Genomic DNA, 54,943 nt, shown 5'->3' with positions numbered 1-54,943 from the left:
AAGTCGATCGAGGACTACGGCGGGCCCGACACGGTCAAGGCACTCGTCGACGACACCGTCCAGGTGGCCGACATCTACACGACGTCACCCGACCTCGTGACGAAGAAGCTGCTCGTGCTGAAGGACCCCGAGAACCTGATCGCGTCGCAGAACATCCTGCCGTTCCTGAACAAGGACATCTACAGCGCGAAGCTCGCGTCGACGTTGAACAAGCTGTCCGAGAAGCTGACGACCGATGACCTCATCCAGCTGCGCAACCGTGTCGAGGGCAGCGAGAAGGCCCAGGCCCAGGCCGCCGCGAAGGACTGGCTGACCAAGGAGGGGCTGCTCAAGTAGCCCAGGAACGACGTCGGGTGTGGCGAGGCGGGGCTGCGCGCAGGAGCACCCCGCCCGCCACGTCCGTCGGCTCCGCCTCCAGGATTCGAACCCGGACCTAACGGCACCAAAGGCCGTCGTGCTGCCATTACACCAAGGCGGAACGCACCCGTGGGTGCTCGACCATCCTCCCATGACCGACGAGGCTGGCCGTCCGCCCCGGGTTCGGCCAAGATGGAGGGATGCCGCACCAGGACGAGGTCGACCGGATCGTCACGGCGTGGGGTCGTGAGCGTGCCGACCTCGACTTCAGCCCGCTCGAGGTGCTGTCCCGCGTGGACCGGCTCGCGCGGCACCTGGACCGCGCCCGGCGAGCGGCCTTCGACGCCGGTGACATGGAGCCGTGGGAGTTCGACGTGCTGTCCGCCCTGCGACGGGCGGGTGAGCCGTACGAGCTGAGCCCGAAGACCCTGCTGCAGCAGACCCTGGTGTCGAGCGGCACCATGACGAACCGGGTCGACCGGCTGACGGCGCGTGGGCTCGTGGGGCGTCGAACGGACCCGAAGGACGGCCGCGGCATCCTCGTGTCACTGACGACGAACGGCCGGGTCGCGGTCGACGCGGCCATCGCGGACCTGCTGACGGCGGAGCGGGGCATCCTGTCCGGGGTGTCCGACGCCGAGCAGGACCAGTTGGCCGGGCTGCTCCGGCGGCTCATCCTCGGCCTCGGCGACTGAGCCGACCGCTGCGACCGCTTCACCCGCTGGACCGAGACCCGTGGCCACGCTTCGGTCGTCGGGTCGATGTGCGCCGAACCCGGTGCTCGCCACGATGGTCCCGTGCCCAGACTTCGTGCCCTCATCCGTCGCCGCCGACACACCATCGTGTTCGCGGTCGTGCTCCTGCTGGTGGCCGCCGGCATCACGGCGACGGCCTCGGCCATCGGAGCGCAGCGCCAGGCGACGGCGGCGGGCGAGCGCTGCACCGCCGATGGTCTCGCCGCCCGCTGGCACGCCGGGTCGTTGTTCCTCGACGCGCGATCGGCCCGGACCGGGAAGCCGGTCCTGACGCACCGCGGCGACGAACCGACGCAGACGGGCAGCACGATGAAGGTCGTGACGGCCGCCGCCGCGGTGTCCGCCCTCGGACCCGATCACCGCTTCACCACCTCGGTGGTCGACGGCACCGAACCAGGGGCCGTGGTCCTGGTCGGCGGCGGGGACCCGACACCGAGTCGGCTGCCGTCCGGTCAGGACAGCGTCTACCCGCACGCACCGCACCTGGACGACCTGGCGGAGCAGGTGCTGGCCGCCCGCAGTGGACGACCGTTGACCGTGGTGCAGGTCGATACCGCCCTGTTCGACGGCCCGGCGTGGCACCCGAGCTGGCCGGAGAGCGCCCGCACGAGCGGCAGCGTCTCGAACATCACGGCGCTCATGGTCGACGGCGACCGCGACGACCCGACGGAGTCGTACTCGATGCGGAGCGACGGAGCGGTCGCCCGCGCTGCGACGGCGTTCGCGGCGCTCCTCGGGCCGGACGTCCGGGTGGACACGACCTCGGTGGCGGCGCCGTCCGGCGGGCAGGTGCTCGGATCGGTGCGGTCCGCGACGGTGTCAGAGCTCGTCGGGATGCTGCTCACCGACTCCGACGACACCCTCGCCGAGGTGCTCGCCCGCCACGTCGCGATCGCCGAGGGTGCCGGTCGGTCGTTCGACGCCGTGCAGGCCGGCAGCGCGAAGGCACTCGTCCACTTCGGCGTGCCGACCGAGGGCCTGCGGCTCGTGGACGGCTCCGGTCTCAGCCCGGACAACCGGGTGCCCGCCTCGGCACTCACCACGCTGATGCGGGCGGTCGCCGCGAAGCGGGACGGCCTCGCGCCGGTCGACGCCGGACTCGCCGTGGCCGGACGGACGGGCACGCTCGGTGAGCACGGCCGCTTCGCCGGCGCAGCAGCGGACGCCCGCGGGCACGTTCGGGGCAAGACCGGGACGCTCGACGACATGTACGGACTGACGGGGGTCACCGACGAGGTCGCCGGGGACCGTGTCGTGTTCACGGTCTTCGCCGAGGGGACGAACGATCCGAGCGCACGGCAGGAGATCGACGCCCTGGCCGCGGCGTTGTGGCGTTGCGGCGGAGACGCCTCCGCGTACCGGGGGTAGCCTCCCGCCCATGCACGCGATCACCCTGGCCGTCGCCGACGTCGCACGATCGGCGGACTTCTACCGCGCCTTGCTCGGGATCGAGGGCAGCGGCGTCATCGGCACCGAGTACCCGCCGACCGAGACCGAGGCGGGTGGCACCACGGCGATGTTCACCCTCGACGACGGTCTGATCGTCAGCGTCTACGGGCGGGACGACATGGCGAAGGACTCCGGGGTGGCACTCTCGACGGCGCCGAGCAGCACGATCGGGCACTTCGTCGACAGTCAGGCCGACGCCGAAGCGTTCCTCGACCGGGCCCGGATCGCCGGCGCGACGATGCTCGCGGCGCCGTACACGCGGCCGTGGGGCATGTGGTCCGGCTTCTTCCAGGACCCCGACGGCCACCTGTGGGAGGTCGTCGCGAACCCCGGCGGCGGGGCCCCCGAGGACGCGAAGCCAGCCGAGTAGACCCGCTCAGACCCCGAGCAGCTCCGCGACCTCGAGCCAGCGCTCTTCGAGCTGCTCGATCTCGGCCTCGTGCGCCGCGAGCTTCGCCTGCAGCTCCCCGAGCCCGGCGTAGTCGGACTGGTCGTGGGTGGCGAAGTCGTCGAGCAGCTTCTTCCGGTCCGCGCCGACCTTCGCGATCTTGCGGTCCAGCGCCGACATCTCCTTCTCGGCCGTCCGACGCTCCGCGCCCGACAAGCCCGAGGTGAGCGCAGCCGACGCGCCGGAACCGGCCGGTGCACTGGACCCGGCCACGGCACCGGCCGAGCCGGTCCCGCCAGCGGTGTCGGGCCTCCCGGCAGACGCGGCGGCAGCCGCAGAAGCGGTCCCGCCACCGGTGCCGGCCGCACGCAGCCGCATGTACTCGTCGACGCCGCCGGGCAGGTGCCGCAGGTGCCCGCCGAGCACGGCGTACTGTTGGTCGGTGACGCGCTCGAGCAGGTACCGGTCGTGGGAGACGACCAGCAGGGTGCCCGGCCAGGTGTCGAGCAGGTCCTCCATTGCCGCGAGCATGTCCGTGTCGAGGTCGTTCGTGGGCTCGTCGAGGATCAGCACGTTCGGCTCGTCGAGCAGGATGAGCATGAGCTGCAGGCGGCGTTTCTGGCCACCGGACAGGTCCTTGACCGGCGTGGAGAGCTGCTCCGCCGTGAAGCCGAGACGCTCGAGCAGCTGCGCCGGTGTCATCTCCTTGCCGTCGGCGACGTAGCTCGTCTTCTTGCGGGCGACCACCTCGCGTACGCGGTCGTTCGCGAACTGCGCCAGGTCGGCGAGCTGCTGGTCGAGGATCGCGACCTGCACGGTCTTGCCCGTCTTCACCCGGCCGCTCGTCGGCGCGAGCGTGCCCGAGACGAGGTTGAGCAGCGTCGACTTGCCGGCGCCGTTCGGGCCGAGGATGCCGGTCCGCTCCCCCGGTGCGATGCGCCACTCGATGCGGTCGAGGATCTGGGTGCCGTCGAACGAGACGCTGACGTCGAGCAGGTCGACGACGTCCTTGCCGAGGCGGGCGGTCGCCGTCTTCGCCAGTGCGACCGTGTCGCGGATCGGCGGGACGTCGTCGATCAGGGCGTTCGCGGCGTCGATGCGGAACTTCGGCTTGCTCGTCCGGGCCGGTGCGCCGCGGCGCAGCCACGCGAGCTCCTTGCGGGCCAGGTTCTGGCGGCGCTGCTCGCTGGCGGCTGCCTGCCGGTCGCGCTCGACGCGCTGCAGGATGTACGCCGCGTAGCCGCCCTCGAACGGGTCGACGACGCCGTCGTGCACCTCCCACGTGTCGGTCGACACCGCGTCGAGGAACCACCGGTCGTGCGTCACGACCACCATCCCGCCCTGGTTCGACGACCAGCGACGGTTGATGTGCTCGGCGAGCCACTGGATGCCCTCGACGTCGAGGTGGTTCGTGGGCTCGTCGAGGAACAGGACGTCCCAGTCGCCGACGAGCAGCCGCGCGAGTGCCACGCGGCGGCGCTGGCCACCGGACAGCTCGTCGACGGTGACGTCCCACGGGATGTCCGACACCAGGCCGCCGATGACGTCGCGGATCTTCGGATCACCGGCCCACTCGTGCTCTTCGAGGTCGCCGACGACGGTGCTGCCGACGGTCGCGCCCTGGGGCAGGATGTCGCGCTGGTCCAGGTAGCCGACGGTCAGACCGCGGCGGTGCGTGACACGGCCGGCGTCGGGTTCGAGGCGCTGGGACAGCAGCGCGAGGAGGGTCGACTTGCCGTCGCCGTTGCGTCCGACCACGCCGATCCGGTCCCCCTCGTCGATGCCGAGGGTGACGTTGTCGAAGACGACCTTGGTGGGGAACTCGAGATGCAGGTTCTCGGCGCCGAGGAGATGAGCCACGCGTCAAGGGTAGGCGGCGTGGCGGGGTGGTCGGTGCGGGGCCTCGGCGGGTGGTGGCCGGTGCGGGGTCGGTCGCACGGTGCGGGCTTCGGCAGGTGGTGCGAGGTTGACCGCTCGGTGCGAGGTTGTAGCGGCGCACGGAGTGGGCAACCTCGCACCAGCCGACAGACCGCGCACGGTGCGCCGGCGCGACGGCGCGACGGCGCGTCGGCGCGTCGGTCTGGAGGCGCGGGTCAGCTCGGGCGCACGGTGCGGGCTTGGGCGGGTGGTGCGAGGTTGACCGCTCGGTGCGAGGTTGTAGCGGCGCACGGAGTGGGCAACCTCGCACCAGCCGACAGACCGCGCACGGTGCGCCGGCGCGACGGCGCGACGGTGCGCCGGCGCGTCGGCCTGGAGGCGCGGGTCAGCTCACCGGGGCCGGTCCGGCTCCGGCAGTCGGGTACGTCAGCTCGCGGGAGCGGCGTCGCCCTCGCCGGCGGCTTCCTTCGCGCGCTTCAGGCGAGCCTGCGCCTCCCAGTACTCGATCTCGCGCTCGAGTTCGGCGAGCTCCTGCTCCGTGCCGCTGATGCGCTTGGCGCCGTGGGCGCTCCGGGCATCGCCGAGGGTGGCGTACCGGTCCTCGTGACGGGTGGGTTCGATGTAGCGGCCGTGGTTCCGCTCACCCGGGGCCCAGTCGTGGCCGATGGCGAACCAGACGATGCTGCCGACGACGGGGACCAGGATCACGAGGATCACCCACGCGATCTTCGGGAGTCCGCGGATCTGGTCGTCGTTCTTCGTCAGGATGTCGATCAGGGCGAAGACCAGCAGGATGACGGTGATCCCGGGCAGCAGAACGCTCATGTTCGCGATTCTATGGATCCGCTTGGAGTCTCACCATTCCCCGAACGAGCGTCGCGGTTGCGAAGGCGCACAGGGTCGGCGTCCTACAGGGCCGCGACCCACTCGTCCGTGCCGTCGGTGAACCGCTGGTGCTTCCAGATCGGCACCCGCTCCTTCACCAGGTCGACCAGCTCCCCGCACGCTGCGAACGCCTGCGCGCGGTGCGACGACGCCACCGCCGCGGCGAGCGCGACGTCCCCGATGCCGAGCGACCCGACGCGGTGCAGCACGGCGATCCGGACGTCGGGGTGGGCGTCGGCGACGGTTCGGGCGACCTCGGCGATGACGTCGCCGGCGCTGGGGTGCCGCTCGTAGTCGAGCGCGGTGACGCCCTTGCCGCCGTCGTGGTCGCGGACGACGCCAGCGAAGGTGACGACGGCGCCGTCCTGGTCGGTGGCGACGACGGCGGAGACCTCGTCGACGGTGATCCCCCGGTCGACGACGTCAGCGAGGACGACGCGCGCACCCGGGGCCGGCGCCGACACCGCGGTCATGACGCGCTCCGGGGCGCGTGGCCCTCGCCGTGCACCTGCGCGAGCACGTGCTCGAGCAATCCGTCGAGCACGGCCAGTCCGTCCGCCACTCCGCCGCGCGACCCGGGCAGCGTGACGATCAAGGATCCGCCGGTGCTGATGCCAGCGATGCCGCGACTCAGCAATGCGGTCGGACCGGCCCCCGCGAGCCCGCGACGACGGACCTCTTCGAGGACACCGGGCAGCTCCAGGTCGATGAGGGTGCGACGGCCTCGGGCGTCCGGTCGGTCGGGGTGACGCCGGTGCCCCCGGTCGTGATGACGATCCGGGCCCCGGCCAGCAGTTCGGCGGTCACGGTCTCGGCGATCGCCCCGCCGTCGGGGACGATCACGGGCTCGGCGACGGTGAAGTCCCGCTCGCGCAGCCACCCCGCGATGACGGGCCCGGTGCGGTCGAGTGCCGGATCGACGGCGGCCTGCGTGGACACCACCACGACGGCGGCACGGCCCCTGGTCGGCTGCGAGGTCATCGGTTGCTCCAGTCCCCGGACCGACCGCCGTGCTTCTCGAGCACTCGGACGTCCGTGATCGAGGCCGCCCGGTCGACGGCCTTCACCATGTCGTACACGGTCAGCGCGGCGACGCTCGCGCCGGTCAGCGCTTCCATCTCGACGCCGGTGCGCGAGGTCGTGCGGACCGAGACCTCGATCAGCACGCGGTCGTCGGCACCGGTGATGTCGACCTGCACCCCGGCGATGGGGAGCGGGTGGCAGAGCGGGATGAGGTCGGAGGTCTTCTTCACGGCCATGATCGCGGCGATGCGGGCGGTGCCGATGACCTCGCCCTTCGGCAGGGAGCCGTCGAGGATGCGGGCGACGACGTCGGGCCGGGTGACGAGCGTGGCGGTGGCGGTCGCCGAGCGGTCGGTGACGTCCTTCGCGGACACGTCGACCATGTGCGCGGACCCGTCGGCGCGTACGTGCGACAGCTCGGCCGCGTCGGACGGATCGGCCTGCTCGGACGGTCTCGACTGATCGGACGGACCCGACTGATCGGACGTGGCGACGGGTTCGGTCATCGGAGGCTCCAGACGGTCAGGACGTCACCGGGTTCGACGGCGTCGACCCCCACCGGGACGTGGACGAGGTGTGTGGCGGCGGCGTAGTGCGCGAGCAGGTGGGAACTCGGTCCGCCCACGAAGTGGACGACCCCGTCGTCCACCCGGCCACGCCGCACCTGGTGCTTGCCGCCCGGTGACTGCGCAGCCGAAGCAGCGGGCAGGTGCAGCTCGGGGCGGTCGGCCGGCAGCCCGACGAGGGGTGCGAGCAGCGGGCGGAGGAAGACCTCGAACGAGACGAGCGCCGACACCGGGTTGCCGGGGAACGACACCACCGGCACCGGTCGACCGGCGAGCTCCACGCTGCCGAACGCCTGCGGCCCGCCGGGCTGCATCGCGACCGGGGTGACGGCGAGCCCGCGGGGTTCGAGTGCCTGCCGCACGACCTCGTACGCACCGGCACTGATGCCCCCGGTGGTGAGCACGAGGTCGGCCCACTCCCCACGGCGTCGTCGAGCGCGGTGACGAACGCGTCGACGTCGTCGGGGACCCGGACCGTGCGGGACGGAGCACCGACCTCGGCGAGCGCCGCCTGCAGCGCGATGCCGTTCGCGTCGCCGATCGTCGCCGCGTCGGTGTCGGCGCCCTGCAGTTCGGAGCCGGTCGAGACCACGAGCACCCGCAGGGGTCGACGGACGTGCACGGTGGCCACTCCGGCGGATGCGAGCGCGCCGAGCAGGGCTGGGGTGATCGGCGCACCGGTCGGAGCGATGGACGCGCCGAGGGCCAGGTCGCTGCCGGTCGCCCGCACGAAGGTGCCCGGCACGAGGTCAGCGGGCACCGTGACGTGCCCCAGGTCGAGCGCAGCGGGGAAGGACCCCGGCGACGTGGCCTCCACCGGGAAGACGGCATCGGCGCCGTCAGGGATCCGCGCGCCGGTCATGATCGGTGCCGCTGTGCCGGCGGAGAGCGGTGCGGGGACGACCCCGGCGGGGATGGGCGCGACGACCCGGACGTCCTGCCCGGCATCGGCCACCCGGACCGCGAAGCCGTCCATCTGGCTGTTGTCGAAGGGCGGCAACGGGACCGGTGCGGCGACGGGTGCAGCGAGCACGCGGTGCCCGTGACCGGCACGGCCATCGACGGCCAGGTCGTCGACCCGCCACGACGCAGCCCCGAGGCCCGCCAGGACCGGCGCGAGGAGCGCCGCCAGGTCGTCGCGGTGCTGACCGATCGTTCGCACAGGTGCCTCCGAACAGGGATGGTGTCGCCGCTCCCGGTTCGTCCGGGGCCGGCGTCAGTAGCGTATCCAGCGCGCAGACCGCGCCGACGACCTTTCGGAGGACCTGTGGAGAACGACGAAGCCGTGACGATCGGTGTCATCGGGGGCTCCGGCCTCTACCAGCTGTTCGAGGAGGGGACCGCCGAGGAGCTGGACGTGCCGACGCCGTTCGGCCCGACGTCGAGCCCGATCAGCATCGGCACGATGTCCGGACGTCGGGTCGCGTTCCTCACCCGGCACGGTCGTGAGCACTCCGTCGCCCCGCACCGCATCAACCACCGCGCGAACCTGTGGGCGCTCCGCTCCCTGGGCGTCCGGGCGATCGTGTCCTCGAGCGCCGTCGGTGGTCTGCACCCCGACTACGCCCCGGGCACCTTCGTCGTGACCGACCAGCTCATCGACCGCACCTTCGGCCGCGCGGACACGTTCTTCGAGGACGACGTCCAGCACCTGTCGTTCGCCGACCCGTTCGACCCGACGCTGCGGCGCGCGGCCGTCGACGCGATCGCCGCACTCGACGTGCCGTTCCGTCCGACCGGCACGTGCGTCGTCATCCAGGGCCCCCGGTTCTCGACGCGCGCCGAGTCCGTCTGGCTGCGCGAGGCCGGTGGCCACACCATCAACATGACGATGACCCCCGAGGTCCCGCTCGCCGCCGAGCTCGGCATCGCGACCGTCAACCTGTCGTTCGTCACGGACGCCGACGCCGGCCTGGCTCCGACCGAGGACGAAGCCGCCGCAGCGGCCGCCCACGCGGCCACGGCGGACAAAGCGGCCACGGGCGACGCAGCCGACGACGCCGGCACACCCGTCACCCACGCCCTCGTGATGGAGCGTCTCGCCCGCGCCAACGAGGTGATCGTCCGCGCCATCGGCGGGATCGTCGGCGCGATCCCCGCCGACTTCACGCCGCGCGAACTCGTCCCGGCGAGCGCCAGCGCCAGCATCATGCAGACCCAGCCCACCGCCGCCAGCACGGGGCCCACCATGACCGCGGGCACCACCGCATGACCCGCCTGCTCGTCACCGGCGGCGCCGGCTTCATCGGCTCCGCGATCGTCCGCCGCGCGCTGGCCGACGGCCACGAGGTCCGCGTCCTCGACTCCCTCCGCGACGACGTCCACGGCGACCCCGGCGAGGTCGTGCGCGCCCACCAGCAGCAGGGCATCGAGTTCGTGCACGGTGACGTCCGCGACCGGGTCTCGCTCGACGCCGCGCTCGACGGCGTCGACGTCGTCCGCCACCAGGCCGCCAAGGTCGGCCTCGGCGTCGACTTCCAGGACGCCCCCGACTACGTCTCGTCGAACGACGCCGGCACCGCGTACGTCCTCGCCGGCATGGACCGGCACGACATCGGCCGGCTCGTCGTCGCGAGCTCGATGGTCGTCTACGGCGAGGGTGCGTACACGACGTCCGGCGGCGAGCCCGTCCGGCCACCAGCTCGCCGCCGCGAAGACCTCGACGCGGGCCGTTTCGACCCGATCGGCGCGGATGGCCACCCCCTGCTGCCCGGCCTGATCGACGAGTCCGCCGCGCTCGACCCCCGCAACGTGTACGCGCAGACGAAGGTCGCGCAGGAGCACCTGGCCTCGAGCTGGGCGCGCGCGACGGGCGGCCGGGCGATCGCGCTCCGCTACCACAACGTCTACGGACCCGGCATGCCCGCGAACACCCCCTACGCCGGTGTCGCGTCACTGTTCCGCTCGGCGCTGGCCCGCGGCGAGGCCCCGCGCGTCTTCGAGGACGGCGCCCAGCGCCGCGACTTCGTGCACGTCGACGACGTCGCCGGAGCGAACGCCGCCTCGATCGCCGCGACCGCCGCTCTGCCCGCCGACTCGTTCCGCGCGTACAACGTCGGCTCCGGCGTCGTGCACACGATCGGCGACATGGCCGCGGCGATCGCAGGCCCTGACGGTCCGCAGCCAGTCGTCACGGGCGAGTACCGCCTGGGCGACGTCCGGCACGTCACGGCGAGTTCGGACCGCATCGCCGCCGAGCTCGGCTGGCGCGCCGAGGTCGACTTCGCGGCAGGCATGCGCGACTTCGCGACCGCTCCCCTCCGCAGCGCCGTCCGCTAGCCGGAACGCGTGAGCGCGTCGCTCGCCGCGAGCGACGCCTGAGAACGCGACCAGCCACCGGACGGGAGGACCGTGGCGGCCGCGCCCGCGCCTCCCGTCCGCAGTCCCCGCACCACGGCCGCGCTGGACGCCGTCGTCTCTGCTGCACGCCCCTGGTGCGCGAGACGCCGCCGGATCCGGCGGCGTCTCGACGACACGACGGCGTCCTGCGACACCCCGACGAGCGACACGCGCGCATCCTGTCCCCCGTTCTGGGGACCAGGCGTGCGCCGAGCACGCGAAACGACCAGGACCCGGCAGTTTCCTGTACCCCGACGTGCGTCGTCGTGTTACGTCGAGTGCATGACAGGACAGACCCGTCGATCTGACGACCGGCACCGAATGACGGACATGAGTGTCGACGTCATCCTCCCGTGCCTCGATGAGGCCGATGCCCTGCCGAAGGTGATCGCTCGCCTTCCGGAGGGCTACCGCGCGATCGTGGTGGACAACGGCTCGACCGACGGTTCGGCCGACGTCGCCCGCGCGCACGGCGCCCTCGTCGTCTCGGAACGGGTGAAGGGCTTCGGCTCCGCCTGCGCTGCGGGCGTCGCCGCCGCGACCGCCGACTTCGTCGCCTTCTGCGACGCGGACGCCTCGATGGACCCCGCCGAACTGCCGCCGCTCGTCGACCGCGTCGCGAGCGGCCGCGTCGACCTGGCGCTCGGACGACGTGTGCCGACGAGCAAGGGCGCCTGGGCGCCGCACGCCCGGTTCGCGAACCGCGTGCTCGCCGTCCTCATGCACCGTGCGACCGGCTACCGCCTGCGCGACCTCGGCCCGATGCGCGTCATGCGCCGCGAGGACCTCGTCGCCCTGGACCTGCAGGACCGCCGCAGCGGCTACCCGCTCGAGATGGTCCTGGCCGCGCACGCGGCGGGCTGGCGCGTCGACGAGTCCGACATCGGCTACGCGCAGCGCATCGGCGACAGCAAGGTGACCGGGACGCTCCGCGGCACCATCAACGCGGTCCGCGACATGACCCGCCTGCTGCGCGCGTACCGCCGGGAGGCGGGTGTCCGGTCGTCGCACCGGCTGCCGTCCGCCACGTGGCCAGCTCCACCGCCGCGACCGGTTCCGCGGTACCGCCCGACTCCGCACCCGTCGCCGCCTCGGTCGAGGGGACGCGCGCGTGACCGCCGGCATCACCGTGGCCGTGGTCGCGAAGGAGTGCCTGCCCGGCAAGGTGAAGACCCGGCTGACACCGGCGCTCTCCCCGAGGGTGCCGCCCGCGTGGCGTCCGCGAGCCTCGCCGACACCCTGTCGACCGTCCGTGCCCTGCCCGCCGAGCGCCGCGTGCTGTTCTTCGACGGCGACGTCGTCCCGGAGTCGGCCGAGGGCTTCGACGTCCTCCACCAGCCGGGCGGCGGGCTCGACGAGCGCCTCGGGTTCCTGTTCGACGCGATCGACGGCCCGTTGCTGCTCGTCGGGATGGACACCCCGCAGGTGTCCGCCGACGCGCTCGCCCCGGTGTTCGACCAACCCGAGCGCGGCGCGTGGTTCGGTCCCGCAGAGGACGGCGGCTTCTGGTCGCTGTACCTGCAGGCCCTGACCGGTGACCTGCTGCGCGGCGTCCCGATGTCGCAGGACGACACCGGCGCCGTCCAGCTCGCCCGCTTGACCGACGCCGGCCTCGACGTCGGGCTGCTCGGCGAACTGCTCGACGTCGACACGATGCCCGACGCCGAACGCGTTGCCGAACTCGCGCCGGACTCCGGCTTCACCCAGGCACTCCGTGCCGAGACCGCGGGGAGTCTCCGATGACCATGCACGCACCCGTCTCCTTCGGCGCCGGCGGCGGCGAGCCGTACGCCCGGGCCCTGCGCTCGGACGGACGGCTCCGGCTGACCGACCCGGACCGCCCCGACGTCGTCACGACGATGGACGTCGGCCGGTGGAGCGCCGCGGCCGACCGGGTCGACCGCTCGCTGCTCGACGACGCCGACGGCCCCGTGATCGACATCGGGTGCGGCCCCGGGCGGATGCTCGTCGCCGCCCGCAACCGCGGCATCCCCGCACTCGGCGTGGACGTCTCCGCCGAGGCCGTGGCGATCGCGCAGCGGTCCGGCGGCACCGCGATCCAGGGGTCGGTGTTCGACGCGGTCCCCGACGAGGGGCACTGGGACACCGCCTTGGTCATCGACGGCAACATCGGCATCGGTGGCGACCTCGCTGCGCTGCTCGAGCGCTGCGGCGAGATCGTCCGCGCCGGTGGACGGGTGATCGTCGAGACGAACCCCGACCCACTGGCCGACCGGGTGTACACCGCCCGCGTGGTGGACGCCGACGGCCACGAGAGCGCCGGGTTCCCCTGGGCCGAGGTCGGTCTCGACGCGCTGCACCGGCACGCGGCGGACGCCGGCCTCGTGGCGCGGCAGAGCTGGACGGTCGCGGGCCGGAGCTTCTGCGAGCTCATGGCCTGATCACGCACGTTCGTGCACTTGTTTTGCATCATGCAAGACAGTCACGTACGGTCGAGCGCATGACGAACAGCACCTTCCCGCTCGGCGGCACCTTCGTGTCCGGACTCCGCAGCCGTGACGAGCGCGGGTCCTTCACCGGCACCCGCACCACCGACTCGGTCGGCACGTACACGGGCGCACCGATCACCGGGCGCCTCGGGCGCTTCACCGACGTGCAGCGTTCGCGTCCCGGCACCTGGACCGCCTCCACCCGCACGGCCACCGGCTCGTTCCGCACGGCGACCGGCTCCTTCCGCACCGCCTGAGCCGTGCCGTCGCCCCGGTCGGCGGACACGGCTCCGGCCGCGCTCTGCGGCCCGGGCTGTGCGCCGGCCGGACGCGTCCGGGTGCGCGATGCCAGGATGGACCCATGAACGACCGCGCCGGCACCCCCGCGACCGCAGACGACCTCGTCGACATCGACGCACTCGTCGCCGCCTACTACGACCGTGTGCCCGATGTCTCCGTCGCCGAGCAGCAGGTCGTGTTCGGCACCTCCGGCCACCGCGGCTCCTCGCTCGACTCCGCCTTCAACGACACCCACATCGCCGCGATCACGCAGGCGATCGTCGAGTACCGGCAGTCGCAGGGCACCGACGGCCCGCTCTTCATCGGGCGCGACACCCACGCCCTGTCCGGCCCCGCCGAGCGCACCGCGCTCGAGGTCCTCGCCGCCAACGGCGTGCACGTCCTGGCCGACAGCGACAACGGCTACGTGCCGACCCCGGCCTTGAGCCACGCGATCATCCGCTACAACCGTGCCGGCAACCCCGACACGGCGGACGGCATCGTCATCACGCCGAGCCACAACCCGCCCCGCGACGGCGGCTTCAAGTACAACCCGCCGCACGGCGGCCCCGCCGACAGCGACGCCACGAGCTGGATCGCCAACCGAGCGAACACGATCATCGAGGGCGGCAACGCCGAGGTGCAGCGCACCGAGCACGCCACCCCCGACCGCTACGACTTCCTGCACACGTACGTCGCCGACCTCGAGAACATCATCGACATCGCCGCGATCAAGGGTGCCGGGGTGAAGATCGGCGCCGACCCGCTCGGTGGCGCATCGCTGCCGTACTGGAACCTCATCCGCGACCACTACGGGCTCGACCTGACCGTCGTGAACCCGGACGTCGACCCGACCTGGTCGTTCATGACGCTCGACTGGGACGGCAAGATCCGGATGGACCCGTCGAGCCCCTCGGCCATGGCGTCGGTCCTGGCGCACAAGGACGAGTTCGACGTCCTGACGGGCAACGACGCCGACTCCGACCGGCACGGCATCGTCACACCCGACGGCGGCCTGATGAACCCGAACCACTACCTCGCCGTCGCGATCGAGTACCTCTACGCACACCGTCCGGCCTGGCGCGAGGACGCGGCCATCGGCAAGACCCTGGTGTCGTCGAGCATCATCGACCGCGTCGCAGAGTCGCTCGGGCGTCGCCTCTGGGAGGTCCCGGTCGGCTTCAAGTGGTTCGTGCCCGGCCTGATCGACGGGTCCGTCGCGTTCGGTGGCGAAGAGTCGGCGGGTGCGTCGTTCCTGCGCACCGACGGCACCGCGTGGACGACCGACAAGGACGGCATCATCCTGGCGCTCCTGGCGTCCGAGATCGTCGCCGTCACCGGCAAGACCCCCTCGCAGCTGTACGTCGAGCTGACCGAGCGCTTCGGCGACCCGGTCTACCAGCGCGTCGACGCCGCGGCCTCGAAGGAGCAGAAGGCACGCCTGTCGAAGCTCGACGGCGACGCCATCACCGCCGAGACCCTGGCGGGCGACCCGATCACCGCGAAGCTGTCGAAGGCCCCCGGCAACGACGCGGCCGTCGGCGGCGTCAAGGTCGTGACCGACAAGGCCTGGTTCGCCGCACGACCCTCCGGCACCGAGGACGTCTACAAGATCTACGCCGAGAGCTTCGTCGGACAGGAGCACCTGGAGCAGGTGCAGCGCGAGGCCAAGGAGATCGTGGACGCCGCACTCGGCGCCTAGTCGGTCACCCGCAGGACCCGCACTGGCGGCGGTCGGGGTTCAGTCCTCGGCCGCCGCCAGTGCCAGTTCGCAGAACATCGCGTCGGCCCACGAGAACCACGGGCGCGAGAACTGCGCCGGGTCCTCGACGTCGAACGACTCGTGCATGTCCCCGGTCCCGCCGTCGGTCGCCACGAGCACGTCGAGCAGCTCCCGGCGACGCGCCGGCGACCCGGACACGAGCCCCTCGACCGCCAGGGCGATCGGCCACACGCGCTGCGGCAACGTGTGCGGGCTGCCGACGCCGGCCGCCGCGGTGCCGCTGAACCAGTACGGGTTCGCCGGTGACAGCACGAAGTCCCGCGTCGCCGCCCACACCGAGTGGTCGAGCACCGACGGCGCGGACAACGGCAGGGACAGCAGCGACGGGGTGTTCGCGTCGTCCATGCACAGCACGCCGCCCAGCCCGTCGACCTCGTAGGCGTAGACGTCCTCGCCCGCCGGCCCGGGCAGGACGCCGTGCTGCCGGACACCGTCCTGGATGCTCGCGCGCAGCACGTCGGCGTCGTCCGCCAAGCCGGTGTCGGACCAGACCTCGCGGGCGATGGCGGCGACGGCGAGCAGCGCCTCGGCGGCGAACAGGTTCGCCGGCACGTTGTAGCCGTACGTGCAGGCGTCGTCCGACGGGCGGAACCCGCACCACGTCATGCCCGTCACCGCGACCGGGGTGCCGCGGCCGTCGCGCGCGAGGGTCTCGGTCGGGATGGCCCCATCGCGCACGAACCGGTAGGCCGAGGCGTCGTGGTCCTGTTCAGCCCGCCACTGCGCCACGATCGTGCGGAACACGCGGTGGGCCCGCTCGTCGAGCACCGTGGTCGACCCGGTCGCCCGCCACAGCGCGTGCGCGAAGGTCACCGGGTAGGCCAGGCTGTCGACCTCGTACTTCTGCTCCCACACCAGCGGGTCGGCGTTGCGGTCGTCGGCGTCGTAGTGCGCGCCGTTCGGCTCGCGGTTGAACGAGTTGGCGTACGGGTCGTGCTCGATCAGCCGGAACTGCCGCCGCACGACCGCCCAGAGCAGCTCCGCGAGCGCCGGGTCCTCCGCCACGAACCGCAGGTACGGGGTCATCTGCGTCGTCGAGTCGCGGAGCCACATCGCCGGGATGTCCCCCGTGATCACGAAGGCACCGTCGTCGTCGAGCGAGATCGTGTCCCGCAGCGTGCGGACCAGCGCGCGCTCCACGCGGTCGCCGACCTCGGTGCCGACCGCGGCCCGGACCCGGTCGGCGGCCGCCACCAGCGTCGGCGTGATCTCCTCGAGCTGCGTCTGCGTCACGACACCCATCGCACTGACTCCTGTCCGTCGGTGACGCGGACGGTCCGCGTCGACCCGGGTGGATCGAGCACGTCGTCCGTCCAGCAGTCGAGTTCGAGCGGCCGTGCACCGAGCCGGAGACCAGCGTCCCACGTGCCGAGCGCATCGAGTCCGAGCGCGTACGCGGTGTCGACGGTCCCGCCGGCGGGCACGTCGACCGTCACCAGGGCGAGCAGTCGCCGTCGCCGCGGACGGACACCGGGTTCACGCCGCCGCCCCCACAGGGGCACCGAGACCCGACGGTGCGCGTCCGACGTGTTGCGCACCGACACCGGGACGGTCACCGTTCCCCCGGCCAGGAGGCGCACAACAGTCACCGCGTCGCTCCCCTCCGCCAGACGGACGTCCACCCCGCCACCCGGCCCGGGTGCACCGGTCACGGTCGAACGGCTGGTCACGTCGACGTAGCCGCGTGCCGTCTCGAGGCGCTCGTCGTGCGCCACGGGCAGGACACCGTCGGCGCCGGGCCACGTCGCGGGGAGTCGCCCCTCGGCCGGGGCGCCGAACAGCACGTCCGCGACGGCTCGACCACCGGAGGGCCCCGGGAACGGCACGACCAGCACGCTGTCCGCCAGGGCGAGCACCTCGGTCAGGACCCGCGGTCGACCGTCGACGACGACCGCGACGACCGGCAGACCGCTCTCGCGGGCGGCGCGGAGCACGTCGAGCTGCGCCTCGGGCACGGCGATCGAGGCCAGGTCGACCCCCTCGCCGTTCGTGGTGTCCGGTGCCGGACCGCTGACGGCGCCGTTGTCCTCGAAGCCGTCGTCGTACGCGCGACGGCTCGAGCCACCGAGCACCACCACGGCCACGTCGGCGCCGAGGAGCGCCGTGCGGACCGCGAGGAGCCCGTCGGGGCCCGGCAGGGGCTGTCGGAGCCCGCTGCCCCGGGCGGTGCGGATCCGGGCGGGGCCGAGCCGGGCCTCCAGGGCGGAGCGGACGGTGGACGCACCGGGGTCGTCGGGCGGCCTCGGCGGTGAGTAGTCGCCGAGCAGGGCGTCGACGTCGTCGGCGTTCGGGCCGACCACGGCGACGACGGCGTCGGGTGCGATCGCGGGCAGCGCTCCGCCCAGGGCGACCACGGCACGGTGGGCGGCACGCTCGGCGAGCGCGACGGTCGCGCGCTCCGGTGGCGCGGCGTTCTCGACCGAGCCGGGTGCTGGTGCAGGTGCGGGTGTCGCTGGTGGTGCTGTGGGTGTCGCGAGCAGGCCGACGCGGCGTTTGAGGGCGAGCACCCGGTCCACCGCGCGGTCCAGGTCGTCGGTGCTGACCAGACCCCGGTCCAGTGCCTCGTCGAGGTGCGTGTACGCCTCGTCCCACAGGCTCAGGTCGACCCCGGCACGGAGTGCGAGGGCCGCCGCCGAGGCCGGGTCGGGGGTGACGTCGCGCAGCCGGTCGATGGCGGTGCCGTCGGCCATCACGAGCCCGTCCCAGCCCCAGGTGTCGCGGATCGTGGTGGTGAGCAGGTCGCGGTTGCCGCAGCACGGCACCCCGTCGACGTCGTTGTACGCCGCCATGAACCCCGCGACGTGTTCGCGTGCCGCGGCGAGCGCCGGCGGCAGGTGCACCTCGGCGAGCTCGCGGCGGCCGATCAGGGCACCGGAGCCGTTCCGGCCGCCGATGCCGGCGCCCTGTCCGGCCAGGTGCTTCGCGACGACCGCGACGTGTCGGTCGTCGATCGGGCCCGGGCCGCCGCCCTGCATCCCCCGGACGGTGGCGGCGACCATGATCGCGGTGAGCGCGGCGTCCTCCGACCAGCACTCCTCGCTCCGACCCCACCGGGGGTCGCGCAGGACGTCGAGCCCGGAGACGAGGGCGACGTGGGTACCGCGGGCGCGGACCTCGGCGGCGATCGCGGCCGCGAGGTCCTCGACGAGCTGCTCGTCCATCGCGGCCCCGAGCGCGAGGTTCACGGGCACCGTCGTGCCGCCGAGGGCCTGCAGCCCGTGCGGGACCTCTTCCACGAAGAGCGTGGGGACGCCGCCGTCGCTGTGGGCGACGACGTGGTCCTGCACGGCGGCGTAGGCCTCGGCGGAGCGTTCGGGCGGGATGCCGTTGCCCCAGTGCACGCCGGACCAGGGATCGGCGCGGAGCACACCGTAGACCGCGCCGATCCCGCCCCACCGGTCGACCTCGGCGCGCAGGACGTCGGTGATCCGCGGGCGGCCGTCGACCCAGCGGACGGCCTCCCAGCCCTTCAGACGCTGGTTGAGCTGGCCGATGCGGGCGCGGACGTCGAGGCTGGTCGCGGTCGGGTGCTCGGCCGGGTGCTCGGTCGGGTGCTCGGTCGGGTGGCCGGTCATCCCTTGATCGCTCCGGAGACCAGGGCGCGCTGCATCTGGCGCTGCAGGATCGAGTACACGAGGTACACCGGCAGCAGCGTGAACAGCGTGCCGGCCATGAGCATCCCGTAGTCGGTGCCGGCGTCGACCTTCAGCGTCGGGAGCGCCACCTGGATCGTCCGCTGCGCGGTGTCCGGCCCGATGAGCACCAGCGCGTACAGGTACTCGTTCCAGAACGACAGGAAGTTCAGCAGCAGCACCGTGGCGATGCCCGGGATGCAGATCGGCAGGTACACCTGGCGCATCACCTGCCACGCCGAGGCGCCGTCCATCGATGCAGCCTCCTCCAGCTCGCGCGGGATCGTCCGCATGAACTGCGTCAGGATCACGACGGCCAGGGGCATCGCGGTCGCCGGCAGCAGGAGCACGAGGAACGTCCGGGTGTGGAACAGCCCCATCCCGGCGGCGAGCAGGAACGTCGGGAACAGCGCCGCGAACGACGGGATGAGGAACCCGAGCGAGAACAGTCCCTCGACGATCCGTCCGGCGCGGCCGGTGGCCCGGGCGAGGGCGAACGACGCCGGCAGCGCGAGGACGAGGGTCAGCACGAGGGCCGCCACCGTCGTGATCGCCGAGTTCGCGATGGCCGGTCCGAGCGAGGCCTGGCGGATCGCCTCGGTGAAGTTCGACAGGTCCCACGACGCGGGCAGCGCCAACGGGGACTCGAAGATGCCGTCGTTGTCCTTGAACGACGACACCACGAAGTAGTAGAAGGGCAGGATCAGCAGGGCAGCGTAGATCCACGCCACGGTGCCGCTCGTGATGGAGCCGATCCGGTCACGCAGCCGGATGCCGGCGGTGGGCTTCGCCATGGTGGTCTCCCGGGGTCTGTCGGTCAGGGGCGGTCGGTCAGGGGCGCCAAGGTCAGTGGCGTCACGGTCAGTGGGTCTTGCGCAGGACACGGCGGATGACGAACATCCCGGCGAGTCCGAGCACGAACAGGACGACGCCGACGGCCTGGCTGTAGCCGAGGTCGGTGTCGACGAACGCCTTCTGGTACACGAGGTACGACAGCGTCGTGGTCGCGGTGCCCGGGCCGCCCTGGGTCAGCAGGAGCACGTTCTGCGCCGAGCTGAAGAGCATCGAGAGGAACTGCAGCATCGCCACCACCCCGATGAAGTCGCGGGCGATCGGCCAGTACACACCCACGCCAGGCGCCACGACCCGGCGCCGTCCATGCGGGCGGCCTGCACGATCTCGGTGTCGACGCCGTCGAGCCGGCTCGCGATGAGCACCGCCGAGTACCCGATGCCGGCCCACAGGTCGACGACGATGAGCGCACCGAGGGCGGTCGCGGGGTCGGCCAGCCAGGCCTTGCCGCCGATGCCGAGCGTCGCGAGCACCCCGTTGACCAGGCCGTCGGGGTTGAGCATCGCGTAGAACATCATCGCCGTGGCCGGTGCCGAGATGAGCGCCGGGATGAAGAGCAGGTAGCGGAGCACCTTGTGCCCGCGCGGCTTCTGCACGACGTGGAAGGCGAGCAGGAACGCCAGCACGATCATGATCGGCAGCCCCACCACGATCTGCACCGTGCTGTTCCGGACCGCGGCCCAGAACGTCTCGTCGGAGAACAGCACCCGGAAGTTGTCGAGCCCCGCGAACGTCGGCGAGACGAGCATGCCGGGCCAGCTCAGGAAGGCGATCACGATCATCGCGACGACCGGCCCGATCATGAACAGGCCGTACCAGACGAGCGCCGGGATCGCGAAGGTCGGGAAGCTGCCGCGGCTGCTGCCGACGGCGCGGGATCCACGGCGGGCGGGCCCGGACGGGGTCGATGCGGACCGGATGGGTGGTTCCTCGACGAGCACTGCCATGGGGAGCTCCTTCTCGCAGGGTCGGGTGGGTCAGGCGGCCGTGTAGGCGCGCTCGAAGAGGTCGATGATGCGGTCGGCCGAGGTTCCCGATCCGTACGCCAGGCTGGTCGCGCGGATCATCGGCTCGTACGCCGAGTCGGGCACGAGCAGGTCGGGCAGCATCACCGGGGTGACCTGGTCGTCGGTGAGCTTCGACGCCTGGGCGACGAGCGGGAAGTCGCGGCTGACCGTGTCGGTGATCCGGCTCATGTCGCGGCCGGAGTCGAGGACGAACTCGGTCGTCACCGCCGACGAGTACAGGTACTGCACGAAGGGCTTGATGAGGTCGAGCTTCGCCCGGCCGTTCTCGCTGATCCAGATGCCGTGCCCGTTGTAGCTCTTGATGACACTCGGGTGCGCGATGGCCGCGTGCTGTGAGGGGACCGGCCAGCCGCCCACGGTGACCTCCTTCGCGCGTTCCTTCGACACCAGCGCCAGGGCGGAGGACATCGCGGGGACGATCGCGGCCTTGCGCGTGGTGAACTGCGTCAGTTCGGAGTCCGAGGTGAACCCCTGCACCGAGTCCACGAAGACCCCGGCGTCGCGGAGCTCGACGAAGTGCTCGACCCCGCGGACCGCACCGGCGCTCTCCGAGATCCTGCCCGTGGAGAAGACCTTCGCCGCTTCGTCCTGGGACACGAACCCCTGGATCACCTGCATGAGGAGCTTCTGCCCGCTCCAGTCCGACCCGCCGACGGTGACCGGCCCGATGCCGGCGGAGCGCAGGCGGTCGGCTGCGGCGATGAGCGCGTCCGAGGTCGTCGGGATCTCGCTGACTCCGGCCTGTTCGAGCAGCGCCGTGTTGAACGACACCGGCCAGTTCGTCCGGGTGAACGGGAACGCCCGGAGCCGGCCCTGGTCGTCGGTCCACTCCTCGAGTGCCTCCGGGATGATCTTGTCGCGCAGGTCCCACTCGTCGAGGTACCGGGAGACGTCGATCGTGGCGTCCTCACCCGTCCAGGACAACGTCCGCCCGACCATGTTCACGATCGCGACGTCGGCTTCCTTGCCGGCGAGGAACTCGTCTCGAAGACGATCGGCAGGTCGGACCCGTTCGACAGCAGGGCGACCTTGCGGTCCGTGCGGCGGCGGTAGGCGGCGACGACGTCCGTGAACGTCTGCGCACCCGCGACCGCGCCGCTGAGCTGGGTGTGCACGCTCAGCGTGCCAGGGCCGCTGGAGGCCGGGGTGAGGGCGCTGCACCCGGCCAGGATCGGCGCGAGGATGCCGGCGCCGAGCCCGGCCCCGATGAGGGTGCGCCTACTGATGCCGTCCGTCACGGTGCCTCCCTGGCAGTGGATGGTGGAGCGATCGCGATGCATTTGGTACAGCGGTGTACTTCAGGTGACGAGCAACGTATACCGCTTTACACGACGGGGTCAAGCCTCTACGCTCGACGGCATGAGCGACACCACTGCCGGAGCCGTCGACCGACGCCGTGTGACCATCGCGCAGGTCGCCAAGCGCGCCGGCGTCTCGACCTCGGCCGTCTCGCACGTGTTCAACGGGCGGCCGAACGTGTCCGCCGCCACCGCAGCCCGCATCCGCAAGGCCGCCGACGACCTGAACTGGCGGCCGAACCTGGCGAGCCGCAAGCTCTCCGGCAACGCGGGTCGCAGCCTGGGACTGGTCCTCGCCCGCTCGCGCGACACCTTCCAGCGCGACCCGTTCACGATGCGGCTGATCGCCGGGCTGACCGAACCCCTCGCCGCGATCGGGTGGTCGCTGTCCGTCACCCTCGTGCAGGCCGACGACGAAGCCGCCGTCTACCGGCAGTGGTGGACCGAGCAGCGGGTCGACGGCTTCCTGCTCGTCGACGTCCGCACCGACGACCCCCGCATCCCGATGCTGCAGCACCTGGCAGCCCCGGCCGTCATGCTCGGCGCACCGATCGCCGGCAGCACCGTCCCGGCGGTCACGGTGGGCGACGCCGACGCGACCGAGTCCCTGCTCGACCACCTCGGTTCGCTCGGACACCGCCGGATCGCCCGCGTCGGGGACGGTCCGGCGCTCGCGCACACCGGCGCCCGCGACGCCCGCTTCACCGCCGCAGCCGCGCGCCGGGGCGTGGACGCGCTCGTGCTCGGGTGGCGAGCCGATGCCGAGGACCCGGTGGCCGACCTGCTCGCGCGGCTGGACCGCGCCACGGCGATCGTCCTGGACGGCGAGGCGATCGCGGCCGAGGTGATCGCGCACGCCCCCGAGCTCGGCGTCCGCGTGCCCGAGGACCTGTCCGTCGTCGCGTGGGAGGACTCGTGGGTCTCGTCGATCGTGCGTCCGTCGCTGACCGCCCTCGACGCCCCCGTCGAGGAGTCCGCCCGCACCGCCGTCGCCCTGGTCGAACGACTCGTCCGCGGCGACGAGGTCACCGATGCCGAGGTCGGCGGACGCGCCCTGCACGTCCGCGGCTCGACCGGCCCCGCCCCAGCCGCCGCCACCGTTCCCTGATCGAAGGAGACCGATGACCACCGCCACGCGCTTCGGCGTGAACTACGTGCCCTCGACCGACTGGATGTTCCAGTGGCAGTCGGTGGAGGAATCAGCGATCCGCCGCGACCTCGAGGCGATCGCCGCCCTCGGCCTCGACCACGTCCGGCTGTTCCCGCTGTGGCCGACCCTGCAGCCGAACCGCACGCTCATCCGGCGACGGGCCCTCGACGACGTGGCCCTGGTGGTCGACATCGCCGCCGAGTTCGGGCTGGACGCCAGCGTCGACGTCGTCCAGGGGCACATGTCCGGCTTCGACTTCGTCCCCGCGTGGCTCGTGAACTGGCACGACGGCAACATGTTCACCGACCAGCCGGCGATCGACGCGCAGGCCGCCCTGGTCGCCGCCGTGTACGACGCGGTGCGCGACCGCCCGAACTTCACCGGGCTGACCCTGGGCAACGAGCTCAACCAGTTCCAGCCGCCGAACCCCGCCGCGATGCCCGCCGACACCGCGCAGGTGACGCACTGGCTCGAGTCCCTGCTCGGCGCACCCCGCGACAAGGACCCGCGGCACGTCGTCACGCACTCCGAGAACGACCACCTCTGGTACCGCGACGGTCACCCGTTCGTGCCGGCGCACGCCAGCCGGCTCGGAGACGTCACGACCGTGCACTCCTGGATCTTCAACGGGGTGGCCGGTCGGTACGGCGCACTCTCCGACGAGTCCGTCCGGCACGCCGAGTGGATGATCGAGCTCGCCCGCGCCTTCGCCACCGACCTCGAGCGACCCGTCTGGCTGCAGGAGGTCGGAGCGCCCGACCGGCACCTCGCCGAGTCCGAGATGCCCGAGTTCCTCGAGCGCACGGTCGCCGCGGCCCTCACGACCGAACGCCTGCACGCGGTCACGTGGTGGTGCTCCCACGACGTCTCCCGCGACCTGGGCGACTTCAAGGACCTGGAGTACTCGCTCGGTCTGCTCGACGTCGACAACCGCGTGAAGCCGCTCGGCCGGCGCTACGCCGAGGTCGTCGCCGACGCACGGCGCTCCGCCCCGATCCCGACCCCGCGGACGAGTGCGGTCGTGGTCGACGTCGACGAGGCCGACCTGCCGATCCGTCGGGCGGACCTGGCACCGGGCGGCGCCGTCTTCGAGCGCTGGCACCGCCTGCGCGCCGCCGGCGAGGCCGTGACCGTCGTGACGAGCCGGACCGCAGCCGACCCCGCGGCGCTGGCGGCACGGGGTGTGACCCGGGTCGTGGAGACCGCAGCGGTCTGACGGGGCCGAGCCGGGCCTCCTGGCCGTCAACCGGGATCGTCACCGAGCCCGCGATCCGGGCGTACCGTGACTGCCGATCCACACAGGAAGCCGCTCCTGAGCAACCGAGCACTTGCGGCAGATGTAACTTTGCAGGCAGCGCAAAAATCGTTTCGCCAGCGCATCGGTACCGGGAGACCCTGCTCATGACCCAGACGGCGACCGCACCCGCGGCCCCCACCACGGCGTCCAACGTCGTGATGAACCACCGACAGATCCTGTTGGTGATCTACGGCCTGATGGCCGGGATGTTCCTCGGAGCCCTCGACCAGACGATCGTCGGCACCGCGATCCGCACCATCGGTGACGACCTGCACGGCCTCGACCAGCAGGCCTGGGTCACCACCGGGTACCTGATCGCCTCGACCGTGACGACGCCGATCTACGGCAAGCTCTCCGACATCTTCGGTCGGCGGCCGCTGTTCATCACGGCGATCGGCATCTTCATCGTCGGCTCGTTCGCGGCGTCGTTCTCGACCTCGATGCTCATGCTCGCCGGGTTCCGTGCGCTGCAGGGTCTCGGTGCCGGTGGCCTGATGTCCCTGCCGCTGGCGATCATGGGCGACATGCTCGCCCCCGCGAGCGGGCGAAGTACCAGGGCTACTTCCTGGCCGTCTTCGGCATCTCGTCCGTGATCGGACCGCTCGTCGGTGGCGTCTTCGCCGGCGCGAGCGAGCTGCTGTTCATCTCCGGCTGGCGCTGGGTGTTCCTGATCAACGTGCCGATCGGCGTCATCGCGCTGTTCATGGTGCTGACGTTCCTGCACCTGCCGAAGTTCGGCGACCGCGGCAAGCCCCGGATCGACTGGTGGGGTGCGACGCTCGTCATCGTCACGCTCGTGCCGTTGCTGCTCATCGCCGAGCAGGGCCGCGAGTGGGGCTGGAGCTCCCCCGGCGCCTTCGCTTGCTACGGCATCGGTGCGGCCGGTCTGATCGCGTTCATCATCGTCGAACGGGCGATGGGCAGCGACGCGATCCTGCCGATGAAGCTGTTCGGCTCGCGGGTGTTCTCGATGTCCGCGATCTTGTCGGTGCTCGTCGGCTTCGGCATGTTCGGCGCGATGCTGACCATCCCGCTGTACCTGCAGATCGTGAAGGGCGTCACCCCGACCGAGTCCGGGTTCGCGATGCTCCCGATGGTGCTCGGTCTGATGATCTCGTCGATCGCCTCGGGCCAGATCATCTCGCGGACCGGCAACTACCAGGTCTTCCCGATCACGGGCACGGCGTTCACGGCCATCGGCTTCACGGTCCTGACCTTCCTGACCGCTGACCGCCCCCTCTGGTTCCTGATGCTCGGCATGTTCGGCATCGGCCTCGGGCTCGGGCAGCTCATGCAGACGCTGACCCTCGCGGCGCAGAACTCGGTGTCCCCGCGGGACATCGGTGTCGCCACCAGCGCCGCGACGTTCTTCCGGCAGATCGGCGGCACCATGGGCACCGCCGTGCTGCTGTCCGTCCTGTTCACCCTGATGCCGACGAACATCACCGCGGCGATGCAGAACGAGACCGACCTGAAGAGCGCCCTCAACGCCGCGCTCACCCCCTCGGTCGCGAACGCCTCCGAGAACAAGGGCGTGATGGACCAGATCTGGACGAAGATCGTCGATCCCGTGCAGAAGAACGTGCAGGACGGCCTGAACGACGGCGCCGTGCAGGCGAAGGAAGCCGCCGACGCTGCCGTCACGAAGCAGGTCACGGCCGCCGTGCAGCAGCAGGTCGCGGCCGGCAAGCTCCCCGCCGCCGCAGCCGACACCGTCATCGCCCAGCAGGTCGACGACGCCAAGCCGGCCGCGGAACAGCAGGCCCTCGAGACGGCTGCGGCCAAGGCGAACGCGACCGTCGTCGACGGCACGCTGCAGGTCGACTACTCGGACAAGGCACAACGCGAGAACGTCGTCGACGAGGTCGCCCCGACGCTCATCAAGCAGCTGAAGAGCGGCGACTCGAGTGCGAGCTCGTCCGGTTCCGCGGCGACGAGCGACACCTCGTTCCTGAACGGCGCGGACAAGCGACTCACCCGTCCGTTCCTGGTCGGTTTCAGCGACTCGGCCGTGCGCGTGTACTACGTCGGCCTCGCGGTGATCCTGCTCGCGTTCGTGCTGACCTGGTTCTTCCGGGTGCCGCCGCTGCGCAAGACCTCGGCGCTGCAGGAGCAGGCGGACGCCGCACGGACCGCTGACGCCGACGCTGCGGCTGCCGGTGCGGGCGCGGGTGCTGCCGGCGCCGGATCGGGTTCGGCTGCGATCGCGTCGTCGGACTCGGTGCCGACCTCGCCCGACGTGCCCGCCCAGCCCCGGTCAGCACGCGCGGCCGGATCGTCAGACGTGTCGGTGCTGCCGAACGACGTGCCGCCGAACGACGTCGCCACGGACGGCACTCGCGCGCCGCTGCCAGACGCCACGACGCACGGCGCCCACTCGGCGGCTGCGCCCGTGGACGAACCCCCGACGACGACCGGTGCGATCCGGACCCGGGCTGCCCACGCTGCCCCGGTGGTGGACGCCGGCGCCCCTGCGACCGGGGCCGACGCTGCGGAGGCGAGTCGGGCCTCCCGGCTGGACGACGCGGACGAGGCGCACCCGCACGGGCGGCACTCGGCCGAGTAGGCGCGGGCGCAGGCGCAGGCGCAGGCCTGCCCTGCCGACTCGGAACGACAAGGTCGACGTCGCACGACGTCGACCTCGTCGTCTCTGCGCGCGTGCAACCGTTGCGGGCGCGCGGTTGCGTCATCCTCGATGTCGTACGACGTCGAGGATGTCGCACTCGCGCGCCCTCGGTGCGTGTGCATGTTCCGACAGGACACGCGTCGATCACCTCGTGGAACGTCGCACGATGCACCCGCATGCACCCACGCGCGGCCGCCACCACCCACGCGCACCCGCGCATGCACCCACGCGCCGCCGCCGCGCCCGTCAGCCCGCAGCGCCCGTCAGCCCGCCGGCACCTCGCCCGCGCGGCCACCCGGCCCCGCACCCGCCACCTCGAACGAGGCCGCCGGCAACCGCTTCCGCATGACCTCGACCGCGGCCGGGTTGTCGTCGACGAGCACGTACCGCCGTCCGAGCGCCGACGCCACCGCGCCGGTCGTCCCGCTGCCGGCGAAGAAGTCGAGCACCCAGTCCCCCTCGCGTGAGGACGCCTGCACGATGCGCCGCAACACCCCCTCGGGCTTCTGCGTCGGGTAGCCGGTCTTCTCCTTGCCGGTCGGCGACACGATCGTGTGCCACCAGACGTCGGTGGGGAGCTTGCCGCGCTCGCGCTTCTCCGCAGTGACGAGCCCCGGCGCCATGTACGGCTCGCGGTCGACCGCCGACGAGTCGAACCAGTACTGCGACGGGTCCTTCACGTAGACCAGGATCGTGTCGTGCTTGGTCGGCCACCGCGACTTGGACTTGGCGCCGTAGTCGTAGGCCCAGACGATCTCGTTCAGGAACGACTCGCGGCCGAACAGCGCGTCGAGCAGGACCTTCGCGTAGTGCGACTCGCGGTAGTCGAGGTGCAGGTACAGGGTGCCGTCGGTGGTGAGGAGTCGCCAGGCCTCGATCAGCCGGGGCTCGAGGAACGTCCAGTAGTCCTCGAACCGGTCGTCGAACCGCATCAGGTCACCGCGGACCCGCTCGTAGGTCCGTCCGTGGAACCCCATCACCGGCCCGTCGGCGCTCGGCACTGCGGACGAAGCATGCCGCCGCTGGTACCGCCCCGTGTTGAACGGCGGGTCGAGGTACACGATGGTGAACGTCTCGTCGGCGAGCGCCGGGGTCACGTCAAGGGCGTCGCCGAGGACGACTCGGTCCGGGCCTCGGTCGTCTCCCGTGTGCACGGGACCATTCTGGCGCAGCCAGCGGCGAGGCACCGGTCCCCGCGCAGAACGCGCAGCCAGCGCAGCCAGCGGCGACTCGGCCTCGCGGCGTAGCCTCACCGCATGGCAGCACCCGAGGTCCGCAACGACACCGACAAGCAGCAGTACTCCCTGGTCGAGGACGGCGAGGTCATCGGCTTCGCGGCGTACGAGGTCGACGGCGACGAGATCCGCTTCGTCCACACCGAGGTCGACCCGTCGCACCGCGGTGGCGGGCACGCGTCGATCCTCGTGCAGCACGCGCTCGACGACGTGCGCGACGGCAGCCTCCGGGTCGTGCCGCAGTGCAGCTACGTCCGCGCGTGGATCGAACGGCACCCGGACTACCAGGAACTCACGACGCGCTGACGCGCGGCACAGCGCGCACTGCGCACTGCGCACTGAGCACTGCGCGCCGCGCCCCGTTGAACCGCCGTCCGGTCAGTACGACCGCTCGTGCGTCCCGACTCGTGCTTCGTGCCGACCGGCGCTCCGCACCGCCGGCACCTTGATGAGCACGCTGCCGCTGAGCAGGTCGTGGTCGTCGTCCGCCGGTGACGGTGCCTCCTTCGGGAGGCGCGACTGCCGTTCGTACTCGGCTTGCGTTTCGTGGCGGGTCGGCGCGAACACCTCGTCCAGCATCCCGCCGATGCCTCCGGATCCGCCGCTGCGCGTGGACTTGTTCGACAGGTCGATCCACCCCACGCGATCGGCGATCCACACCACGACGGCCACGGCGGCCACCGCCCCCAGGAAGATCAACCAGTTCACGCGAGCGACGCTACGTGGACGATCCGGCCACGACATCAGCCGCGCGGGGGATTCTCATGATCCGCACGTGTGGTTCATGGAGTCGGTCGTCACACTGGTCGGGCGGCGGCCGGAGCGTCCCCCTCTGCTCCGGCCGCCCACCACGAGCTCGCTCAGGGGCAGTGCTCGCTCAGGGCACCCGCTCGAGCCACTCCTTCGTCGCGAACTTCGTGCGCACGAGTTCCTGCGCCTTCTCGCGCTCGGCATCGGTCACCGCGCCGGGAGTCGCCCCGTACAGCTTCGTGAACGTGCCGACCAGCCGGTCGATGATCTCGGCGCGGGACAGCCCGGTCTGCGAGCGCAGCGGGTCCACGCGCTTCGCGGCCGACGTCGTCCCCTTGTCGCTCATCTTCTCGCGCCCGATCCGCAGCACCTGGACCATCTTCTCGCCGTCCATGTCGTAGCTCATGGTGGCGTGGTGGAGCAGTGATCCGGTGCCGAGGCGCTTCTGCGCAGCGCCGCCGATCTTGCCCTTGGCCGAGGTGATGTCGTTGAGCGGCTGGTAGTACGCGTCGATGCCGAGGGACTTGAGCGCCTCGATCACCCACTCGTCCAGGTAGGCGTAGGAGTCCGCGAACGTCATGCCCTGCACCAGGTCCGCGGGGACGTAGAGCGAGTAGGAGATGATCGCGCCGGCGTCCATGAACATCGCGCCGCCGCCGGAGATCCGCCGGACGACCTGCACGCCGAACTTCTCGGCACCGGCCGGGTCGACCTCGTTCTTCAGCGACTGGAACGACCCGATGACGACGGCGGGCTGGTCCCACTCCCAGATGCGCAGGGTCGGACCGCGGCGACCGGCGCCGACTTCTTCGGTCAGCACCTGGTCGAGCGCGAGGTGCTCGTTCGGGCTGATCGGACCCTCGTGGATGATCTGCCAGTCGTAGTCCTGCCACGACGATGCACGGGACAACGCGCGGCGGACGGCGACCCCGACGGACTCTGGTGTGAAGCCGAGCAGCACGGCGTCGGCCGGGAGCGCCGCACGGACGGCCGCGGCGATGCCGGCGGCGTCGGTCGTCGACGGCAATCCGTTGACGGCCGCGTCGATGAGCGGCAGCGCGTCGTCGGGTTCGAGGAAGAAGTCGCCGGCGAGCCGGAACTCCTGGATGTCCCCGTCCACCACGTCGAGGTCGACGACGACCAGTTTTCCACCTGGGACCTTGTACTCACCGTGCACGCGTCGAGCCTACGCCCGCCACCTGTCGGACTGGAGGCGCGGGTCGGCGCCGCCACGGGCCTCCCGTCCGTCAGCCGGTACCGTCTCAGGACGCGCGCGCCGTCACCCGGTCCAGCCACGCGACCAGGTCGGCCACGACCTCGTCGCGGTTCGTCTCGTTGTAGACCTCGTGCCGCGCCCCCTCGTAGACCTGCACCGTGACGTCGGACAGTCGTCCGCGCCGCCGGTAGGCCTGTGCCAGCCGCTCGACCGACCGCGGCCCACCGAGGGCGTCGTCGGACCCGACCTGCAGCAGCATGGGCAGGTCGTGCGGGATCCCCCGCCGCGGGACCCCGAGCAGCCGGAGCGTGTCGGGCAGGCCGAACAGGCCGATGACGTCGGCCTCGACCGCGAGTGGGTCGACGGACATCGCGTCGATGATCTTCCGGTCGCGGGTGAGCCACTCGAACTTGGTCGGACCGGAGCCCGCGTGCCGCGCGTTGAGGTCGCCGCTGTTCATCCAGCCGGGCAGCCGGTAGGCGGTGGCGGAGAGCACGACCCCGTCCCACGACTCCGAGGAGCTGTTCACGATCCGCTGCGCCATGAGCGAGCCCCACGAGTGCCCGAGCAGGACCAGGGGTACGCCGGGGGTGTCCGCGCGGGCGACCTCCCCCATCTGCTCGACTGCGGCGATCGCGGCGCGCAGTCCGCCGGGGCCGAGCCGTCCGAGCTTGGCGTGGTCGCCGTCCCACTGGCCGAGGCCGGTGCGCCCGTGCCCGCGGTGGTCGTTCGCGTGCACGGTGTACCCGGCGCGGACGAGGTCCTGCGCCAGGGGCTCGTACCGCAGCCCGTGCTCGCCGACGCCGTGCGCGATCTGCACGATGCCCTTGGGGCGCGCCGCTCGCCAGGTCGAGTAGACGATCTCGACGCCGTGGGCGTCGGTGAACGAGGCGTCGCCTCGCGCTGCGGAGAAGGTGGGCACGTGAGCATCCTCGCAGACAGGCACCCCCACGGACCTGTTCATCCGGCGTTCACGCAGGGGCTTCGGGGCGGGCCTACCGTCCCCGGCATGGACGTCCTCGTCATCGTCGTGCTCGTGATCGTGGTGGCCCTCGTGTTCGACTTCACGAACGGGTTCCACGACACCGCCAACGCCATGGCCACGTCGGTCGCCACCGGGGCGCTCAAGCCCCGGACCGCCGTGCTCATCTCCGCCGTCCTCAACGTGGTCGGCGCGTTCCTCTCCACCGAGGTCGCCAAGACCGTCTCGCAGGGCATCATCCGCGAGGGCCAGGACGGCGTCCACATCTCCCCCACGATGATCTTCGCCGGGCTGGTGGGCGCGGTCCTCTGGAACCTCGCCACGTGGTACCTCGGGCTGCCCTCGTCGTCGACGCACGCGCTGTTCGGTGGGCTGATCGGCGCCTCGATCATCGGCGCCGGGCTGAACTCGGTCGACTGGGGGACGGTGGTGTCGAAGGTCGTGCTGCCGGCGCTGCTCTCCCCGGTCATCGCCGGGGTCATCGCCCTGGTGGCGACCTACCTGGCGTACGTGCTCACGAAGAACGCCACGACACACGGTGCGGCGACGGGCTTCCGGCACGGGCAGACCGTCTCGGCGTCGCTGGTGTCGCTCGCGCACGGCACCAACGACGCGCAGAAGACGATGGGTGTCATCACGCTGACGCTCATCGCCGCGAACTACCAGGACAGCGGGACCGGCCCGGCGCTCTGGGTGATCCTGGCCTGCGGACTCGCGATCGGCCTCGGTACCTACACCGGTGGCTGGCGGATCATGCAGACGGTCGGCAAGAAGATCTCCGATGTGCAGTCGCCGCAGGGCTTCGCGGCCGAGACGAGTTCCGCCGCGACGATCCTCATCTCGTCGCACCTCGGCTTCGCCCTGTCGACGACGCACGTCACCAGCGGTTCGGTGATCGGGTCCGGGCTCGGCAAGAAGCTCGCCGACGTGCACTGGTCGGTCGTCGGCCGCATCGTCGTCGCGTGGGTGATCACGTTGCCGGCGGCCGCGGTGGTCGGCGGGTTGGCGACCTGGCTCGCCTCGACCTCGGCGGTCGGTCTCGTGCTGGTGGCGGTGCTCGCCCTGGCCGGCGGGCTGACCTTCTACGTCCTCGCCAAGCGCAAGCCGATCTCGCACGACGACGTCGCCGCCGGATCGACCGAACCCACCGACCAGGCCGAGCCGCAGCCGGCCGGCGCGCAGAACTGAGGGGAACGACGATGGAGATCGACTTCACGAGCATCGGCCTGGTTGCGGGCGTCGGCTTCGTGGCCGCGGTGGGCATCGTGCTCGTCTACACGCTCGGCCTGCGGCTGCTCGGCACCGGGCAGCCGCTCGACACCGGCGGCGAGCGTACCCAGTACTCCGAGGAGACTCCGCGGTCCGGGCACACGCCGCCGGCAGCACTGGCGGGTGCTGTCCTGTGCTTCGCGGTCTGTGCGGCGGCCGTGCTCGCGGGCATCTGGCTCACGATCCCCCAGTTCCACTAGTACGTTCCTTCCCATCGCCCCCGCGCTGGGAAGCGAAACAGGCGTACCTGGTCGAAACTTCCGACCAGATACGCCCGTTTCGACCAGGTACGCGCCCGACCTCAGTGCGCGCTGTAGCCGCCGTCGACCAGGTGGTAGCTGCCCGTGATGAACGAGGCCTTGTCGCTCAGCAGGAACAGCACGAGCGCGGCGACCTCCTTGTCGGTGCCGAGACGCTTCGTGGCGTGCTCCTCTTCCAGCGCCGAGATGGCATCGGGCGTCATGGCGTTGCGGAGCAGCGGGGTGTCGATGAAGCCCGGGCCCACGGCGTTGGTGCGGACACCCTGCGCCGAGTACTCGAGCGCGGCGACCTTGGTCAGGCCGGCCAGGGCGTGCTTCGACGCGACGTACGCGGCGTTCTGCGCGATGCCGACCGTGCCGAGCACCGACGCCATGTTCACGATCGAGCCACCACCGGCGGCGACCATCGCGGGCAGCTCGTAGCGGAGCCCGTAGAAGACACCGTCCAGGTCGACCGCACGGACGCGGTCCCAGGCGGCGATGTCGTACTCGCCGATCTTCTGCGGGGCGGCGCCGATGCCGGCGTTGTTCACGGCGAGGTGCAGCGCGCCGTGGGTGTCGACGGCGTACTGGACCATGCGCTCGTTGTCGGCGGCGACGGCGGAGTTGGCCTCGAACGCGCTGGCGGTGCCGCCGGCCGCCGTGATCTCGGACGCGACCCGCTGGGCAGCGTCGAGGTTGATGTCGGTGACGACGACCGTGGCACCCGCCGCGGCGAGCTCCTTCGCGACGGACTCGCCGATGCCGCTGCCACCACCGGTGACGATGGCGACCTTGCCCTCGAACTCGGACATGATTCCTTCTCTCTGAACAACACCTGTTGTCCAGGACAACGGTACACCCGAAAACCAGTTCGTTCACTGAACTAATGAGCTAGGCTAACGACCTGTGACCGACGCCACCGACCTCCGCATCGCCGTGAACCGGCTGTCCCGGACGCTCCGCGCGCAGAAGGCCGACACGACCGTCACCGACGCCCAGTTCGCGGCGCTCGCCCGGCTCCACCGCGACGGCGCGATGACCCTCGCCGACCTGAGCCGCCAGGACGGCGTCACCCCACCCTCGATGACGAAGACCATCGCGGTGCTGGTCGAGCGTGGCCTGGTGTCCAAGGGCGGCCACGACGACGACCGCCGCAAGGTCGTCCTCTGCGCCACCCCCGCCGGAGCCGCGTTCGTCGAGGAGACACGGCGCCGCCGTGACGGCTGGCTCACCCCGCGGCTCGCCGCACTCACCCCCGTCGAGCGCGCCACCCTCGCCGACGCCACCGAGATCATGAGGAGGCTGGCCCAGCAGTGACCGCCATGTTCCGCTCCCTCGCCGGACGCAACTACCGCATCTGGTTCGCCGGTGCCCTGGTGTCGAACGTCGGTACCTGGATGCAGCGCACCGCCCAGGACTGGATCGTCCTGACCCAGCTCTCCGACAACGACGCCGTCGCGGTGGGGATCACGATGGCGCTGCAGTTCGGCCCGCAGCTGCTGCTCCTCCCCTGACCGGGCTCGCCGCCGATCGCTTCGACCGTCGCAAGATGCTCATGCTCACCCAGGCGCTGATGGGCCTGCTCGGGCTGGGCCTCGGTGTCATGGTCCTCACGCACACTGCGACGCTGCTCGCGCTGTACGGCTTCGCCCTCGCGCTCGGCATCGTCGCCGCGTTCGACACCCCGATCCGGCAGGCGTTCGTCTCCGACGTCGTGCAGGGCGAGAACGTCGCGAACGCCGTCGCGCTGAACTCCGCCTCGTTCAACGCCGCCCGCCTGATCGGTCCCGCGGTCGCCGGCGTGCTCATCGCTGCCATCGGCTCCGGCTGGGTGTTCGTCATCAACGCCGGCTCGTTCCTGGCGGTCCTCATCGCGCTGCGCTTCGTCGACCCCGCACAGCTCGCCGAGCGGGTGCACGCCGGCCGTGGCAAGGGGCAGATCGTCGCCGGCTTCCGGTACGTGCGGACCCGGCCGGACATCATCGTCGTGCTCTGCATGATCTTCGTCGTCGGCACGTTCGGCGTGAACTTCCCGATCTTCACCTCGACGATGGCGCGTGTCGAGTTCCACCAGGGCGCCGGCGAGTTCGGCCTGCTCAACTCGGTGATGGCGATCGGATCGGTGTTCGGCGCGCTGATGTCCGCCCGCCGGGACAAGCCGCGGATGCGCACGCTGGTGCTCGCGGCCGGAGGCTTCGGCCTGGCGTGCACGGCTGCCGCCCTCGCACCCACGTACTGGACGTTCGCGTTCGTCCTGGTGTTCGTCGGACTCGCGGCGCTGACCTTCATGACCACCGCGAACGCCCTGGTCCAGACCACCACGAAGCCCGCGATGCGCGGCCGCGTGATGGCGCTCTACATGGCGATCTTCGCCGGCGGCACCCCCATCGGCGCCCCGATCGTCGGTGCCATCGCAGACGCGTGGGGTCCCCGCTGGGCCATCGCGGTCGGAGCTGCGTCGGGCTTCGTCGCGCTCGCCATCGCCATCGTCTGGCTCGTCCGCTTCCAGCGCCTCCGGCTCCGGTACGACGCGGACACCCGCCTGCACCTCGCGGTCACGCACGCGATGCCGGTGGTCGGCACTCGCGCCTCGCGTGCCGCGCTCCGCCAGGAGCTCGAGCGCGAAGAGGCCGTCGCCGACCGCTCCAGCGCCGTCTGACGCGTCCGGGCAGCGTCCATCTCGCGAAAGCGACAGATCTCCGCGAACCGTTGGCGGGTCTCTGACGCTTTCGCGTGGCGGACGGGAGGCACGGGTCGGGCCCGCCACGGGCCTCCCGGCCGTCGCCGGTCCGGTCCAGGGCCGCGATCAGTGCGCGGGTTCGGTCACCGCGAAGACGCGCTCGTCGAGCGCCGCCGCGACGCGGTCCGCAGCGGCCGCGAGCCGATCGCCTGCGTCGCCGACGACGCCGAGGGCCGCGTCCGCCGGGACGGCCTCGAGTCGGTCGCGGGCGGCGGAGAACGCCGCGACCTCCTCCGCGACGCAGGACGGTGCCACGTCGGCCAGGCACTCGGCGGCCCGTCGGACGGTGAAGCGCAGCGACCGCGGACTGTGCTCGTCCAGGAGCAGGAACGCCGCGGCGTCGTCCGGCACCGGATGGTGGTCCCGGCCACGCAGGAACGCCTCGCCCGCGCCGCAGGCCCGGAGCGCCGCCGTCCACGAGGTGACCGAGTCCGGTTCGAGCAACCCCGAGGCCAGCAACCGGGCGGTCGAGGCGACCCGGGTCAGGGAGCGGCCGAGGGTGAAGAACTCCCAGACCTCGTCGCGACTGGCGTCTCCTTCGACCACGCCGATCGCGAGGGCGCTGCGTTCCCGCGCCCAGCCGAGGAACTCGTGTGCGCGGCCCGGAGCGATCTTGCGCGGCATGCGTGAACGGGTGACGTCGAGGCAGTCCCAGAGTTCGCTCGAGACGACCTCGCGGGCTCGACGGGCGTGGTCCCGCGCGACGGCGACCGCCGCGGCGATGGACGCCGGCTCGTGCCGGTCCAGCGCCAGGGCGTCGATCGTCGCGGACCGGTCGGCGTCGTTCGCCGGTCCTGCGGTCCCCACCACCGAACGGAGCTCGGCTGCCACCGCCCGGTCGTCCTCGACCGTGCCGGTTTCGCGCCGGGCGACGTAGACGTCGAGCAGGCGTGCGACCACGTCGGTGCGCTCGACCGCGCTCCCCACGTGGAAGACGTTCCCCGCGAGTCGGCTCAGCACGGCTGCTCCTGCATCCCCAGAACCTAACCAGTGGGCGTTGCGGGAGTGTTTCGGAGCCGCGTCACGGGTGTTGCAGTGTCCGATGTCCGCGCACACACCTGGGTCTGCGCCGCGATCGCGACCCCTCGCTAGACAATCTAACTAGAGCGTCTAGCATTGCAGGATGACGTCCGAGGTCCTGACCAGCACCGCGGGGTTCTGGTACGAGGACTCCCCGGTCACCGCCGTCGACGTCCTGAACGCCCTGCGCCGGTACCGCACCGCCGAGAGCGCCGCGCAGCGTCGGGCCCGTGAAGCCCTGGGCATCGGCGAGAACGCACTGCTCGCACTGCGGGTCCTCATCGACGCCGAGCAGGACGGCCGGACCGTCAACGCCAAGGACCTGGCCGAACGCCTCGAGATCACGGCGGCGTCGACCTCGGCGCTCGTGGACCGACTCGTCCGCAGCGGCCACGTCGAGCGGCACCAGGACCCGATCGACCGACGCGGCGTGATCCTCACCGCGACGGGGACGTCCATGCGCCACGCCCTGCACGTGATCGAGGAACTCGACGCTCGCGCCCTCAAGGTCACCGAGCACCTGCCGACCGACGAGATGGCCGTCGTCGTGGACTTCCTCGACGAGATGGTCCGCGTGGTCGACGACGTCGACGCCGGCGCCCGCGCCGTCCGCCGCGCGTAACCTGCTCTCCATGGACCCTCGCGGCACGCACGACCCCGAGGACGACATGCCGTTCGCCGAACTCGACTCCCGGGCCCGCGCCGACGCGGCACTCCGGCGGATCCAGGGCGGGGCCGATCCGGCGCGCGAGGCCTTCGACCTGGCGAACACCATGAACGACGAGGCCGTGGGGCGGCTCACGGCACGGCTGCGACGGTTCCTCCGCCGCGACTGAGGCGTCGACTCGCGCGCCGACTCGCGCGTCGACTCAGAAGGCGGTGCCCACCGCCGCGATGTCGTCGCCGCCGTGCCCGGCCGCACTCGCGTCGGCGTAGACGCGACCCAGGGCATCGAGGAGCGTGGTGGACACGTCGTTCGCCCGCGCGGCCTCGGCGATCAGGCCGATGTCCTTCCGCAGCCCGTCGAGCGCGAACTGCGCCGGGAACTCGCCCGCGATGATCGCCGCGCCCTTGGTGTGCGCGTAGGCCGAGTCGCTCGCGCTGCCGTCGATCGCGTCGAGGAACAACTGCGGGTCGAGCCCGAGCGCCGCGGCGAGGGCGAGCGACTGCCCCGTGGCCGCGGTGATCGAGGCGATCCAGGCGTTGGCCGCGAGCTTGAGCGCGGTCCCGTCGCCGACCCGCTCGCCGGCGCGGACGGTCTTCGCGCCGATCGCGTCGAGCACCGGGACGACGCGGTCGACCTCGTCGGCGGGGCCGGCCGCGAGCATGGTGAGCTTCCCCTGCTCCGCCGGGGCCTTCGTGCCGAGCATCATCGCCTCGACCAGGGTGATGCCGTACTTCGCGGCGAGCTGCACGACGGTCTCGGTGCCGTCGACGCCGATCGTGGACGCCTGCACCCACACGGCGTCGGTCGGCGCGTCCCCGGCGGCCTGTTCGAGCACGTCGATCACGGCGTCGGTGTCGAAGAGGGTCAGGAGGACGACCTCGGCGTGCTCGACGGCGGCACCCGGGTCCGCGGCGACCGTCGCACCGTGCTCACCGAGCGGTGCGGCCTTGTCGGCACTCCGGTTCCAGACCGTGACCTGGTGCCCTTCGCGCAGCAGTGATCCCGCCACGCCGGCACCCATCGCCCCGGTCCCCAACACCGTCACTCGCACGTGCGTCTCCGTCCTGCCGCGGCGCGGTGCCCCGGCGTTCCCGACGGTACGCGCTCGCCCGTCGTCGCTGTCAGAGGAGCCCGCGGGCCTGCAGCCAGGTGGCCGGGTCGACCGGGACGCCGTCGACGATGACCTCGAAGTGCAGGTGTGCCCCGGTGGAAACGCCGGTGTTGCCGACGGCGCCGAGGCGTTGGCCGGTCGACAGGACCTGACCCGGTCGGACCCCGATCGTCGACAGGTGGCCGTACCGGGTCTGGGTGCCGTCGGCGTGCTGGAGCAGGACCTGGTTGCCGTACCCGCCGAGGACCCCGGCGGAGACGACACTGCCGGGCATCGCGGCCACGACGGTGGTGCCGATCGGAGCCGCGAAGTCGATGCCCTGGTGGTTCGTCGAGCAGGCGGAGCACCCGGTCACCCAGCGCGAGCCGAACCCGCCGGCGGCCGGCACGGTGCCCGTAGTGGGACGGGCCGCGGCTCCCGACGAGCCGACGGCGGTCGCACGGGCCTGGGCGGCGGCGGCCCGGCCGATCGAGAAGCCGTCACGGTCGACGGAGAGCCGGGCGGAACCGTCGGCGACGAACTGCTGCACGCCGAGCACGGGACCGCTCGGCGACGGGGTCGATGCCATCGCAGTCTGCGGAGAGCCGACGGCGACGAAGAGACAGGTCACCGCGGCGGTCGCCGTCGCGGGCAGGGCACGCCGGACGGAACTGCGGAAGAAGGAGGTGGAAGCCGGGGTGACGGGAGGGGACACCGTCACCCCGGCGGCTCTGGGGCCGTCCGGGCGCATGCCGTGCCCGGCACGGCGCCGCACGGACGCTTCGGGCCGGCGGGTCGTGGAGCGGTTCGCGGCCCGCCGTTCGGCACCGCGCGGGCGCAGCGGGAGGCCGTCGGTGGGCGTCGTCATCGCTCGGGGACCGCCGGACTCAGACGCGGACGACGCCGTCGCGGGCGATCCGGTCGAGTTCGGTCGCGACGGCGTCGACGACTGCTCGGGTGATGGCGTCGGCGACCGTCTCGACCAGGACGAGCTGCTCGGGCTGCACACGGAGCTCAGTGACCATCGACGGGGTGACGCGGACCGTGATGTCGTCGATCGCGGCGACGAGGGCCGCTGGCACGACGGTCGAGTCGCCGGCGCGGACAGGGGCGGTCATCGGCGAGGTCGGTGCGGGCGCTGCGGCCGCGCGAGCCGGGGTCGGAACCGGTGCCGGGGCGACGCGGGCCTCGGGCTGGATACGTCGCTGGGCGATGGAGTCGAAGAGCGGGGTGGAGGACATGCTGCTGACCGTCCGATCTGAGTCGTGGTTGCGGGCCGTTGTCGGGCGACCCGTCGGGGATGCGTGCCGTGCGGCACGTCCCTCATTCAACCATCGATATTTCAGATGTGCAATAGTGCCCGACAGATCCTGCTCAGTCGGGATCGACGGCAGCCGCGGTCGGGTCATCGGGCTGCAGCGCCCGCTTGACCCGCTCGACGATCGTCGCCGGCGGGTTGTTGTAGGTGTTCGCCGGCTCCTGACCGCTGAGCTCCTGGATCGCCGCCATCACCGCATCGGTCGCGTGTCGGCGTGCACGTCCGGACGAGGCCTCGCCGAACGCGGACAGGTCGATCGGCTTCCCGAACTCGATCGTCACCTTCGCGAGCTTCGGCAGCTTCGAGCCGACGGGCTGCACGTCCTGCGTGCCCGTCAGCGCCACGGGCACCACGGGCGCGCCGCTCGTCAGGGCCAGCCAGGCCACACCCGTGCGGCCCTTGTAGATCCGGCCGTCCAGGGAGCGGGTGCCCTCCGGGTAGATCGCGAAGGCCTCGCCCTCGTTCAGCCGCGCGAGCCCCAGGTCGAGCGCCTGCTGTGCCGCGGCCCCCGCACCACGCTCGACGCCGATCGCGCCGATGCCGCCGAAGAACGCCCGCGACACCGCGCCGCGGAACCCGGTGCCGGTGAAGTACTCCTGCTTCGCCAGGAAGGCGACCTTCCGCGGTGCCATCAACGTGATCGCCGGTGAGTCGATGAAGGAGCGGTGGTTGCTCGCGAGGATCACCGGTCCGCGCTTGGGCACGTTGCGGCGTCCGATGATCTTCGGTCGCCAGAGCATCCGCGCGAGCGGTGTCACCACGGCGCGACTCAGCACGGTGGCGAACTTGGTCGAACCGGACACCGGGCCTCCTCGTCATGACGGCGAACTCCCGAGTGTAATCACGCCTGCGAGCAGTACATGCCCACGGCGGCATGCACGTCCGGAGCCGGAGTCAGTCGGCCTCGGACGCGACGACGTCGAGCACCGCGCGGCCGTACCGTTCGAGCTTCGCGGCACCGACCCCGGAGATCTCGGCGAGCTGGTCGACGTCGGCCGGACGCACCGCTGCGATACCGCGGAGCGTCGCGTCGTTGAACACCACGTACGCCGGCACACCCTGCTCGCGCGCCTGCGCAGCACGCCAGACCCGGAGCGCTTCGAACAGGCCGACCGCCTGCTGGGGCATGTCGGTGACCACGGTCCGGCGGGACGACCGGCTCGCCCGCGGCGCCTTCACCGGGTCGCGACGCATCCGCACCTGGACCTTGCCGGTCAGGACCTCGGCGCTCGTCGGACTGAGGACGACCGTGCCGAACCCGTCGCCCGAGACCGCGGCGTAGCCCTGCGCGAGCAACTGCCTGGCCACCGCGCGCCACTCGCCGTCGGACAGGTCGGAGCCGATGCCGAAGGTCGCCAGGGACTCGTGCTGCAGCTCCTGCACCCGCGGGGACTGCTTGCCGACCAGGATGTCGACGAGGTGGGCGACGCCGTACCGCTGGCCGCGCTCACGCTCGAGCCGGACGACCGTGGACAGCAGCTTCTGCGCGGGCACGGTGCCGTCCCACGACTCGGGCGGGGCGATGCACGTGTCGCAGTTGCCGCAGGCCGTGGACGGCTGCCCGAAGTACGCCAGGAGCCGCACCCGCCGGCACTCGATCGTCTCGCACAGGCTCAGCATGGCGTCGAGGTGGGCGCTGAGCTGCCGACGGTGTGCGGCGTCGCCCTCGGACTGGTCGATCATCCGTCGCTGCTGCACGACGTCGTTCAGGCCGTACGCCAGCCACGCGGTCGAGGGCAGTCCGTCGCGCCCGGCACGACCGGTCTCCTGGTAGTACCCCTCGACCGACTTCGGCAGGTCGAGGTGCGCCACGAACCGGACGTCGGGCTTGTCGATGCCCATGCCGAAGGCGATCGTCGCGACCATGACGATGCCGTCCTCGCGCAGGAAGGTCGACTGGTTGCGCGCACGCACCCGGGCGTCGAGCCCTGCGTGGTACGGCAGCGCCTGGATGCCCTGTTCGGCCAGTGCCGTCGCGGTCCGCTCGACCGACTTGCGCGACAGGCAGTAGACGATGCCCGAGTCGCCGCTGTGCTCGGTGCGGATGAAGGTGAGGAGCTGCTGCAGCGCGCCGGTCTTCGGTTCGATGCGGTACTGGATGTTCGGGCGGTCGAAGTCGGCGACGAAGTGCGCGGCGTCGTCGAGCCCGAGCCGCGCCGAGATCTCCTTGTGGGTCTGCGGGGTCGCCGTGGCGGTGAGGGCGATCCGGGGCACGGTCGGCCAGCGCTCGTGCAGGACGCTTAGCTCGAGGTAGTCCGGCCGGAAGTCGTGGCCCCACTGGGCGACGCAGTGCGCTTCGTCGATGGCGAACAGCGACACGCGCGCCCGGTCGAGGAGCGCGCGCGTGGACTCGAGCCGGAGCCGCTCGGGCGCGAGGTAGAGCATGTCGACCTCGCCCTGGACGACCGCGCGCTCGACCCGGGCACGCTCGTCGGGCCCCTGCGTCGAGTTGAGGAAGGCGGCACGGACCCCGTTCGCTGCGAGGGCGTCGACCTGGTCCTGCATCAGCGCGATGAGCGGCGACACCACGACCCCGACGCCGTCGCGCACGAGCGCCGGCACCTGGTAGCAGAGGGACTTGCCACCGCCGGTGGGCATGAGCACCAGGGCGTCACCGCCGGCGACCACCTGGTCGATGATGGCAGCCTGCTCGCCGCGGAAGTCGTCGTAGCCCCACACACGGTGCAGGACGTCGAGCGCTGCGGCTCGCGAAGCAGACACGGCGGCGGGCGCGGGCGTGGTGCTCATGCCACGAGCCTACGGGCGACCGGCGACACCCACGGCACTGTCCACATCGGCACGGTCCACAGCGGCTGCGTCGACATCGTCGGCACGAGCCGGCGCGGCGGCCCAGCCCGTGCCCGCCGGGCCGAGCCAGCGCTTGCCCCCCGCCCAGACCGGCGGCGTCCCGCGGAACCGCGGCGCCTGGTGTCCGGCGAACGTCCGGTCGAGCTTCCGCCACCACGCCAGGAGCTCGACCATGCCCCAGAACAGCAGCGACGTGCCGAGGGTGACGAGCCAGCCGCCGAGCGTGCCGTTGGCGTCCGAGGAGGCCAGGTCGATCCCCGACCAGCCCGGCGCCTGCAGCACGAAGATCATGATGTTGTTGAAGGCGTGCTGCAGCACGGTGGCCTCGAGACCACCGGTGCGGAGCACGATGATCGCCGCGATCAGCCCGAACGAACCGACGTCGAGGATGCCCCAGACGTTGTAACCGTTCGGGATGTGCAGCACCGCGAAGACGACCGTCGAGACCGCCACGGCGATGACCGTGCCGGTGCGACGCGGGATCCACGAGGCGATCGTCTGCATGAGGAAGCCGCGGAAGATGAACTCCTCGGCCGCACCCTGGAACGGCACGAGCAGGACGACGAGGACGATCGTCAGCGTGAGCGTGCCCAGGGACACCGTCGACTGCCCGATCGCAGCGTGGTTCCAGGCGAAACCGCCGTCGGTCGTGATCATCCCGCCGTCCCAGAAGAGACCGGTCTGCACCACGAACATGACCGCCGCGATGACCAGGGTCGGCAGCAGACACCACGCCGTCCAGGCCCACCGGACCCGGAACCGCGTCGAGGTGAGGATGCTGCCCGGACCGAGGCGTGCGACCTTGACCGCCAGCAGGATGCCGGGCAGCAGGATGACGAGCGACACGAGCGACAGCGACAGGACGAGCGGATCGGTCGGGTCCAGCGCTCCGCCCGCCAGGTCGTTCTGCAGGTCGATCAGCGCCTGCGGACCCTGGGTCACGCCGAGCGGGACGAAGTACGCCACCGCGATGACCACCTGGGAAACGAAGTACCAGCCAGCCAGGAACGCGAGGGCGACCAGCGGGCGCCACCACCTCCATCGTGCGTCGACACGGGGCAGGCGGTGGTAGGGAACACTCACGCCCCACAGGCTACCGGGCCGGGCAGGATGGGACCCGTGCTCACCGTGCTGTTCGGCCTGACCGGAGCCGTCGTCTACGGTTTCGCCGACTTCCTCGGCGGGCTCGCGTCGCGGCGCGTCCGCCCGGTGACGGTCACCGCCGTCGCCGCGGCGATCGGGATCGCACCGCTCCTGCTCGGCCTGGCCGTGCTCGGCGGCTCCGCCTCGTGGACGGGCACCCTCTGGGGCGCGGTGGCCGGACTGTCCGGCGGCGTCGGGGTCCTGCTGCTCTACGCCGCGTTGGCGATCGGCCCGATGAGCGTGCTGTCACCCCTGACCGCCGTGTTCGCCGCCGTCGTCCCGGTCCTGGTGGCCGTGGCCAGCGGGACCGTCCTGTCACCGCTGGCCGTCGCCGCGCTGGTCGTGGCCGTCGTCGCGGTGGTGCTGGTGGCGGCGGTGCGGGACACCTCGGGTGCACGCCTCACCGTGCGTGGGGTCGTCGCGGCCGCGGTCGCCGGGTGCGGGTTCGGCGGGATCGTGCTCGCCTACGACATGACACCGCCCGGCGCCGGCGTCCACCCGCTCGTGGTCGCGCGGGTGCTGCAGACGGTACTGCTGGGTGCGGCGGCGCTCGTGGTGACGGTGCGTGCCGGGCGCGGGGCGCGGTCTGGAGGCGCGGCAGACCCCGCAGCGTCGGTCGGCGTCGCGGGGTCTGCCGTGCCTCCAGGGCGCTGGTGGCCGCCGCGTCTGCTGCTGACGGTCGCGGCGTGCGGCGTCCTCGACGCCCTGGCGAACGTGTGCATCCAGGCCGCGCTGCACGCGAGCGACGACCCGGGCACCCTGCCCGTCGTGAGCGTGCTCAACGCGCTCTACCCGATCGGCACGGTCGTGCTGGCCGGGGTGGTGCTGCGGGAGCGGCTGACCGCGCCGCAGTGGGTCGGCATCGAGCTGGCGGTCATCGCGTCGGTGGGCCTGGCCCTGGCGTGACCGGACGACTCAGACGTCGGGGATGAGTCGCTTGCCGAGCGACACGGTGCGGTCGTCGGAGTACCCGAGGGACTCGTAGAAGCCGAGCACCCGCTCGTTGCCGGCACGGATCTGCAGGTTCACCTTCGGGCAGCCGAGGTCGGTGAGCAGCCGCTCGAACTCGGCCATCAGCGTCCGACCGAGACCGGAGCCCTGCAGGTCCGGCTGCACGGCGAGGTAGTTGACCCAGCCGCGGTGCCCGTCGAACCCGGCCATCCCCGCGGCGACGACACCGCCGGCGTCCGGCTCCGCCACCAGGAAGAGCTCGGGCTGGACCGTGGCCTTGCGCGCGATGTCGCGGCGCGGGTCGTTCCACGGGCGGACGAGACCGCACGATTCCCAGAGGGCGACGACCGCGTCGGTGTCGTCGGCGCGGAACGGGCGGATCCGGTACTCCATCCCCCCACGTTACGGGGTGTGGAGAACGTCGTCACCGAGCCGTCGTCGTGATCTGATAGACCTGTCCGACCGACCACTCGATCAGGAGCCCCGTGACCGCACACGACACCATCCCGTCGCGCCGCAGCGCGCGGACGACGACGGCGGCAGACGGTCCGGGCGCCGCTCCCCGGCGACGGCAGACGGTCGGTGGCGCGATCGTCTCGCTCATCGCCGAACTGCTCATCATCGCGGGTGCCGGCACCGGGCTGTACGTGGTGTGGACCGCGTGGTGGACGGACGTCGTGGCGGTCAACGAGCAGTCGAAGCTCGTCGAGGGGCTCGACCAGTTGAAGACCCCGGACGGGGCCGGCACCGAGCACCGCGGCACCGCACCCGTGCTCGCCGAGCCGCCGGACGTCACCGACGTGTTCGGCACGATGCAGATCCCGCGCTTCGGCAAGGACTACAACCGGCCGATCGGCGAGGGCACGGACCGTGAGAAGGTGCTCAACACCATCGGGCTCGGGCACTACCAGGACACCGCGATGCCCGGGGCTCCCGGCAACTTCGCCGTCGCCGGACACCGCGTGACCTACGGCAAGCCGCTCAACCAGATCGCGGAGCTCAAGACGGGCGACTCGGTCGTCGTGCGGGTCACCGACGCGAAGACGAAGTTCGACGTCTGGTACGTCTACAAGGTCACCGACAGCCAGATCGTCACACCGGACCACATCGAGACGATCGCGCCGGTGCCGAACAAGCCGGGTGTCGACCCCTCGGCGTCGGACCGGTGGCTGACCCTGACCGCGTGCCACCCGATGTGGTCGGCGGCGGAACGGTTCGTCACGCACGCGAAGCTCGACTACTGGATGCCCGCGTCCGAGGGCACCCCGAAGGAACTCTCGGAGACGGCCAAGTGATCTTCCCCCTGGTCTGGCGGCTGCTGCCCGGCCCCACGTTCCTGAAGGTGCTCGAGCTGCTCGTGCTGCTCGCCGCGATCGTGTTCGTGCTGTTCCAGTGGGTGTTCCCGTGGATCGCGGCGGACATCCTGCCGCCGCCGGACGGCACCGTGGAGTCCACGCCGACCCCGTAGCGGTCGGCCACGGCGGTGACGGCCGACGGCGACCGACGGCGACCGACGGCGTCAGACGGTCGTCGTGACGTGCGAGCCGCCGGCCGCCGTCCGGCGCACGGCGATCCGCTCCGGGATCCGCTGCTTGAGTTCCTCGACGTGGCTGACGATGCCGACCTGCCGTCCACCGGCGGTCAGTCGCGACAGCTGCCCGATGACGTCGTCGAGGGTCTCCGGGTCGAGCGTGCCGAACCCCTCGTCGACGAAGAGCGTGCCGAGCGAGACGCCACCGGCCTCGGCCTGCACGACGTCGGCCAGCCCGAGCGCCAGGCACAGCGACACCGTGAACGTCTCGCCGCCGGACAGGCTGCGGGGATCCCGCACGGTGTCGGTGGTGTGGTCGTGCACGGCGAGTGCCAGGCCGGTCCGGCGTGCCCGTGACCCCGACTCGCGCTCGTCCGAGGTCTCGAGCGTGAACCGCCCCGTGAGCATCCCCCGGAGTCGGTCGTTGGCCGCGGCGACGACGTCCTCGAACCGGCGCATGAGCACGTAGGTACCCAGGGTGATCCCGGTCGGGTTGGCCGCGGTGACCCCGTTCGCGATGTCGGCGAGCCGGACCACGGCGCGGCTGCGTGCCGACGTCTCGTCACGGGCTCGGGTCGCCCGGGTGACCTCGGTCGCGCACCGGTCGACCGCGTCGGCACGGTCGGCCGCGGAGACGGCGACCGCGACGGCCTCGTCGAGTGCGGCGGCAGCGCGCTGGCGTCCGGCACGGGCACCGTCGAGGTCGAGGCGTTCCGCGGAGTCGTCCGCCGCGGCGACCACGGCGGGCTCGGCCAGGCCGGCCGTGACGACGGCCCGCTCGGCCTCGGCCGCGCTGATCAGCGCCCGCAGCCGGTCGGTGCTGTCGGGGTCGAGCCGTCCGGCCCGCGCTGCGGCGACGTCGGCGAAGCCCTGGTCGTCGAGGACCCGGTCGACCTCGGCACGGCGGTCGTCGCGGGCACGGGTCGCGGCGGCCACCCGTTCGTCGGCCTGCACGACCGCGCGGTAAGCCTCGAGTCGCTCGTCGAGGAGCTCGACGGCTGTCCGGAGCGTCGCGGGACGCTCGTCGAGGAGCGCTCCGAGCCGCTCGAGCGCCGCGGCCACGGTGCCGAGGTCGGTGTCGAGCCGCTCGGCGTCGGCCAGCGCGGTCGAGGTCAGGACGGTCCGCCGTGCGTCGAGGTCGTTCCGCTCGCGCTGGAGCCGACCGGTCGTCGTGTCGTGCTCCGCCCGCTGCCGCTCGTGCTGCAGGACGAGCGCGGCAGCGTCGTGCGCAGCCCGGACCCGTTCGTCAGCGGCCGCAGTCAGGGCGTCGAGCGTGGGCGCGTCGACCGTGCCGACGACGTCGACGAGCCGCTGGTGTTCGGCACGTTCGACCGCCAGGTCCGAGGCGGCGTCGGCGAGGTGCTGGTCCGCGCGACGGGTGGCGTCGCCGGCGGCGTCGACAGCCGCGGTCGTGGGGTGGTCGTCCTGCGGCGTCGCCACCGACGGGTGCGCCGTCGACCCGCAGACCGGGCACGGGTCGCCGGCCGTGAGCGCCGCCCCGAGTTCTCCGGCGAGCCCGGCGATCCGGCGTTCACGGAGTGCCCGCTCGGCCGTGAGGGCGTCGGTCGCCGACCGGCGCGCGGCAGCGACGGACTGCTCGGCCGTGGCGACCCGCTGCGCCGCGTGGTCGCGCGCCACGAGGTCGGCTCGGAGGGACCGGATCCGGGTGACCTCGTGCGCGGCGGCGTCCGAGTCGGCTGCCGTGCGGGCCGCGGTGCGTGCGGCCTCGACGATGCGGGCCCGTTCGGTGGGACGGGCGTCGAGTGCGGCGTCGCGTTCGAGCAGCTGCTCGGCGATCTGCTCGGCGTCGGCGGTGGCCTCGGCGATGGCGGACCGACGGGCAGCGGCGCCGTCCTCGACCGCGACGAGGTGCCGGACGGCCGACAGGTCGTCGGCCAGGGCGTCGCGTCGCAGCACGACGGCGTCGGCGTCGGCGGTGACCCCGTGGCGGTCACGCAGCGACCGGGCGGCCGCGGTGCACTCGTCGGCGCGCAGGACCGCGGCGTCGAGTCCGTCGGCCACGGCAGCGACCCGTGCGGCGCGTTCGCCGAGGGCGAGGGCCGACCGGGCGGCGTCGACGGCGGGGGCGTCGTCGTCGAGCGCGGCCCGTCGCACGAGCAGCCCCGCGCGTCGATCGAGGGCGGTCGCACGCGCCGTGACCGCCTGCTCGTGCTCGGCAGCGGTCGTCGCCGCCGCGGCTGCCGCAGCACGGACGGCGGCAGCGGCATCGGCGGCAGCACGGACCGACGCCACCGTCGACGGCACGGCGGTCTCGTCGGCGTCGTCGAGACCGGCGGCCTGGGCGAAGCGGTTCAGGGCGTCGCGCACGCGGTCGTCGGCGCCGTCGACCTCGGCCTGCACGGCACGGCGCCGCGCGGCGAGTTCGTCGGCCGTGCGGTCGTAGACCTGCGTGCCGAACAGGGACTGCAGGAGCTTGCGGCGCTCTTCGCCCGGGGATCGCAGGAACCGTGCGAACTCGCCCTGCGGCAGCACGACGGTCTGCAGGAACTGCGCGCGGTCGAGCCCGACGATGCGACCGATCTCGACGCCGACCTCGGGGATGCGTGACGACATCGGTTCACCGGCGACGTCGGACGGGTTCGCCAGACGGAACAGTTGCACGGACGCCTGCTGCTTGACGGTGCCGGTCCCCCGCTGCTTCGGGCGGTCGTACTGCGGGGTGCGGCGGACCCGGTAGGTCCCTGCGCCGGTCTCGAAGACGAGTTCGACGAACGGCTCCACCGCGGGGTCGGCGTGCTGGCTGTGCAGGCGGTCGGAGCTGGCGTCGGACCCGGCGAGCCCGCCGTACAGGGCGAACACGACGGCGTCGATGATGGTCGACTTGCCGGAGCCCGTCGGCCCCTCGAGCAGGAACACCCCGGAGGCTGCGAGCGCTGCGAAGTCGATGGACACCAGGTCGGGGTAGGGCCCGATGGCGCGCAGCTCGAGTCGGTGCAGGTACATCAGCGGTCCCCCTCGCGCTGCAGCGCCAGCACCGCGGCCTCGTACGCCTCGGTCAGGACGGCGTGTTCGTCGTCGTCGGGGGCGGCACCGGTGGCGAAGGCCACGAAGTCGGCGGCGACCTCGACCGGGTCGGACGTCGCCGTGACCGCACGGGCCACCGAGGCCGGGCCGCGGTCGGCGGGTTCGTGCGTGATCGCCAGCGCGTGCGGGAAGTGGTCCTTCACCCGGGCGTACATTCGCTCGGGGTGCACCGTGTCGGTCACGGCCACCCGCACCCACGCGTCGGCGTCGGCCCGGAAGACCCCGGACTCGATGTCGTCGATGCTCCCGCGGACGTCGACCAGGCGGCGCGGTACGGGAGCGGGCACGAGTTCGACCGTGACGGCACCGGCCGCGTCGAGTTCGACCAGGGTCACCGACTTCTGCTGGTGCCGCTCGCCGAACGAGAACGCCAGCGGTGAGCCGGCGTACCGGATCCGTCCGCCGTCACCGACCCGCTGCGGGCCATGCAGGTGCCCGAGGGCGACGTAGTCGAAGCCGTCGAAGACCGATTCGGCCACCCGGTCGACACCGCCGACACGGATGTCCTGCTCGCTGTCGCTCGGGTCCGCGCCGCCGACGAAGGCGTGCGCGACGACGACGCTGCGGGTACCGCCGCGCAGCGCGAGGTCGGCCCGGATCCGCTCGGTGGCGGCGTGCACGACGGCGTGGTGCGACCGTGCGAGGGGCTCGTCCGGCACGTCGCCCAGTGCGTAGCGGGTGAGGTCGGGGTGCAGGTACGGGATGCCGTAGACCGCCACCGGCCCGTCGGCGTCGTCGACGAGCACCGGGTCGGCGATCCGGGCGGGTTCGGCGAGGATGCGCACGCGGTGGTCCATCACGCCGGCACCGAAGCCCAGGCGTGCGGCGGAGTCGTGGTTGCCGGGCGTGAGCACCACGGTCGCCGTGTCGGCCAGGCGTTCGAGCACCCGGGACAGCATGCGGACCGCGTCGATCGGCGGGATCGCCCGGTCGTACACGTCACCGGCGATCACGACGAGGTCGACGGAGCGGTCCCGCACGAGGTCGACGAGCCAGTCGGTGAACGCCGCCTGGTGCTCGAGGAGGTCGGCACCGAGCAGCGTGCGGCCGAGGTGCCAGTCGCCGGTGTGCAGGATGCGCATGCGGACACGGTAACGCCGGCCGAGGACATCGCCGGACGGCCGCGCGCCGCCTGTGGAGAACTCAGGGTACGCAGCTCGCCGACGCCAGGCCGAGGACCGAGACGACCCGCACCTTCACGGTCGGCGTGCTCGTCGCGGTCCAGTTGTTGCCGAGGTTCGTGCGGAGGTTCAGCGTGTAGGTCGTCCCGAGGTCGAGCAGGCCCGCCCCGCCGTAGACGAGCGAACGCTGTCCGGCCGTCGTGGCGGTCGCGAGCTGGGTCGTCCCGTTCATCAGGTCGAACGAGTTCGGCACGGTCGGGTCCGTGTAGGTCCAGGCGATCGTCACGGTGCTCGACGACGCGGCCGTGCAGGTCAGCGTGGGGACGGCCGCGGCCGTGCCCGCCGTGAAGTTCGACACCGGGTTCACGGTCGTCCGCGACCACGGCACGGCCACCGCCTGCGCCGGCACGAGCACCCCGACGCTCCCCGCGATGACGAGGACCGCCGCCGCGCCGCCGAAGCGGCGCAGCCGCTGCACGCGACGCTCGTGCACCCGGAGCGAGCGACGGGTGACGACGGTCGACGTGGCGGACGGGAGGCGCGTGGCGGCGTCGTCGCGCGCCTCCCGGCCGGTGTCGGTACCGTCCGACGGCCCGTCACCCGACCCGTGGGCGGTGTCGCCCCCGTCCGAGCCGTCGGCGTCGTCGTCGAGCGCCGTGAGGCGGCGGAGCGACCCGTCGACCGTGCAGAGCGCGAGCAGCGCCGTCAGGCCGAGTGCGAGCACGACGACCTTGACCCACTCCCTGCCGGAGCCACAGGACCGGCGCCCCGACGAACGGGATGCGCAGGAAGGCGACCCCGTGCACCGCCGAGCGTTCGAGCGGCGTGGAGTCCTGCTGCGGGTTCGCGTCGCCCTTGGTGACCAGGGTGCCGCCCGGGCCGTCCTCGACGTAGCGGTGCATGCGGAGGTGACCCGGCTGGTCCGGGTCGTCCGCGAGCAGGATCTTGCCCGTCCGGACCTCGCCGGACGCGACCGGGCGCGAGACGACGACGTCGCCCGGCGTGAGGCGCGGCTCCATCGACCCGGTCATCACCGTCGTCGGTTGCCAGCCGATCAGCGCTGGGGCGGCCGCCCACAGCGCGAGGCCGAGGAGGGTCGCGACCACACCGCGTGCGACGGTGCCGACGACGACGCGCCCCAGTCGACGACGTCACGGAGCACGGCGTGCGGTGTGGGACCACCGTGCACTGCGATGCTGCTCATGACTGCCTTCGACCGGGGGCGCGTTCTCGGGGGTGGTGACCGGGGCGGGCTCGGGCTGAGCCCCGGTCACCGGGTGGGGAGGGCTCCCGGCTCAGCTGTTCTGGGCCTCCCAGGTGAGGCCGAGGGACGCGGTGCCGCCCTGCACCGTGTTCGGCGCGGTGCTCGAGACCGTGTAGGTGAAGCGGTAGACGCGCGACTCGGACGCAGAGCCGGTCGGGGCCCACGTGCCGAGGCCGGTGGCGAAGTTCGTCGAGCCGGTGCCGAACGCGGCGAGGGTGCCGTTGTAGAGCGTTCCGCTGGTCGCGGCCGGGGTGAAGCCGGTGCAGGAGCCGAAGCCACCGCCGGTGCCCTGCTCGACCTGCAGGTTGATGTTGCCCGACAGGTTGTTCGTGGTGGCCGGGTTCGTGCCGTACAGCTTCACGGTCGAGGCCAGCGAGCCGGTCGACGTGACTGTGATGCAGTTGGCGCCGGTCGAGCCGGGCTTGAGGCCCGTCGCGGTGAAGAGCGCGGTGTTGTTGTCGTCGTCGGTGAGGGCGACGCTGCCGGCGGTCCAGTTGCTGGTCGGGTTGACGGTCGTGGCCGAGAACGCCGAGTAGGACGCGGTCGAGACGACGACACCCGAGGCGACGAGGGCGGCGGGGATGGCGATCCAGGCCGCGAGACGGGCGGCGCGAGGGGTGACACGAGACATTGCGAGAGCTCCTGATCCGGAAACGGTGGCGCCGTGGTCGCGGTGGTTGGTCGCGTCGGTGCCGGTGGTGTTTGCTACGACGATCAAGTTACTTTTCCGCCGAGCAACTCACAAGAGAAGGAACCACCCCCGTGCTGGGGGTATCTTGACGAGTGAGATACTTGTTGACTGAGTCTTCCCACCCCCTGCCGAGAAGAGCTGCCGATGACGGACACCACCCAGCCCGTCCTGCCCGACACCCTGCCGCCCGCGCCCGTGTCGCCGACCGTCTCCGTGCCGGAGAGCATGGACTCGGACACTGACCTCGCGAAGCTCCTCACCGCCTTCCGCCTGCTCCAGACGCAGCACGCCCGCGTCCTGCACCACGAGAGCGTCGTGCGTGGACTGAACGCCACCGACACCCGCTTCGTGTTCTTCCTGTCCGCGGCCGACGGCGAAGGGATCACGCCGAAGCAGGCCGGCGAGTACCTCGAGCTCACCACCGGCGCCATGACCTCGCTCGTCGACCGGCTCGAGCAGCGCGGACACCTCGAGCGCCGCCCGAACCCGCAGGACCGTCGCAGTGTCCTGCTGCACCTCACCGCCTCGGGGGCCGAGGTGGCTCGGCAGATCGGCGCCGTCTACTCGGATGCCTTCCGCGAGGTCGTCGCCCCCGCCGACCGGGTCCGGCTCGCGGCCGCGTTCGCAGGGCTCGGCGACGCCCTGGACCGCCACTCGCGTGCGGAGACCGCAGCCCGCTCCGCGTGACGATCCACGTGACCTCGTGTGTCGGGGCGCGCGCGTAGCGTGGTGCGCATGACACCGTCCGAAGTCCTGATCGAAGCGTTCTCCCGCGTCCCCGAGACCGTCGAACGTGCCGTCGACGGCCTGTCCGAGGACCAACTCGCAGCGCGTCCGGCCGCCGGGGCGAACACCCTGGCATGGCTCGCGTGGCACACCGCCCGCGGACAGGACGTCCAGATCGCCGACCTCGCCGGCACCGCGCAGGTGTGGACCGCCGACGGCTGGTACGAGCGGTTCGGCCTGCCGTTCCCGGCCGAGGCCCTCGGCTACGGCATGTCCCGCGACGACGTCGGTCGGGTGCGGGCGTCGGCCGAGTTGCTCACCGGGTACCTGCGTGCCGTCCACGACCGCACCGTCGCGTACCTCGGCACGCTCGGCCCGGACGACCTCGACCCCGTGGTCGACGACGCGTGGGACCCGCCCGTCACCGCCGGCGCCCGGCTCGTGAGCATCCTCGACGACTGCACGCAGCACGCCGGCCAGGCCGGCTTCGTGCGCGGGTTGCTGTTCTTCAACCGCTGACGCGGGCGCGCGGGGGCGCGGTCGCGGGCGCTTCGTGAGCAGAAATGGTCGGGTCCGACTTCGGGACCCGACCATTGCTGCTCACCATGTGACGGACGGGAGGCCCGTGGCGAGCTCGCCACGGGCCTCCCGTCGTGCGTGTGGTCGCGACTACCGCGCGGCGAGCTCCGACACGATGCCGTCACCGGGGGCGGCCTGCACGAGGTCCGCCGCGATCTCGGCGCGCTCGAGGATGCCCTCGATCTTGCGGATGCGACCACGCGGGACGAGGGTCACGACGGTGCCCTCCTTGCCGGCACGGCCCGTTCGGCCCGAGCGGTGCATGTACGCCTTGTAGTCGTCGGGGGCATCCGCCTGCACGACGAGCGACACGTCGTCGACGTGGATGCCGCGGGCGGCGACGTCGGTGGCGACGAGCACGTTCACCCGGCCGCTCGTCAGGAGCTGCAGGTTCCGGGTCCGGCGCGACTGGTTCAGGTCGCCGTGGAGCGACGTGGCACGGATGCCGGCGTCCTCGAACTGGTCGGCGAGGCGCTCGGCGTAGGCACGGGTCCGGGCGAAGACGATCGTCTTGCCGTCGCCGGCGACGAGCTCCTCGAGGACACGGTCCTTCTCGCGCTGCTCGACCACGAGGACACGGTGGTCGATGGTCGAGGACGCCTGGTCCTCACCCGCGACCTCGTGCACGCTCGGCTCGTGCAGGAACTGCTCGACGAGCGCCGCGACCTGGGTGTCGAGCGTCGCGCTGAACAGCAGCTTCTGCGCGCGGTTGCCCTGCGGGGTGACCTCGGCGGTGGCGGAGAGGATCTCCTGCACCGGCTCGAGGAACCCGAGGTCGCACATGTGGTCGGCCTCGTCGAGCACGGAGATGACGACCTCGCTGAGGTCGAGCTTCCCCTTGTTCATGAGGTCCTGCACACGGCCGGGGGTGCCGACGATGATGTCGACGCCGCGCTCGAGCGCGCCCTCCTGACGGCCGTACGGCACGCCGCCGTAGATCTGCGTCGTGAAGAGGCCCACCGAGCGGGCGATCGGCTGCACCGTGCGGTCGATCTGCAGGGCCAGCTCGCGGGTCGGCGCGAGGATGAGTGCACGCGGGGCGCGACCCATCTTGCGCTTCGTGCCGCCGCCGTGCTCCATCAGCTTCTCGACGAGCGGGGCGCCGAACGCGATGGTCTTGCCGGAACCCGTGCGGCCACGGCCGAGGACGTCCTTGCCGGCGATCACGTCGGGGATCGTCGCGGCCTGGATCGGGAACGGGCTGCTCGCGCCGAGCTCCTGCAGGGCGCGGGAGATGTTGCCGCCGATGCCGAGGTCGCCGAAGGTCACGCCCTCGACGTCGGACGCCACGGTGGACTCGGCCTGGAGCTTCGCGAGCTTGACGTCGTCGGCGGGGACGAACTTGCCGCGCTCGGGCTCGTCGAAGGAGCGGCGGGGAGCGCTGCGGTCGTCGCGGTCGAAGCTGCGACGGGGACGGTCGTCATTGTCACGACGGGGCGCACGGTCATCGCGGTCGAAGCTGCGACGCGGGCGGTCGTCGTTGTCACGACGGGGCGCACGGTCGTCGCGGTCGAAGCTGC

56 protein-coding genes, 1 tRNA gene and 4 pseudogenes (2 of these 61 running past the window's edge) are annotated in these 54,943 nt (G+C 72.1%); 25 read left to right on the top strand and 36 right to left on the bottom strand.

From position 1 onward, the window contains the following. On the top strand, positions 1–336 hold the final stretch of the coding sequence (locus tag ACZZ0J_RS16315) for an ABC transporter substrate-binding protein (protein ID WP_463438212.1). 603 nt of this gene lie to the left of the window's left edge; 336 of the gene's 939 nt are visible here — the last part of the coding sequence; its start codon lies off the left edge, out of view; the stop codon is at positions 334–336. 70 nt (positions 337–406) lie between these two features. Here the strand turns inward: ACZZ0J_RS16315 and ACZZ0J_RS16310 are convergent. Next, positions 407–478: transfer RNA gene (locus ACZZ0J_RS16310), tRNA-Gln, on the bottom strand. A 79-nt stretch (positions 479–557) separates the two neighbouring features. On the opposite strand from ACZZ0J_RS16310, the gene ACZZ0J_RS16305 reads away from it, so the two are divergent. The 3 genes from ACZZ0J_RS16305 (at position 558) to ACZZ0J_RS16295 (ending at position 2,931) form a co-directional block, all read left to right on the top strand. Beyond that, the gene (locus ACZZ0J_RS16305; RefSeq protein ID WP_214547451.1) at positions 558–1,052 is read left to right on the top strand and encodes a MarR family winged helix-turn-helix transcriptional regulator; all 495 of its coding nucleotides are present in this window, start codon (positions 558–560) and stop codon (positions 1,050–1,052) included. A gap of 102 nt (positions 1,053–1,154) precedes the next feature. Then, a complete protein-coding gene (gene dacB, locus ACZZ0J_RS16300; protein WP_463437706.1) occupies positions 1,155–2,480 on the top strand; it encodes a D-alanyl-D-alanine carboxypeptidase/D-alanyl-D-alanine endopeptidase in 1,326 nt (441 codons plus the stop codon). 10 nt (positions 2,481–2,490) lie between these two features. Beyond that, entirely contained in the window at positions 2,491–2,931 is a 441-nt protein-coding gene (locus tag ACZZ0J_RS16295) for a VOC family protein (RefSeq protein WP_214547453.1), read from the top strand. Between the two features lie 6 nt (positions 2,932–2,937). On the opposite strand, the gene ACZZ0J_RS16290 is transcribed toward ACZZ0J_RS16295, so the two are convergent. From ACZZ0J_RS16290 to ACZZ0J_RS16250, 9 genes and pseudogenes are all read right to left on the bottom strand, one after another. Beyond that, positions 2,938–4,284 (bottom strand): ABC-F family ATP-binding cassette domain-containing protein, encoded by a 1,347-nt coding sequence (locus ACZZ0J_RS16290; protein ID WP_463438210.1) that lies wholly within the window; start codon positions 4,282–4,284, stop codon positions 2,938–2,940. Positions 4,285–4,340: 56 nt separating this feature from the next. After that, positions 4,341–4,707, bottom strand: a pseudogene (locus ACZZ0J_RS16285) (ATP-binding cassette domain-containing protein); the annotation flags it as partial. A gap of 546 nt (positions 4,708–5,253) precedes the next feature. Further along, entirely contained in the window at positions 5,254–5,652 is a 399-nt protein-coding gene (locus tag ACZZ0J_RS16280; RefSeq protein ID WP_463437705.1) for a PLDc N-terminal domain-containing protein, read from the bottom strand. A gap of 83 nt (positions 5,653–5,735) precedes the next feature. Further along, positions 5,736–6,185, bottom strand: coding sequence for a molybdenum cofactor biosynthesis protein MoaE (locus ACZZ0J_RS16275; RefSeq protein ID WP_228510432.1), 450 nt, complete (start codon positions 6,183–6,185; stop codon positions 5,736–5,738). Next, positions 6,182–6,307 carry a hypothetical protein gene (locus ACZZ0J_RS16270; RefSeq protein ID WP_463437704.1) on the bottom strand — a complete coding sequence of 42 codons (126 nt, stop codon included), beginning with the start codon at positions 6,305–6,307 and terminating at the stop codon, positions 6,182–6,184. Before ACZZ0J_RS16270 ends, ACZZ0J_RS16275 begins: the two co-directional genes overlap by 4 nt. A 35-nt stretch (positions 6,308–6,342) precedes the next feature. Beyond that, positions 6,343–6,693, bottom strand: a complete 351-nt coding sequence (locus tag ACZZ0J_RS16265; RefSeq protein WP_463437703.1) for a molybdopterin-binding protein — start codon at positions 6,691–6,693, stop codon at positions 6,343–6,345. Beyond that, a complete protein-coding gene (gene moaC, locus ACZZ0J_RS16260) occupies positions 6,690–7,241 on the bottom strand; it encodes a cyclic pyranopterin monophosphate synthase MoaC (RefSeq protein WP_463437702.1) in 552 nt (183 codons plus the stop codon). Before moaC ends, ACZZ0J_RS16265 begins: the two co-directional genes overlap by 4 nt. Then, on the bottom strand, positions 7,238–7,705 hold the full coding sequence (locus ACZZ0J_RS16255; protein WP_463437701.1) for a molybdopterin-binding protein: 468 nt from the start codon (positions 7,703–7,705) through the stop codon (positions 7,238–7,240). The genes moaC and ACZZ0J_RS16255 overlap by 4 nt, the downstream gene beginning before the upstream one ends. 287 nt (positions 7,706–7,992) lie before the next feature. After that, a pseudogene (locus ACZZ0J_RS16250) lies at positions 7,993–8,334 on the bottom strand (gephyrin-like molybdotransferase Glp); the annotation flags it as partial. Positions 8,335–8,568: 234 nt separating this feature from the next. Between ACZZ0J_RS16250 and ACZZ0J_RS16245 the strand changes: the two are divergent. Together ACZZ0J_RS16245 and ACZZ0J_RS16240 are read left to right on the top strand one after the other, a co-directional pair. Continuing rightward, complete coding sequence (locus tag ACZZ0J_RS16245; protein WP_463437700.1) at positions 8,569–9,513, top strand: MTAP family purine nucleoside phosphorylase; 945 nt, start codon at positions 8,569–8,571, stop codon at positions 9,511–9,513. Further along, a complete protein-coding gene (locus tag ACZZ0J_RS16240) occupies positions 9,510–10,580 on the top strand; it encodes an NAD-dependent epimerase/dehydratase family protein (RefSeq protein ID WP_463437699.1) in 1,071 nt (356 codons plus the stop codon). The genes ACZZ0J_RS16245 and ACZZ0J_RS16240 overlap by 4 nt, the downstream gene beginning before the upstream one ends. Here ACZZ0J_RS16240 and ACZZ0J_RS16235 read toward each other — a convergent pair. Continuing rightward, on the bottom strand, positions 10,577–10,810 hold the full coding sequence (locus ACZZ0J_RS16235) for a hypothetical protein (RefSeq protein WP_463437698.1): 234 nt from the start codon (positions 10,808–10,810) through the stop codon (positions 10,577–10,579). The genes ACZZ0J_RS16240 and ACZZ0J_RS16235 overlap by 4 nt on opposite strands. 160 nt (positions 10,811–10,970) lie before the next feature. Here ACZZ0J_RS16235 and ACZZ0J_RS16230 point away from each other — a divergent pair, with 160 nt between their 5' ends. From ACZZ0J_RS16230 to pgm, 4 genes are all read left to right on the top strand, one after another. Continuing rightward, the gene (locus ACZZ0J_RS16230) at positions 10,971–12,383 is read left to right on the top strand and encodes a DUF2064 domain-containing protein (protein ID WP_463437697.1); all 1,413 of its coding nucleotides are present in this window, start codon (positions 10,971–10,973) and stop codon (positions 12,381–12,383) included. After that, positions 12,380–13,042 (top strand): class I SAM-dependent DNA methyltransferase, encoded by a 663-nt coding sequence (locus ACZZ0J_RS16225; protein WP_463437696.1) that lies wholly within the window; start codon positions 12,380–12,382, stop codon positions 13,040–13,042. The genes ACZZ0J_RS16230 and ACZZ0J_RS16225 overlap by 4 nt, the downstream gene beginning before the upstream one ends. A 59-nt stretch (positions 13,043–13,101) precedes the next feature. Continuing rightward, positions 13,102–13,347 (top strand): hypothetical protein, encoded by a 246-nt coding sequence (locus tag ACZZ0J_RS16220; RefSeq protein WP_194648567.1) that lies wholly within the window; start codon positions 13,102–13,104, stop codon positions 13,345–13,347. Positions 13,348–13,451: 104 nt separating this feature from the next. Beyond that, positions 13,452–15,071, top strand: coding sequence for a phosphoglucomutase (alpha-D-glucose-1,6-bisphosphate-dependent) (pgm, locus tag ACZZ0J_RS16215; RefSeq protein WP_463437695.1), 1,620 nt, complete (start codon positions 13,452–13,454; stop codon positions 15,069–15,071). A 39-nt stretch (positions 15,072–15,110) separates the two neighbouring features. Here the strand turns inward: pgm and ACZZ0J_RS16210 are convergent, their stop codons facing one another. The 7 genes from ACZZ0J_RS16210 to ACZZ0J_RS16180 all read right to left on the bottom strand — a co-directional run bounded on the left by ACZZ0J_RS16210 (position 15,111) and on the right by ACZZ0J_RS16180 (position 21,902). Continuing rightward, entirely contained in the window at positions 15,111–16,385 is a 1,275-nt protein-coding gene (locus ACZZ0J_RS16210; RefSeq protein ID WP_463437694.1) for a glycoside hydrolase family 125 protein, read from the bottom strand. Then, positions 16,382–18,727 (bottom strand): glycoside hydrolase family 3 protein, encoded by a 2,346-nt coding sequence (locus ACZZ0J_RS16205; protein ID WP_463437693.1) that lies wholly within the window; start codon positions 18,725–18,727, stop codon positions 16,382–16,384. The genes ACZZ0J_RS16210 and ACZZ0J_RS16205 overlap by 4 nt, the downstream gene beginning before the upstream one ends. Beyond that, complete coding sequence (locus tag ACZZ0J_RS16200; protein ID WP_123293697.1) at positions 18,724–19,578, bottom strand: carbohydrate ABC transporter permease; 855 nt, start codon at positions 19,576–19,578, stop codon at positions 18,724–18,726. Before ACZZ0J_RS16200 ends, ACZZ0J_RS16205 begins: the two co-directional genes overlap by 4 nt. A gap of 67 nt (positions 19,579–19,645) precedes the next feature. After that, the gene (locus ACZZ0J_RS16195; protein WP_463437692.1) at positions 19,646–19,867 is read right to left on the bottom strand and encodes a hypothetical protein; all 222 of its coding nucleotides are present in this window, start codon (positions 19,865–19,867) and stop codon (positions 19,646–19,648) included. After that, positions 19,813–20,583: a carbohydrate ABC transporter permease gene (locus ACZZ0J_RS16190; protein WP_463437691.1), complete on the bottom strand. Its 771-nt coding sequence runs from the start codon at positions 20,581–20,583 to the stop codon at positions 19,813–19,815. The genes ACZZ0J_RS16195 and ACZZ0J_RS16190 overlap by 55 nt, the downstream gene beginning before the upstream one ends. 30 nt (positions 20,584–20,613) lie before the next feature. After that, on the bottom strand, positions 20,614–21,603 hold the full coding sequence (locus tag ACZZ0J_RS16185; protein ID WP_463438208.1) for an ABC transporter substrate-binding protein: 990 nt from the start codon (positions 21,601–21,603) through the stop codon (positions 20,614–20,616). A 2-nt stretch (positions 21,604–21,605) separates the two neighbouring features. After that, complete coding sequence (locus ACZZ0J_RS16180) at positions 21,606–21,902, bottom strand: hypothetical protein (RefSeq protein WP_463437690.1); 297 nt, start codon at positions 21,900–21,902, stop codon at positions 21,606–21,608. 121 nt (positions 21,903–22,023) lie between these two features. On the opposite strand from ACZZ0J_RS16180, the gene ACZZ0J_RS16175 reads away from it, so the two are divergent. From ACZZ0J_RS16175 to ACZZ0J_RS16165, 3 genes and pseudogenes are all read left to right on the top strand, one after another. Beyond that, on the top strand, positions 22,024–23,070 hold the full coding sequence (locus ACZZ0J_RS16175) for a LacI family DNA-binding transcriptional regulator (protein ID WP_173169705.1): 1,047 nt from the start codon (positions 22,024–22,026) through the stop codon (positions 23,068–23,070). A gap of 13 nt (positions 23,071–23,083) precedes the next feature. Beyond that, positions 23,084–24,328 carry a glycoside hydrolase 5 family protein gene (locus ACZZ0J_RS16170; protein ID WP_463437689.1) on the top strand — a complete coding sequence of 415 codons (1,245 nt, stop codon included), beginning with the start codon at positions 23,084–23,086 and terminating at the stop codon, positions 24,326–24,328. A 185-nt stretch (positions 24,329–24,513) separates the two neighbouring features. Further along, positions 24,514–26,975, top strand: a pseudogene (locus ACZZ0J_RS16165) (MDR family MFS transporter). A 323-nt stretch (positions 26,976–27,298) separates the two neighbouring features. Here ACZZ0J_RS16165 and ACZZ0J_RS16160 read toward each other — a convergent pair. Further along, positions 27,299–28,189 (bottom strand): DNA-methyltransferase, encoded by an 891-nt coding sequence (locus ACZZ0J_RS16160; protein WP_463437688.1) that lies wholly within the window; start codon positions 28,187–28,189, stop codon positions 27,299–27,301. Positions 28,190–28,291: 102 nt separating this feature from the next. On the opposite strand from ACZZ0J_RS16160, the gene ACZZ0J_RS16155 reads away from it, so the two are divergent. Beyond that, positions 28,292–28,576 carry a GNAT family N-acetyltransferase gene (locus ACZZ0J_RS16155; protein WP_123293692.1) on the top strand — a complete coding sequence of 95 codons (285 nt, stop codon included), beginning with the start codon at positions 28,292–28,294 and terminating at the stop codon, positions 28,574–28,576. Between the two features lie 72 nt (positions 28,577–28,648). Here ACZZ0J_RS16155 and ACZZ0J_RS16150 read toward each other — a convergent pair whose 3' ends face one another. From ACZZ0J_RS16150 to ACZZ0J_RS16140, 3 genes are all read right to left on the bottom strand, one after another. Beyond that, positions 28,649–28,978: a hypothetical protein gene (locus ACZZ0J_RS16150; RefSeq protein ID WP_463437687.1), complete on the bottom strand. Its 330-nt coding sequence runs from the start codon at positions 28,976–28,978 to the stop codon at positions 28,649–28,651. Between the two features lie 169 nt (positions 28,979–29,147). Beyond that, on the bottom strand, positions 29,148–30,197 hold the full coding sequence (locus ACZZ0J_RS16145) for a lipoate--protein ligase family protein (protein ID WP_214547470.1): 1,050 nt from the start codon (positions 30,195–30,197) through the stop codon (positions 29,148–29,150). Positions 30,198–30,282: 85 nt separating this feature from the next. Then, the gene (locus ACZZ0J_RS16140) at positions 30,283–31,158 is read right to left on the bottom strand and encodes an alpha/beta hydrolase (RefSeq protein WP_463437686.1); all 876 of its coding nucleotides are present in this window, start codon (positions 31,156–31,158) and stop codon (positions 30,283–30,285) included. Between the two features lie 87 nt (positions 31,159–31,245). Here ACZZ0J_RS16140 and ACZZ0J_RS16135 point away from each other — a divergent pair, with 87 nt between their 5' ends. Both ACZZ0J_RS16135 and ACZZ0J_RS16130 read left to right on the top strand, forming a co-directional pair. Beyond that, a complete protein-coding gene (locus tag ACZZ0J_RS16135; protein WP_463437685.1) occupies positions 31,246–32,406 on the top strand; it encodes an anion permease in 1,161 nt (386 codons plus the stop codon). Positions 32,407–32,417: 11 nt separating this feature from the next. Then, the gene (locus tag ACZZ0J_RS16130) at positions 32,418–32,687 is read left to right on the top strand and encodes a hypothetical protein (protein ID WP_123293687.1); all 270 of its coding nucleotides are present in this window, start codon (positions 32,418–32,420) and stop codon (positions 32,685–32,687) included. A gap of 101 nt (positions 32,688–32,788) precedes the next feature. Here the strand turns inward: ACZZ0J_RS16130 and ACZZ0J_RS16125 are convergent, their stop codons facing one another. Continuing rightward, on the bottom strand, positions 32,789–33,541 hold the full coding sequence (locus ACZZ0J_RS16125; RefSeq protein ID WP_463437684.1) for an SDR family NAD(P)-dependent oxidoreductase: 753 nt from the start codon (positions 33,539–33,541) through the stop codon (positions 32,789–32,791). 94 nt (positions 33,542–33,635) lie between these two features. Between ACZZ0J_RS16125 and ACZZ0J_RS16120 the strand changes: the two genes are divergently transcribed. Further along, positions 33,636–34,046, top strand: a complete 411-nt coding sequence (locus ACZZ0J_RS16120; protein WP_111085532.1) for a MarR family winged helix-turn-helix transcriptional regulator — start codon at positions 33,636–33,638, stop codon at positions 34,044–34,046. Beyond that, a pseudogene (locus ACZZ0J_RS16115) lies at positions 34,043–35,388 on the top strand (MFS transporter). Before ACZZ0J_RS16120 ends, ACZZ0J_RS16115 begins: the two are co-directional and overlap by 4 nt. Before the next feature lie 147 nt (positions 35,389–35,535). On the opposite strand, the gene ACZZ0J_RS16110 reads toward ACZZ0J_RS16115, so the two are convergent. Beyond that, positions 35,536–36,429, bottom strand: a complete 894-nt coding sequence (locus tag ACZZ0J_RS16110; protein ID WP_194648555.1) for an alpha-E domain-containing protein — start codon at positions 36,427–36,429, stop codon at positions 35,536–35,538. Positions 36,430–36,592: 163 nt separating this feature from the next. Between ACZZ0J_RS16110 and ACZZ0J_RS16105 the strand changes: the two genes are divergently transcribed. After that, entirely contained in the window at positions 36,593–37,111 is a 519-nt protein-coding gene (locus tag ACZZ0J_RS16105) for a MarR family winged helix-turn-helix transcriptional regulator (protein ID WP_463437683.1), read from the top strand. 10 nt (positions 37,112–37,121) lie between these two features. Continuing rightward, entirely contained in the window at positions 37,122–37,325 is a 204-nt protein-coding gene (locus ACZZ0J_RS16100) for a hypothetical protein (protein ID WP_131846957.1), read from the top strand. A 33-nt stretch (positions 37,326–37,358) separates the two neighbouring features. Here ACZZ0J_RS16100 and ACZZ0J_RS16095 read toward each other — a convergent pair whose 3' ends face one another. From ACZZ0J_RS16095 to ACZZ0J_RS16070, 6 genes are all read right to left on the bottom strand, one after another. Beyond that, positions 37,359–38,195, bottom strand: coding sequence for an NAD(P)-dependent oxidoreductase (locus ACZZ0J_RS16095; RefSeq protein ID WP_463438206.1), 837 nt, complete (start codon positions 38,193–38,195; stop codon positions 37,359–37,361). 82 nt (positions 38,196–38,277) lie between these two features. Beyond that, positions 38,278–39,114 carry a M23 family metallopeptidase gene (locus tag ACZZ0J_RS16090; protein ID WP_463437682.1) on the bottom strand — a complete coding sequence of 279 codons (837 nt, stop codon included), beginning with the start codon at positions 39,112–39,114 and terminating at the stop codon, positions 38,278–38,280. Positions 39,115–39,133: 19 nt separating this feature from the next. Beyond that, positions 39,134–39,487, bottom strand: coding sequence for a hypothetical protein (locus tag ACZZ0J_RS16085; RefSeq protein ID WP_463437681.1), 354 nt, complete (start codon positions 39,485–39,487; stop codon positions 39,134–39,136). A gap of 133 nt (positions 39,488–39,620) precedes the next feature. Further along, positions 39,621–40,367, bottom strand: a complete 747-nt coding sequence (locus tag ACZZ0J_RS16080; protein ID WP_123340164.1) for a lysophospholipid acyltransferase family protein — start codon at positions 40,365–40,367, stop codon at positions 39,621–39,623. Positions 40,368–40,458: 91 nt separating this feature from the next. After that, complete coding sequence (gene recQ, locus ACZZ0J_RS16075) at positions 40,459–42,312, bottom strand: DNA helicase RecQ (protein WP_404560427.1); 1,854 nt, start codon at positions 42,310–42,312, stop codon at positions 40,459–40,461. 9 nt (positions 42,313–42,321) lie between these two features. Beyond that, positions 42,322–43,455, bottom strand: a complete 1,134-nt coding sequence (locus ACZZ0J_RS16070; RefSeq protein ID WP_463437680.1) for a lysostaphin resistance A-like protein — start codon at positions 43,453–43,455, stop codon at positions 42,322–42,324. Between the two features lie 36 nt (positions 43,456–43,491). On the opposite strand from ACZZ0J_RS16070, the gene ACZZ0J_RS16065 reads away from it, so the two are divergent. Then, positions 43,492–44,421: an EamA family transporter gene (locus tag ACZZ0J_RS16065; protein WP_463437679.1), complete on the top strand. Its 930-nt coding sequence runs from the start codon at positions 43,492–43,494 to the stop codon at positions 44,419–44,421. A gap of 9 nt (positions 44,422–44,430) precedes the next feature. Here ACZZ0J_RS16065 and ACZZ0J_RS16060 read toward each other — a convergent pair whose 3' ends face one another. Further along, on the bottom strand, positions 44,431–44,859 hold the full coding sequence (locus ACZZ0J_RS16060; protein WP_463437678.1) for a GNAT family acetyltransferase: 429 nt from the start codon (positions 44,857–44,859) through the stop codon (positions 44,431–44,433). 92 nt (positions 44,860–44,951) lie between these two features. On the opposite strand from ACZZ0J_RS16060, the gene ACZZ0J_RS16055 reads away from it, so the two are divergent. Together ACZZ0J_RS16055 and ACZZ0J_RS16050 are read left to right on the top strand one after the other, a co-directional pair. Next, complete coding sequence (locus ACZZ0J_RS16055; protein ID WP_463437677.1) at positions 44,952–45,761, top strand: class E sortase; 810 nt, start codon at positions 44,952–44,954, stop codon at positions 45,759–45,761. After that, a complete protein-coding gene (locus ACZZ0J_RS16050) occupies positions 45,758–45,934 on the top strand; it encodes a hypothetical protein (protein WP_159573240.1) in 177 nt (58 codons plus the stop codon). The genes ACZZ0J_RS16055 and ACZZ0J_RS16050 overlap by 4 nt, the downstream gene beginning before the upstream one ends. Positions 45,935–45,985: 51 nt before the next feature. Here the strand turns inward: ACZZ0J_RS16050 and ACZZ0J_RS16045 are convergent, their stop codons facing one another. The 4 genes from ACZZ0J_RS16045 to ACZZ0J_RS16030 all read right to left on the bottom strand — a co-directional run bounded on the left by ACZZ0J_RS16045 (position 45,986) and on the right by ACZZ0J_RS16030 (position 52,058). After that, entirely contained in the window at positions 45,986–48,961 is a 2,976-nt protein-coding gene (locus ACZZ0J_RS16045) for an AAA family ATPase (protein WP_463437676.1), read from the bottom strand. After that, complete coding sequence (locus ACZZ0J_RS16040) at positions 48,961–50,124, bottom strand: exonuclease SbcCD subunit D (RefSeq protein WP_463437675.1); 1,164 nt, start codon at positions 50,122–50,124, stop codon at positions 48,961–48,963. Before ACZZ0J_RS16040 ends, ACZZ0J_RS16045 begins: the two co-directional genes overlap by 1 nt. A gap of 61 nt (positions 50,125–50,185) precedes the next feature. Beyond that, complete coding sequence (locus tag ACZZ0J_RS16035; RefSeq protein WP_463437674.1) at positions 50,186–50,887, bottom strand: hypothetical protein; 702 nt, start codon at positions 50,885–50,887, stop codon at positions 50,186–50,188. A 571-nt stretch (positions 50,888–51,458) separates the two neighbouring features. Continuing rightward, positions 51,459–52,058, bottom strand: a complete 600-nt coding sequence (locus ACZZ0J_RS16030; protein WP_111085548.1) for a hypothetical protein — start codon at positions 52,056–52,058, stop codon at positions 51,459–51,461. Positions 52,059–52,262: 204 nt separating this feature from the next. Here ACZZ0J_RS16030 and ACZZ0J_RS16025 point away from each other — a divergent pair, with 204 nt between their 5' ends. Both ACZZ0J_RS16025 and ACZZ0J_RS16020 read left to right on the top strand, forming a co-directional pair. Continuing rightward, the gene (locus ACZZ0J_RS16025; RefSeq protein WP_123340156.1) at positions 52,263–52,805 is read left to right on the top strand and encodes a MarR family winged helix-turn-helix transcriptional regulator; all 543 of its coding nucleotides are present in this window, start codon (positions 52,263–52,265) and stop codon (positions 52,803–52,805) included. A 48-nt stretch (positions 52,806–52,853) separates the two neighbouring features. Then, positions 52,854–53,363 carry a mycothiol transferase gene (locus tag ACZZ0J_RS16020; RefSeq protein WP_123293670.1) on the top strand — a complete coding sequence of 170 codons (510 nt, stop codon included), beginning with the start codon at positions 52,854–52,856 and terminating at the stop codon, positions 53,361–53,363. A gap of 150 nt (positions 53,364–53,513) precedes the next feature. On the opposite strand, the gene ACZZ0J_RS16015 is transcribed toward ACZZ0J_RS16020, so the two are convergent. Continuing rightward, positions 53,514–54,943 carry the 3' portion of a DEAD/DEAH box helicase gene (locus tag ACZZ0J_RS16015; protein WP_463437673.1) on the bottom strand. 631 nt of this gene lie beyond the right edge of the window, so 1,430 of the gene's 2,061 nt are visible here — the last part of the coding sequence; its start codon lies off the right edge, out of view — the gene reads right to left on this strand; its stop codon occupies positions 53,514–53,516.

The organism is Curtobacterium sp. AC272 (assembly GCF_979258155.1).
The sequence above is the reverse complement of the archived record's forward strand: the minus strand, read 5'-3'. Positions and strand labels throughout refer to the sequence as shown.

Bases quoted from the DNA above. Each gene is read 5' to 3' on its own strand.
- ACZZ0J_RS16195 (WP_463437692.1), bottom strand. From the start codon at position 19,867: ATGCTGCAGTTCCTCTCGATGCTCTTCAGCTCGGCGCAGAACGTGCTC.
- ACZZ0J_RS16090 (WP_463437682.1), bottom strand. From the start codon at position 39,114: ATGACGACGCCCACCGACGGCCTCCCGCTGCGCCCGCGCGGTGCCGAA.
- ACZZ0J_RS16200 (WP_123293697.1), bottom strand. From the start codon at position 19,578: ATGGCGAAGCCCACCGCCGGCATCCGGCTGCGTGACCGGATCGGCTCC.
- ACZZ0J_RS16130 (WP_123293687.1), top strand. From the start codon at position 32,418: ATGGAGATCGACTTCACGAGCATCGGCCTGGTTGCGGGCGTCGGCTTC.
- ACZZ0J_RS16040 (WP_463437675.1), bottom strand. From the start codon at position 50,124: ATGCGCATCCTGCACACCGGCGACTGGCACCTCGGCCGCACGCTGCTC.
- ACZZ0J_RS16170 (WP_463437689.1), top strand. From the start codon at position 23,084: ATGACCACCGCCACGCGCTTCGGCGTGAACTACGTGCCCTCGACCGAC.
- ACZZ0J_RS16230 (WP_463437697.1), top strand. From the start codon at position 10,971: ATGAGTGTCGACGTCATCCTCCCGTGCCTCGATGAGGCCGATGCCCTG.
- ACZZ0J_RS16305 (WP_214547451.1), top strand. From the start codon at position 558: ATGCCGCACCAGGACGAGGTCGACCGGATCGTCACGGCGTGGGGTCGT.
- ACZZ0J_RS16295 (WP_214547453.1), top strand. From the start codon at position 2,491: ATGCACGCGATCACCCTGGCCGTCGCCGACGTCGCACGATCGGCGGAC.
- ACZZ0J_RS16060 (WP_463437678.1), bottom strand. From the start codon at position 44,859: ATGGAGTACCGGATCCGCCCGTTCCGCGCCGACGACACCGACGCGGTC.
- ACZZ0J_RS16020 (WP_123293670.1), top strand. From the start codon at position 52,854: ATGACACCGTCCGAAGTCCTGATCGAAGCGTTCTCCCGCGTCCCCGAG.
- ACZZ0J_RS16240 (WP_463437699.1), top strand. From the start codon at position 9,510: ATGACCCGCCTGCTCGTCACCGGCGGCGCCGGCTTCATCGGCTCCGCG.
- ACZZ0J_RS16125 (WP_463437684.1), bottom strand. From the start codon at position 33,541: ATGTCCGAGTTCGAGGGCAAGGTCGCCATCGTCACCGGTGGTGGCAGC.
- ACZZ0J_RS16085 (WP_463437681.1), bottom strand. From the start codon at position 39,487: ATGTCCTCCACCCCGCTCTTCGACTCCATCGCCCAGCGACGTATCCAG.
- ACZZ0J_RS16135 (WP_463437685.1), top strand. From the start codon at position 31,246: ATGGACGTCCTCGTCATCGTCGTGCTCGTGATCGTGGTGGCCCTCGTG.
- pgm (WP_463437695.1), top strand. From the start codon at position 13,452: ATGAACGACCGCGCCGGCACCCCCGCGACCGCAGACGACCTCGTCGAC.
- ACZZ0J_RS16205 (WP_463437693.1), bottom strand. From the start codon at position 18,727: ATGACCGGCCACCCGACCGAGCACCCGACCGAGCACCCGGCCGAGCAC.
- ACZZ0J_RS16220 (WP_194648567.1), top strand. From the start codon at position 13,102: ATGACGAACAGCACCTTCCCGCTCGGCGGCACCTTCGTGTCCGGACTC.
- ACZZ0J_RS16025 (WP_123340156.1), top strand. From the start codon at position 52,263: ATGACGGACACCACCCAGCCCGTCCTGCCCGACACCCTGCCGCCCGCG.
- recQ (WP_404560427.1), bottom strand. From the start codon at position 42,312: ATGAGCACCACGCCCGCGCCCGCCGCCGTGTCTGCTTCGCGAGCCGCA.
- ACZZ0J_RS16100 (WP_131846957.1), top strand. From the start codon at position 37,122: ATGGACCCTCGCGGCACGCACGACCCCGAGGACGACATGCCGTTCGCC.
- moaC (WP_463437702.1), bottom strand. From the start codon at position 7,241: ATGACCGAACCCGTCGCCACGTCCGATCAGTCGGGTCCGTCCGATCAG.
- ACZZ0J_RS16185 (WP_463438208.1), bottom strand. From the start codon at position 21,603: ATGGTCGGGCGGACGTTGTCCTGGACGGGTGAGGACGCCACGATCGAC.
- ACZZ0J_RS16030 (WP_111085548.1), bottom strand. From the start codon at position 52,058: ATGTCTCGTGTCACCCCTCGCGCCGCCCGTCTCGCGGCCTGGATCGCC.
- ACZZ0J_RS16190 (WP_463437691.1), bottom strand. From the start codon at position 20,583: ATGGCAGTGCTCGTCGAGGAACCACCCATCCGGTCCGCATCGACCCCG.
- ACZZ0J_RS16265 (WP_463437703.1), bottom strand. From the start codon at position 6,693: ATGACCTCGCAGCCGACCAGGGGCCGTGCCGCCGTCGTGGTGGTGTCC.
- ACZZ0J_RS16290 (WP_463438210.1), bottom strand. From the start codon at position 4,284: ATGGTGGTCGTGACGCACGACCGGTGGTTCCTCGACGCGGTGTCGACC.
- ACZZ0J_RS16225 (WP_463437696.1), top strand. From the start codon at position 12,380: ATGACCATGCACGCACCCGTCTCCTTCGGCGCCGGCGGCGGCGAGCCG.
- ACZZ0J_RS16045 (WP_463437676.1), bottom strand. From the start codon at position 48,961: ATGTACCTGCACCGACTCGAGCTGCGCGCCATCGGGCCCTACCCCGAC.
- ACZZ0J_RS16175 (WP_173169705.1), top strand. From the start codon at position 22,024: ATGAGCGACACCACTGCCGGAGCCGTCGACCGACGCCGTGTGACCATC.
- ACZZ0J_RS16275 (WP_228510432.1), bottom strand. From the start codon at position 6,185: ATGACCGCGGTGTCGGCGCCGGCCCCGGGTGCGCGCGTCGTCCTCGCT.
- ACZZ0J_RS16105 (WP_463437683.1), top strand. From the start codon at position 36,593: ATGACGTCCGAGGTCCTGACCAGCACCGCGGGGTTCTGGTACGAGGAC.
- ACZZ0J_RS16155 (WP_123293692.1), top strand. From the start codon at position 28,292: ATGGCAGCACCCGAGGTCCGCAACGACACCGACAAGCAGCAGTACTCC.
- ACZZ0J_RS16280 (WP_463437705.1), bottom strand. From the start codon at position 5,652: ATGAGCGTTCTGCTGCCCGGGATCACCGTCATCCTGCTGGTCTTCGCC.